This is a genomic window from Citromicrobium bathyomarinum (genome assembly GCF_038594485.1).
Classification (GTDB): Bacteria; Pseudomonadota; Alphaproteobacteria; order Sphingomonadales; family Sphingomonadaceae; genus Alteriqipengyuania; species Alteriqipengyuania bathyomarina_A.
The window spans coordinates 285705-342137 of sequence record NZ_JBCFZG010000001.1 but is presented as its reverse complement, the minus strand read 5'-3'; the positions used below and the strand labels follow the sequence as shown (position 1 = coordinate 342137).

55 protein-coding genes and 2 tRNA genes (1 of these 57 cut by a window edge) are annotated in these 56433 nt (G+C 65.3%); 33 read left to right on the top strand and 24 right to left on the bottom strand.

Translation table 11 applies throughout. From position 1 onward, the window contains the following. Positions 1–15 precede the first annotated feature (15 nt). Both AAG591_RS01645 and AAG591_RS01640 read left to right on the top strand, forming a co-directional pair. Positions 16–672, top strand: a complete 657-nt coding sequence (locus AAG591_RS01645; RefSeq protein ID WP_342529158.1) for an alpha/beta hydrolase — start codon at positions 16–18, stop codon at positions 670–672. Between the two features lie 189 nt (positions 673–861). After that, a complete protein-coding gene (locus tag AAG591_RS01640) occupies positions 862–1551 on the top strand; it encodes an energy transducer TonB (RefSeq protein ID WP_342529157.1) in 690 nt (229 codons plus the stop codon). Positions 1552–1557: 6 nt separating this feature from the next. On the opposite strand, the gene AAG591_RS01635 is transcribed toward AAG591_RS01640, so the two are convergent. Beyond that, positions 1558–1779: a hypothetical protein gene (locus AAG591_RS01635; RefSeq protein ID WP_342529156.1), complete on the bottom strand. Its 222-nt coding sequence runs from the start codon at positions 1777–1779 to the stop codon at positions 1558–1560. 61 nt (positions 1780–1840) lie between these two features. Between AAG591_RS01635 and AAG591_RS01630 the strand changes: the two genes are divergently transcribed. Then, positions 1841–3670 (top strand): DUF885 domain-containing protein, encoded by a 1830-nt coding sequence (locus AAG591_RS01630; protein WP_342529155.1) that lies wholly within the window; start codon positions 1841–1843, stop codon positions 3668–3670. A gap of 25 nt (positions 3671–3695) precedes the next feature. Next, positions 3696–5336, top strand: a complete 1641-nt coding sequence (locus tag AAG591_RS01625; RefSeq protein ID WP_342529154.1) for an FAD-dependent oxidoreductase — start codon at positions 3696–3698, stop codon at positions 5334–5336. Here the strand turns inward: AAG591_RS01625 and AAG591_RS01620 are convergent. The 4 genes from AAG591_RS01620 to AAG591_RS01605 form a co-directional block, all read right to left on the bottom strand. Then, complete coding sequence (locus tag AAG591_RS01620) at positions 5333–6178, bottom strand: glutaminyl-peptide cyclotransferase (protein WP_342529153.1); 846 nt, start codon at positions 6176–6178, stop codon at positions 5333–5335. The genes AAG591_RS01625 and AAG591_RS01620 overlap by 4 nt on opposite strands. A gap of 58 nt (positions 6179–6236) precedes the next feature. Further along, complete coding sequence (locus AAG591_RS01615) at positions 6237–6602, bottom strand: hypothetical protein (protein ID WP_425341623.1); 366 nt, start codon at positions 6600–6602, stop codon at positions 6237–6239. A gap of 55 nt (positions 6603–6657) precedes the next feature. Beyond that, positions 6658–6882 carry a hypothetical protein gene (locus AAG591_RS01610; protein ID WP_342529152.1) on the bottom strand — a complete coding sequence of 75 codons (225 nt, stop codon included), beginning with the start codon at positions 6880–6882 and terminating at the stop codon, positions 6658–6660. 233 nt (positions 6883–7115) lie between these two features. After that, positions 7116–8792: a phosphoenolpyruvate carboxykinase gene (locus tag AAG591_RS01605; protein WP_342529963.1), complete on the bottom strand. Its 1677-nt coding sequence runs from the start codon at positions 8790–8792 to the stop codon at positions 7116–7118. A 171-nt stretch (positions 8793–8963) separates the two neighbouring features. On the opposite strand from AAG591_RS01605, the gene AAG591_RS01600 reads away from it, so the two are divergent. The 6 genes from AAG591_RS01600 (at position 8964) to AAG591_RS01575 (ending at position 13891) form a co-directional block, all read left to right on the top strand. Then, entirely contained in the window at positions 8964–9737 is a 774-nt protein-coding gene (locus AAG591_RS01600) for a response regulator transcription factor (protein ID WP_342529151.1), read from the top strand. Next, positions 9730–11319 carry a stimulus-sensing domain-containing protein gene (locus tag AAG591_RS01595; protein WP_342529150.1) on the top strand — a complete coding sequence of 530 codons (1590 nt, stop codon included), beginning with the start codon at positions 9730–9732 and terminating at the stop codon, positions 11317–11319. The genes AAG591_RS01600 and AAG591_RS01595 overlap by 8 nt, the downstream gene beginning before the upstream one ends. Before the next feature lie 83 nt (positions 11320–11402). Then, positions 11403–12302 (top strand): RNase adapter RapZ, encoded by a 900-nt coding sequence (gene rapZ, locus AAG591_RS01590; RefSeq protein WP_342529149.1) that lies wholly within the window; start codon positions 11403–11405, stop codon positions 12300–12302. 51 nt (positions 12303–12353) lie between these two features. Continuing rightward, positions 12354–12782: a PTS sugar transporter subunit IIA gene (locus AAG591_RS01585; RefSeq protein WP_342529148.1), complete on the top strand. Its 429-nt coding sequence runs from the start codon at positions 12354–12356 to the stop codon at positions 12780–12782. After that, positions 12779–13060 (top strand): HPr family phosphocarrier protein, encoded by a 282-nt coding sequence (locus AAG591_RS01580; protein WP_342529147.1) that lies wholly within the window; start codon positions 12779–12781, stop codon positions 13058–13060. The genes AAG591_RS01585 and AAG591_RS01580 overlap by 4 nt, the downstream gene beginning before the upstream one ends. A gap of 27 nt (positions 13061–13087) precedes the next feature. Continuing rightward, positions 13088–13891 carry a TrmH family RNA methyltransferase gene (locus tag AAG591_RS01575; RefSeq protein WP_342529146.1) on the top strand — a complete coding sequence of 268 codons (804 nt, stop codon included), beginning with the start codon at positions 13088–13090 and terminating at the stop codon, positions 13889–13891. 335 nt (positions 13892–14226) lie between these two features. Here the strand turns inward: AAG591_RS01575 and AAG591_RS01570 are convergent, their stop codons facing one another. Continuing rightward, on the bottom strand, positions 14227–14943 hold the full coding sequence (locus AAG591_RS01570) for a hypothetical protein (protein WP_342529145.1): 717 nt from the start codon (positions 14941–14943) through the stop codon (positions 14227–14229). Between the two features lie 37 nt (positions 14944–14980). Further along, positions 14981–16366 (bottom strand): DNA recombination protein RmuC, encoded by a 1386-nt coding sequence (locus AAG591_RS01565; RefSeq protein ID WP_342529144.1) that lies wholly within the window; start codon positions 16364–16366, stop codon positions 14981–14983. Positions 16367–16461: 95 nt separating this feature from the next. On the opposite strand from AAG591_RS01565, the gene AAG591_RS01560 reads away from it, so the two are divergent. Then, positions 16462–16860, top strand: a complete 399-nt coding sequence (locus tag AAG591_RS01560; RefSeq protein WP_342529143.1) for a four-helix bundle copper-binding protein — start codon at positions 16462–16464, stop codon at positions 16858–16860. 104 nt (positions 16861–16964) lie between these two features. Here the strand turns inward: AAG591_RS01560 and def are convergent, their stop codons facing one another. Beyond that, entirely contained in the window at positions 16965–17537 is a 573-nt protein-coding gene (gene def / locus AAG591_RS01555) for a peptide deformylase (protein ID WP_342529142.1), read from the bottom strand. Positions 17538–17608: 71 nt separating this feature from the next. Beyond that, positions 17609–18202 carry a recombination mediator RecR gene (gene recR, locus AAG591_RS01550; RefSeq protein WP_342529141.1) on the bottom strand — a complete coding sequence of 198 codons (594 nt, stop codon included), beginning with the start codon at positions 18200–18202 and terminating at the stop codon, positions 17609–17611. A 161-nt stretch (positions 18203–18363) separates the two neighbouring features. Between recR and fmt the strand changes: the two genes are divergently transcribed. From fmt to AAG591_RS01530, 4 genes are all read left to right on the top strand, one after another. Further along, positions 18364–19272 (top strand): methionyl-tRNA formyltransferase, encoded by a 909-nt coding sequence (fmt, locus tag AAG591_RS01545; RefSeq protein ID WP_342529140.1) that lies wholly within the window; start codon positions 18364–18366, stop codon positions 19270–19272. A 90-nt stretch (positions 19273–19362) separates the two neighbouring features. Further along, a complete protein-coding gene (locus AAG591_RS01540) occupies positions 19363–19812 on the top strand; it encodes a hypothetical protein (protein ID WP_342529139.1) in 450 nt (149 codons plus the stop codon). Positions 19813–19850: 38 nt separating this feature from the next. Then, the gene (truA, locus tag AAG591_RS01535) at positions 19851–20606 is read left to right on the top strand and encodes a tRNA pseudouridine(38-40) synthase TruA (protein WP_342529138.1); all 756 of its coding nucleotides are present in this window, start codon (positions 19851–19853) and stop codon (positions 20604–20606) included. 155 nt (positions 20607–20761) lie between these two features. Continuing rightward, positions 20762–21874, top strand: a complete 1113-nt coding sequence (locus AAG591_RS01530) for a zinc-binding dehydrogenase (RefSeq protein ID WP_342529137.1) — start codon at positions 20762–20764, stop codon at positions 21872–21874. Positions 21875–21982: 108 nt separating this feature from the next. Here AAG591_RS01530 and AAG591_RS01525 read toward each other — a convergent pair whose 3' ends face one another. After that, positions 21983–22960 carry an asparaginase gene (locus AAG591_RS01525; RefSeq protein ID WP_342529136.1) on the bottom strand — a complete coding sequence of 326 codons (978 nt, stop codon included), beginning with the start codon at positions 22958–22960 and terminating at the stop codon, positions 21983–21985. 85 nt (positions 22961–23045) lie between these two features. Between AAG591_RS01525 and AAG591_RS01520 the strand changes: the two genes are divergently transcribed. Next, positions 23046–23121: transfer RNA gene (locus AAG591_RS01520), tRNA-Val, on the top strand. Between the two features lie 52 nt (positions 23122–23173). Beyond that, a complete protein-coding gene (locus AAG591_RS01515; RefSeq protein ID WP_342529135.1) occupies positions 23174–24397 on the top strand; it encodes an FAD-dependent oxidoreductase in 1224 nt (407 codons plus the stop codon). A 12-nt stretch (positions 24398–24409) separates the two neighbouring features. On the opposite strand, the gene AAG591_RS01510 is transcribed toward AAG591_RS01515, so the two are convergent. Continuing rightward, on the bottom strand, positions 24410–24979 hold the full coding sequence (locus AAG591_RS01510; protein ID WP_342529134.1) for a TlpA family protein disulfide reductase: 570 nt from the start codon (positions 24977–24979) through the stop codon (positions 24410–24412). Here AAG591_RS01510 and argH point away from each other — a divergent pair. Genes argH through lysA form a run of 3 tightly spaced genes read left to right on the top strand, consistent with a single transcriptional unit; the run spans position 24963 to position 27919 of the window. Further along, on the top strand, positions 24963–26387 hold the full coding sequence (gene argH / locus AAG591_RS01505) for an argininosuccinate lyase (protein ID WP_342529133.1): 1425 nt from the start codon (positions 24963–24965) through the stop codon (positions 26385–26387). The genes AAG591_RS01510 and argH overlap by 17 nt on opposite strands. Continuing rightward, complete coding sequence (locus AAG591_RS01500) at positions 26387–26644, top strand: hypothetical protein (RefSeq protein WP_342529132.1); 258 nt, start codon at positions 26387–26389, stop codon at positions 26642–26644. The genes argH and AAG591_RS01500 overlap by 1 nt, the downstream gene beginning before the upstream one ends. Positions 26645–26659: 15 nt before the next feature. Next, positions 26660–27919, top strand: coding sequence for a diaminopimelate decarboxylase (gene lysA / locus AAG591_RS01495; RefSeq protein ID WP_342529131.1), 1260 nt, complete (start codon positions 26660–26662; stop codon positions 27917–27919). A gap of 13 nt (positions 27920–27932) precedes the next feature. Here the strand turns inward: lysA and AAG591_RS01490 are convergent, their stop codons facing one another. Next, entirely contained in the window at positions 27933–28970 is a 1038-nt protein-coding gene (locus AAG591_RS01490) for a MarR family transcriptional regulator (protein WP_342529130.1), read from the bottom strand. Positions 28971–29072: 102 nt separating this feature from the next. Beyond that, the gene (locus AAG591_RS01485) at positions 29073–30362 is read right to left on the bottom strand and encodes an adenylosuccinate synthase (protein WP_342529129.1); all 1290 of its coding nucleotides are present in this window, start codon (positions 30360–30362) and stop codon (positions 29073–29075) included. A gap of 226 nt (positions 30363–30588) precedes the next feature. On the opposite strand from AAG591_RS01485, the gene AAG591_RS01480 reads away from it, so the two are divergent. Beyond that, positions 30589–31410, top strand: coding sequence for an aldo/keto reductase (locus tag AAG591_RS01480; protein WP_342529128.1), 822 nt, complete (start codon positions 30589–30591; stop codon positions 31408–31410). Here the strand turns inward: AAG591_RS01480 and AAG591_RS01475 are convergent. After that, entirely contained in the window at positions 31407–31814 is a 408-nt protein-coding gene (locus AAG591_RS01475) for a DUF1622 domain-containing protein (RefSeq protein ID WP_342529127.1), read from the bottom strand. The genes AAG591_RS01480 and AAG591_RS01475 overlap by 4 nt on opposite strands. A gap of 144 nt (positions 31815–31958) precedes the next feature. Between AAG591_RS01475 and AAG591_RS01470 the strand changes: the two genes are divergently transcribed. Then, a complete protein-coding gene (locus AAG591_RS01470; protein WP_342529126.1) occupies positions 31959–32852 on the top strand; it encodes a hypothetical protein in 894 nt (297 codons plus the stop codon). Positions 32853–32870: 18 nt separating this feature from the next. Then, positions 32871–33020 (top strand): hypothetical protein, encoded by a 150-nt coding sequence (locus AAG591_RS01465; RefSeq protein ID WP_342529125.1) that lies wholly within the window; start codon positions 32871–32873, stop codon positions 33018–33020. Here the strand turns inward: AAG591_RS01465 and AAG591_RS01460 are convergent. The 3 genes from AAG591_RS01460 to AAG591_RS01450 form a co-directional block, all read right to left on the bottom strand. Next, complete coding sequence (locus AAG591_RS01460; RefSeq protein ID WP_342529124.1) at positions 33017–34117, bottom strand: ATP phosphoribosyltransferase regulatory subunit; 1101 nt, start codon at positions 34115–34117, stop codon at positions 33017–33019. The genes AAG591_RS01465 and AAG591_RS01460 overlap by 4 nt on opposite strands. Positions 34118–34242: 125 nt before the next feature. Continuing rightward, the gene (gene serA, locus AAG591_RS01455; RefSeq protein WP_342529123.1) at positions 34243–35826 is read right to left on the bottom strand and encodes a phosphoglycerate dehydrogenase; all 1584 of its coding nucleotides are present in this window, start codon (positions 35824–35826) and stop codon (positions 34243–34245) included. A 131-nt stretch (positions 35827–35957) separates the two neighbouring features. Next, on the bottom strand, positions 35958–37109 hold the full coding sequence (locus tag AAG591_RS01450) for a phosphoserine transaminase (protein WP_342529122.1): 1152 nt from the start codon (positions 37107–37109) through the stop codon (positions 35958–35960). 186 nt (positions 37110–37295) lie between these two features. On the opposite strand from AAG591_RS01450, the gene AAG591_RS01445 reads away from it, so the two are divergent. Then, entirely contained in the window at positions 37296–38456 is a 1161-nt protein-coding gene (locus tag AAG591_RS01445; protein WP_342529121.1) for a glycosyltransferase family 4 protein, read from the top strand. Here AAG591_RS01445 and AAG591_RS01440 read toward each other — a convergent pair. Together AAG591_RS01440 and AAG591_RS01435 are read right to left on the bottom strand one after the other, a co-directional pair. Continuing rightward, entirely contained in the window at positions 38448–38906 is a 459-nt protein-coding gene (locus tag AAG591_RS01440; RefSeq protein WP_342529120.1) for a hypothetical protein, read from the bottom strand. The genes AAG591_RS01445 and AAG591_RS01440 overlap by 9 nt on opposite strands. A gap of 87 nt (positions 38907–38993) precedes the next feature. After that, complete coding sequence (locus AAG591_RS01435) at positions 38994–39827, bottom strand: PadR family transcriptional regulator (protein WP_342529119.1); 834 nt, start codon at positions 39825–39827, stop codon at positions 38994–38996. 100 nt (positions 39828–39927) lie between these two features. Between AAG591_RS01435 and AAG591_RS01430 the strand changes: the two genes are divergently transcribed. Together AAG591_RS01430 and AAG591_RS01425 are read left to right on the top strand one after the other, a co-directional pair. Beyond that, positions 39928–41250 carry a replication-associated recombination protein A gene (locus AAG591_RS01430; RefSeq protein WP_342529118.1) on the top strand — a complete coding sequence of 441 codons (1323 nt, stop codon included), beginning with the start codon at positions 39928–39930 and terminating at the stop codon, positions 41248–41250. Continuing rightward, the gene (locus tag AAG591_RS01425) at positions 41247–42128 is read left to right on the top strand and encodes a hypothetical protein (RefSeq protein WP_342529117.1); all 882 of its coding nucleotides are present in this window, start codon (positions 41247–41249) and stop codon (positions 42126–42128) included. Before AAG591_RS01430 ends, AAG591_RS01425 begins: the two co-directional genes overlap by 4 nt. 3 nt (positions 42129–42131) lie before the next feature. Here the strand turns inward: AAG591_RS01425 and AAG591_RS01420 are convergent, their stop codons facing one another. Next, entirely contained in the window at positions 42132–42440 is a 309-nt protein-coding gene (locus tag AAG591_RS01420; RefSeq protein WP_342529116.1) for a TM2 domain-containing protein, read from the bottom strand. 156 nt (positions 42441–42596) lie between these two features. Here AAG591_RS01420 and AAG591_RS01415 point away from each other — a divergent pair. Together AAG591_RS01415 and AAG591_RS01410 are read left to right on the top strand one after the other, a co-directional pair. After that, a tRNA-Thr gene (locus tag AAG591_RS01415) sits at positions 42597–42672 on the top strand. Between the two features lie 26 nt (positions 42673–42698). Further along, positions 42699–43460, top strand: a complete 762-nt coding sequence (locus AAG591_RS01410; protein ID WP_342529115.1) for a hypothetical protein — start codon at positions 42699–42701, stop codon at positions 43458–43460. Positions 43461–43467: 7 nt separating this feature from the next. Here the strand turns inward: AAG591_RS01410 and AAG591_RS01405 are convergent, their stop codons facing one another. Then, positions 43468–44400: a PAS domain-containing protein gene (locus AAG591_RS01405; protein WP_342529114.1), complete on the bottom strand. Its 933-nt coding sequence runs from the start codon at positions 44398–44400 to the stop codon at positions 43468–43470. Between the two features lie 455 nt (positions 44401–44855). Here AAG591_RS01405 and AAG591_RS01400 point away from each other — a divergent pair, with 455 nt between their 5' ends. After that, complete coding sequence (locus AAG591_RS01400) at positions 44856–47639, top strand: YadA family autotransporter adhesin (RefSeq protein ID WP_342529113.1); 2784 nt, start codon at positions 44856–44858, stop codon at positions 47637–47639. A gap of 135 nt (positions 47640–47774) precedes the next feature. On the opposite strand, the gene AAG591_RS01395 is transcribed toward AAG591_RS01400, so the two are convergent. From AAG591_RS01395 to queF, 3 genes are all read right to left on the bottom strand, one after another. After that, positions 47775–49583, bottom strand: a complete 1809-nt coding sequence (locus AAG591_RS01395; protein ID WP_342529112.1) for a putative bifunctional diguanylate cyclase/phosphodiesterase — start codon at positions 49581–49583, stop codon at positions 47775–47777. 83 nt (positions 49584–49666) lie between these two features. Beyond that, the gene (locus AAG591_RS01390; RefSeq protein WP_342529111.1) at positions 49667–51826 is read right to left on the bottom strand and encodes a S8 family peptidase; all 2160 of its coding nucleotides are present in this window, start codon (positions 51824–51826) and stop codon (positions 49667–49669) included. A gap of 426 nt (positions 51827–52252) precedes the next feature. Continuing rightward, a complete protein-coding gene (gene queF / locus AAG591_RS01385) occupies positions 52253–52729 on the bottom strand; it encodes a preQ(1) synthase (protein ID WP_342529110.1) in 477 nt (158 codons plus the stop codon). Between the two features lie 136 nt (positions 52730–52865). Here queF and AAG591_RS01380 point away from each other — a divergent pair, with 136 nt between their 5' ends. The 4 genes in view from AAG591_RS01380 to AAG591_RS01365 are tightly spaced (at most 42 nt apart) and all read left to right on the top strand, a layout consistent with a single transcriptional unit that may run on beyond the window. After that, positions 52866–54059 (top strand): hypothetical protein, encoded by a 1194-nt coding sequence (locus AAG591_RS01380; RefSeq protein ID WP_342529109.1) that lies wholly within the window; start codon positions 52866–52868, stop codon positions 54057–54059. A gap of 42 nt (positions 54060–54101) precedes the next feature. After that, on the top strand, positions 54102–54950 hold the full coding sequence (locus tag AAG591_RS01375) for a sulfurtransferase (protein WP_342529108.1): 849 nt from the start codon (positions 54102–54104) through the stop codon (positions 54948–54950). 38 nt (positions 54951–54988) lie between these two features. Beyond that, positions 54989–56155: a cystathionine beta-lyase gene (metC, locus tag AAG591_RS01370; RefSeq protein WP_342529107.1), complete on the top strand. Its 1167-nt coding sequence runs from the start codon at positions 54989–54991 to the stop codon at positions 56153–56155. Next, positions 56155–56433: the beginning of a mechanosensitive ion channel family protein gene (locus AAG591_RS01365; RefSeq protein WP_342529106.1), read on the top strand. Its footprint extends 897 nt past the window's final position; only the first 279 of its 1176 coding nucleotides appear in the window; its start codon is at positions 56155–56157; the stop codon falls past the right edge of the window. Before metC ends, AAG591_RS01365 begins: the two co-directional genes overlap by 1 nt.

The following is a 56433-nucleotide window of genomic DNA, read 5'->3' as shown; positions in this document are numbered from 1 at the left end:
GGACCCAAAGCACCCATGCCCACCGTCATCTTTCCCGGCCCCGAAGGCCGTCTCGAAGGCCGTTTCTCCCCCCCGCCGCGCCCGCGCGCGCCGGTTGCGCTGATCCTCCACCCGCACCCGCAGGGCGGCGGCACGATGAACGAGCGGATCACGCAGAGCCTGTACAAGACCTTCGTCGATCGCGGTTTCGCGACGCTGCGCTTCAATTTCCGCGGCGTGGGCCGCAGCCAAGGCAGCTTCGACAATGGCATCGGCGAATTGTCCGACGCGGCCAGCGCGCTCGACTGGATCCAGTCGATCCATGAAGAAGCGCAGGTCACCTGGGTCGCGGGCGTCAGCTTCGGCGCGCTGATCGGCATGCAGTTGCTGATGCGCCGCCCCGAGATCCGCGGCTTCATCTCGGTCGGTGCGCCGGCGAGCATGTACGATTTCAGCTTCCTCGCCCCCTGCCCCGCCAGCGGCATCTTCGTCCACGGCGCGGCCGACACGGTGGTGCCCCCGCCGGCGGTCACCAAGCTGGTCGAGAAGCTGCGGACGCAGAAGCACATCACCATCCACCACGAGGAAATCCCGCGCGCCAACCACTTCTTCGAGAAGGAGCAGGACGAGATGATGGGTGCGGTGAACAACTACCTCGACTTCCGCCTCGATCCGTCCTGCCCGATCCGCTGATTGCGCGGGCGGGATAGCCCGCCAACTTTCAGACATCCCCCGTTTCCCGCGCAATTCGCGCGGCGAACGGGTGTGTCTAAAGTCAATCTTCTTTTGAAACGTTATACCATCTAGCTTCTGTTCATGGTTATAGTGTAACATCTCTACCAAGGTGGCGATAAGTCGCCTGCAAAAACAGGAGAGATGCACATGGCCTATGCCAACGCACAAACACCGCAAAACCGCGTCGCCGCGATCGCGGGGGTCGCTGCGATCCACGCCGGGATCGGGGCGATCCTGATCTATGGCCTCGCCACGGGGAGCTTCGTTCCGCCAGAGGTGAAGAAGCTCGTCGGCACGCAGTTCAAGCTAGATCCGCCCCCGCCGCCGCCCGACCCGGTGGAACAGCCGCCGACCAAATCCCAACCGTCGGCGCGCGAAGTGATGGTGCCCGAGACTCCGCTGGACCTGGCGATCAATCCGCCACCCGTCGATACCACGGACATCATCATTCCCCCGGCACCCCCGGTGCCGAAGGCCTACCCTAGCCCGCTGCCGACCGTGTCCCTGCCACCTCCGCCGCCCGTGCCCACGCCGACGTTCGATCCCGTCCCGGCACGTCCCTCGAACAGCCAGAACAGCTGGGTGACGCAGAACGACTATCGGTCGAGCTGGATCTCTCGCGGCTATGATGGAACCGTTGGTTACCGCGTTTCCGTAGGCGCGAGCGGGAAGGTGGAAAACTGCTCGGTCACACGGTCGAGCGGGGTTTCCGCTCTCGACGAGGCGACCTGCCAGCTGGTCAGCCGCAGGGCGCGGTTCGATCCGGCCAAGAACGACCAGGGCCGCGCGGTTGCGGGCAACTACAGCGGCGCGGTGCGCTGGCAGATTCCCAACTGATCGGGGCTACCCCTCGCCGGTCATGCCTTCGGGGGTCGCGACGCCATCGACCGGCGCGCGGCCCTCGGAATCGGGGATCGTCCAGATCGCAACGTTCAACAGCGCAACCAGTGCGGCGACCACCATCAGCCCTGCCTGCTTGCGGTGGCCGCGGCGGAACAGGATGACCCCGCCCGCGATAAGCGCGAAGGCGGCGAGGACGAGCAGCGAGAGAACGAGGTCGAGCATTGGTGCTCCCTAGCGCCGCAGCGATTGACGGGGAAGCGGCACGGTTCCATCGTCCGCAACCATGACAAACCTGACCCTTACCCGCCGACAGGCCCTCGCCGGGCTTACCGCCTCCACCGCCCTCACGCTGGGTGGCTGCGCCGCGAATGGTGGCGTGCCACGCCTTCGCCCCATCGGCACCGATCCGGACGAATGGCTCGACAGCGTATCCTACCGCCTGCTCGAGCATGAACCCGATCGGGCGACCGGCCTTGGGGTTGATACCGGCGAATTCGCCTACCTGCGTGGCAAGCTGGAAGACCAGTCGATCTCCGGCCAGCGCGAATACGCCGCCACGTTGCGCTGGGTGGTCGACCAGATGACCGGGCTCGACGAAAGTGGGCTGAGCAATGACCAGGCGACCAGTTTCGAAGTCGTGCGCAGCGCCTTTAGCACGGCGGCCGAGGGCTTCGACCTGCCCTATGGCGATGTCGCTGTCGGCAGCTGGCGTAATGCGCCCTACGTCGTGATCCAGAACGTCGGCACCTATCTCGACATGCCGCGCTTCCTCGATTCCTCGCAGCCGCTCGCCGACGAGGCCGACGCCGGCTATTATCTCGACCGGCTGGCAAGCGTGGATACCGCGCTCGACGGCGAGCTGGAGCGGCTGGAGAAGGCGCGCTCGCTTGGCGTGATCCCGCCCGACTTCCTGCTCGACAAAGCCATCGCCGCGATGGAAGCGAGCATCGAGTCGGCGCCGTCCGATTACGTCAATCCGCTCGAAAAAGCGCCCGAGGCGATTCGCGCCTCCGCGATGACGACCGCCAGACGCATGACCGAGCAGCAGATCGTACCCGCGCTCCAGCGCCAGCTGGCGGAGCTTAAGACCGAGCGTGCGCGCGCGAACTCCAACGCGGGCATGTGGGCGCAGCCGGGCGGGCCGGAATGGTACGCTTGGGCGCTGAAGGCCAGCACCACCACCACGCTCTCGCCCGACGAAATCCACGAACAGGGTCTGCAGGAACTGGAAGACCTCCATTCGCGGATGGACCCGATCCTGCGCGATATCGGCTATGATTCCGGCTCCGTGGGCGAGCGGATGCAAAAGCTCTCCACCGATCCGCGCTACAAGTTTGCCGAAGGCGATCCCGGTCGCGCCGAGATCATGGCGTTCATCAAGGGCCGCATCGACTGGATCACCGCGCAGATGCCGCGCGCGTTCAACCAATTGGTCGAACCCAATGTCGAAGTGCGCCGCCTGCCGCTCGCCGAAGAACCCGGCGCACCCGGTGCCTATGGCGGCGCGGGCAGTAAGGACGGCTCGATCCCTGCACGCATGTGGATCAACCTGCGCACCACCGATCTGCACCGCAAATACGACCTCGCCGACCTCACCTATCACGAGAGTATTCCGGGCCATGCGTGGGAGGGCGAATTCTCCAACCGCCTGCCGCTGATCCGCTCCATCCTCGCCTTCAACGCCTTTTCCGAAGGTTGGGCGCTGTATGCCGAGCAGCTGGCCGACGAACTGGGCGCCTACGACGATTTCCAGGTCGGCCGCCTCGGCTACCTGCAAAGCCTCGCCTTTCGCGCCTGCCGACTGGTGGTCGACACCGGACTGCATCACAAGCGCTGGACGCGCGAACAGGGCCGCCAGTTCTTCGTCGAGCGAAACGGCAGCAAGCCGGAAGAAGTCGCGAGCGAGGTCGACCGCTATTGCAGCTGGCCGGGCCAGGCCTGCGGCTACAAGATCGGCCATTCGCAGATCGTCCGCCAGCGCGAACGCGCCAAGCGCGCAATGGGCGATGCCTATGATTTCAAGGGCTTCAACACGGCGGTGATCCTCGGCGGCAATTCCCCGCTGGACGTCGTGGAAAAGACCGTCACACGCTATATATCCAGCGCTGGATAGCGGCGCATGACAAGGACCGGGCGCGATGGAGACCTTTGGAGACGATCTGGAAACCATGCGCCGGGTTCCGCTGGCGGATGATCATGTCGCCGCGATCTGCGATATCGGGTGCGAATGCAGCTACGAGGCTGGCGAAATGGTCGCTGAGCTTGGCTCGCCGATGGACCGCTTCGTCTATGTGATCGACGGCGAGATCGAGGTGGTCGATCCCTATAGCGGGGAGCGAATGCTGCCTTCCACGCTTGGACCCACGCAGTTCATGGGCGAGATCGCCTTCCTCAACGGCGGCACAAACATGCTCGGGATGCGCGCCGCGAAGCATACGCGCACGATCGAGGCTCCGCGCGATGCCATGCTGGAGCTGATGGCGCGCGTGCCCGAACTCTCCGACCATATCATCACCGTGTTCGCTGCACGCAGGCGGCGGCAGTTCGAGCAGAACAACAGCGGCATCAAGCTGATCGGCGCGGACCGCGATCCGCGCATCCAGCAATGCGAGCGTTTCCTCAGCCGCAACCGCATCCCCTTCCAGAGCTACGACCTCGACAGCAGCGAGACCGAAGCTAGCCGGTTGTGCAGCCTGGTCGATCACGAACCGGCGGTGATCCTCGGCAAGGATCGCCCGCTGGAAGACCCGAGCCCGCGTGCCCTCGCGCAGGCGCTCAACCTCGATCTGGCGATTGGAGAGGACGAGACGGTCGACCTGCTGATCGTGGGCGCAGGCCCGTCCGGCGTGGCGGCAGCAGTCTATGCCGGTGCCGAGGGGATGAGCGCGCTGGTGGTGGAGGATACCGCCATCGGCGGGCAGGCCGGGACCAGCAGCCGGATCGAGAATTACATGGGCTTCCCCACCGGCATCAGCGGAGCGGACCTGATCTATCGCGGGCAGATCCAGGCGCTGAAATTCGGCACCCGCTTCGCCATGCCGCGCCGGGTCGAGGCGCTGGAGGAAATGCCCGACGGCTCCTTTTGCGCCACGCTCGACCATGGGGAGCGGCTCTGCGCCCGCGCGGTGCTGGTCGCGACCGGCGTGCAATATCGCCGTCTTCCCATCGACCGGCTGGAAGAGCTGGAGGGCGCGGGCGTATTCTACGCCGCGACCGAGATGGAGGCCCGCTTCTGCCGCAATACAGAGGTGGTGGTGGTCGGCGGAGGCAACTCCGCCGGGCAGGCTGCAATGTACCTCTCGCGCGCGGCCAAGTGCGTGCACGTCGTCGTGCGCGGTTCTTCGCTCGCCGCCTCTATGTCGGACTACCTATCGCGCAGGCTCGAAGCCGATTCCCGGGTGCAGCTGCATTACGAGACCACGGTCTCGCAGCTGCATGGAGAGGATCATCTCGACGCCATCACGCTCGACACCCCGGACGGGCAGCGACGGGTCGAATCCCGCGCGCTGTTCATCATGATCGGCGCGGCTCCCAACACCGACTGGCTGGCCGAGCATATCGAACTGGACGAGCGTGGCTTCGTGCTGACGGGCGAGAAGGTTGACCGCGACTCGCCCTACGAGACCTCGAAGCCTGGCATTTTCGCCGTCGGCGATGTGCGCGCGGGATCGGTCAAGCGTGTGGCCAGCGGGGTTGGCGAAGGGTCGGTGGTGGTCAGCCGCATCTGGTCGCACGTCGATCAGTTGCGCCGGGCCGAAGCTATCGGCGCGGCGGCCTAGCTGCCAGCCTCTTCGGAAGAGGTATCCTGCGGCGATTCTTCGCGCGGGATGAAGCGGACTTCGAACAGGCTGGGCCACAGTTTGCCGGTGACGAACCAGCGGCCGGTCTCGGGATCGTGCGCGATGCCATTCAGCACCGCCTCGTGCGATCCGACGGGCATCGCTTCAACGAGGGGGCGCAGGTCGATCACGCGGCGTACCACCCCGTCCGCCGGGTCGATCGCGACGATGAATCCGGTGTGCCAGATATTCGCGTAGATTAGGCCGTCCACCGCCTCCAGCTCGTTGATCTGGGTCAGCGGCTTGCCGGCGTAGGTCACCGCGATCTCGCGCCGCACCTCATAGGTTTGCGGGTCGAGAAAGCGCAGCGTCGCGCTGCCATCGGATTCGACCAGCTCGTCTCCGATCGTCGCCAGACCCCAACCCTCGTACCCGAAGGGATCGCTGCGGATCGGTTCGAGCGTGTCGAGAGACCAGCGGTGGATCGTCCCATTGAGCCAGGTCAGCCCGATCAGGTCGTCTGCCCACAAGGCCAGACCTTCCCCGAACTGGTCGGGCGGCAGGTCGGTCGCAGCCAGAACTTCCCCCGTGGCAAGGTCGACCTTGCGCAGCTGCGATTGGCCTGCGCGCCCCGTGGTCTCGTAAAGATAGCCGTCGTGCCACAGCAGACCTTGCGTGAACGCATCGGCATCGTGCGGATAGCGTGCGACCAGCTGGACATCGAAAACCTGTGGCGACGCCTCTGACAGCGGCGCAGCGACTTCGCTGGGCGCAGCCTGTTGCGCCAGCGCTACGGCCGGGGTGGCGAGCAATGCCAGCGCAAGAGTCAGTCGTGTGAACATCTACCCCCACTGATACCCTGGGGCTGTCGCCAGGATGAAGCGCATCCGTACGCGCGGATCATTTCTTGCCGAAGAACTTGCCCGCCAGACCCGTGATATCGTCGATCGCATCGCCGTCGCCATCCATATCGAGCATCTTGAGAATACCCGCCGCCTGCGGGTGCTCCTGAAGCTGACGCGCATATTCGCCAAGCGACCCCTCGCCGCCGATCTGCTGCACGATCTGGTTGAGTATTCCGCTGTCGATCCCGGTCTTCGCCGCTGCCAGATCCACCGTATCGCCGGGCTTGGGGTGCGCCTGGCTGAGCGCCGCGATCGCTTTTTCCGCCATCGCCGGATCGATACCGAGCTTATCCGCCAGGTTGACCACGTCGTCGGGCGCGCCGCCCGTGCTCTTCAGAATCGAATCGAACAGGCTCATCATGCGCTCCTTCGCCAGAGGTTTGGAAGGATGCAGCTAACGCCGAGAGATGTCGAATTTAGGGCCGATCAGGGTCCGATGGGCTGCTGATGATCCAGAAATCCTTATTGGCGCGCGACCGTTTCACCCTGCACAGCGGCCGGGCGTCGGCGCTGATGTCGATTTCACGCCCATCCTTCGTCTCCGCCAGCCAGAACACGAATGCTCCATCGCGCTTCTCGAACTCGCGGGTTTCCTCTTCGCGGATGCCATCGGAAACGAATCGGAGCCTGTAACGGGTCATCGCGGGAGTGCCCTTCGCCAGATGGAATGCCCGGCCCCCGTCGAATCTCCCGAGGGGTACCAACGGCTCAACCACGCTATCGCGACAAGCGTGCCCAAGCTAACTTTCGATTATATCGGACGAAGACTCGGCCCACTGGCGCGATGCGTCTGAGCACCCGAAACAATTAGGGCCCCGCTCCGGCTTTCACCGTGCGGGGCCCCTCCTCTCCAACCGGGAAAGTCGTTGCGCGGCTAAGCGTCCTGTCGTTCGGGCTGCGGCGCGGCGTCGCGCACACCCTGATCGACATGCGCCGCGAAAGGCTCGAAATTGTCGACGAAGAGCTTCACCAGCTTCTGCGCCGTAGCGTCGTACTGCGCGCCATCCGCCCAAGTGGTGCGCGGGTCAAGGATCGACTGATCGATACCCGCCGCTTCCAGCGCAGGCACCGACACGGGAACGTCGAACCCGAAATTGGGATCCTTGCGATATTCGACACTTGCCAGGTCACCATCGAGCGCCGCGTTGAGCAGCGCACGGGTAGCCTTGATCGGCATCCGGTTGCCCGTCCCATACTTGCCGCCGGTCCAGCCGGTGTTGACCAGCCAGCACTGCACGCCGCCCTCGGCGATCCGCTTCTTGAGCAGGTTGCCGTAGACCGACGGGTGGCGCGGCATGAACGGCGCGCCGAAGCAGGTGCTGAAGGTCGCTTCGGGCTCGGTCACGCCGATTTCGGTGCCGGCGACCTTGGCGGTGTAGCCCGACAGGAAGTGATACATCGCCTGATCGGGCGTCAGCCGCGCGATCGGAGGCAGCACGCCGAAGGCGTCGGCGGTCAGCATGATCACGTTGCTCGGCACCGGGCCGAGGTTCTTCTCGCTGGTGTTGGGAATCGAGCTGAGCGGATAGGCGCCGCGCGTGTTCTCGGCGAGCGAGTTGTCGTCGAGGTCGATCTCGCCATTCTCGTCCATCACCACGTTTTCGAGGACGGTGCCCTCCATCTGCGTGGTCGCGAAAATCTCCGGCTCCGCTTCGGGGTTGAGGCGGATCATCTTGGCGTAGCAGCCGCCTTCGAAATTGAAGACCGCATCGTCGGACCAGCCATGCTCGTCATCGCCGATCAGCGTGCGGCTGGCATCGGCCGACAGCGTCGTCTTGCCGGTACCCGACAGGCCGAAGAACACCGCGGTCTTGCCGTCCGGGCCGATATTGGCCGAACAGTGCATCGGCATCACGCCCTTGGGCGGGAGCAGGTAGTTGAGCACGCCGAACACGCTCTTCTTCATCTCGCCAGCATATTTCGTGCCGCCGATCAGGATCAGCTTTTCCGAAAGATTGACCGCGATCACGGTTTCGCTGCGGCAGCCGTGGCGTTCGGGATCGGCCTTGAAGGTGGGCAGATCGATGATCGTGTATTCGGGCACGAAGTCGGCCAGTTCCGCCTCGGTCGGGCGCACGAGCAGCGTGCGGATGAACTGGTTGTGCCACGCCAGCTCGTTGATCACGCGCACGTTCACGCGATATTCGGCCTGCGAACCGCCAAACAGGTCCGCAACGTAGAGCGCGTCCTTGTCACCCAGCGCGGCGAAGAAATCTTCTTTCAGCGCGGCGAAATGTGCCGGCGTCATCGAAGCGTTATTGTCCCACCAAACCGTACTCTCGGTCTCGGCATCGCGGACGATGAACTTGTCCTTCGCGCTGCGCCCGGTGTGCTTGCCGGTTTCCACCACCAGCGGTCCGTGCTTGGCCTTGCGCCCCTCGCCACTTTCGAGCGCGGCCTTCGTCAGCTGGGCCGAGTCGAGGTTCGCGTGGATGGTCGCGTCGGTCGAGATGCCCTGGTCGGCAAGGCTGTGGTGCAAGGGTGCGGGCACGAGGGCCAATCTCCTGAAATTCGATCCGTCGTGCCGGGCGAGCACGTCGCCAACGAGCATGACTTGCATACGAATGCATGATTCGGTGTGGCAGCCGCATAGAAGCGCACGCGCCGTCCGTCAAACCGGCGTGCACAGCATAAACCGTGCACCATCGCATTCCTGTGCGTTGTGAGTTCACCCCGCACACGCTACCTCGCAAGAACGAGATATTCGAACAGCGCACCGACCATGGATCATACCACCCAGACCAGCGACCCCGTCTCCCCCCTGCGCCGCGACGACCGGCGTGTGATTGCGTTGGTCGACGACGATCGCAACATCCTCACCACGGTCTCCATCGCGTTGCAGGCGGAAGGATTCGAAACGCGGGTCTATTCCGATGGGGAGACCGCGCTGCGGGCGCTGTCCGAAAATCCGCCCGACCTTGCCGTATTCGACATCAAGATGCCGCGAATGGACGGGTTGGAACTGCTCGCCAGATTGCGCGAGCGCTCCGCCCTGCCTGTCATCTTCCTCACCAGCAAGGATGACGAGCGCGACGAGGAAGCCGGGTTCGAGATGGGCGCGGACGATTACATCTCGAAGCCGTTTTCGCTGCGCCTTCTTCTGGCGCGCATTCGCGCGATCCTGCGCCGCAGCGGAATCGACGACGGCTCGTCGGAAACCGGCGAGACGGCTGGCGAACAGAGCCAGGCACGCGACAGCTTCAGCCGCGGTCGCCTGACGATGGACCCAGCCCGCCATCAGGTGACGTGGGAGGGTAAGCCCGTCTCGCTCACCGTCACCGAATTCCTGCTGCTTGAGGCGCTGGCGCTGCGTCCCGGGGTGATAAAGAGCCGCAACCAGCTGATGGATGCGGCCTATCCCGACGACGTCTTCGTCGACGATCGCACCGTCGACAGCCATATCAAGCGGATGCGTCGCAAGTTCCGGCAGGTCGACTCAAGCTTCGGCGCGATCGAGACCCTCTATGGTGCGGGCTACAGCTTCAGCGATGGCTGAGCCCGGCCGCGTGCGGCGCATCGCGCTCCCGCTGGAGCGTGTCGGCGTCTTCTCGCGCCTCTCCCTCACCGCCCGCATCCTCGCGGTCAACATTCTCCCCCTGCTGCTGCTGGGCGGCGGGATCGTTTACCTCGATTCCTATCGCGCACAGCTGCTCGACGAACGCTACAAGCTTGCCCGCATCGAAGCGCAGATCACCGCCGAAGCGCTCGCGGGGGCCACCCGCCAGCGGCAGGATGCACTGCTGCTCCAGATCGGCAAGGAACAGGACATGCGGCTGCGCCTGTTCGATGCCCAGGGCAAGCTGGTGGCCGACAGTTTCCAGCTGGGCGAACCGACCTTCACCCTCGACGATCCCAGCGACGATCCGTTCGAACTGCGTTTCGCGCGCTTCCTCGATCAAATCGTGGACACGGTGGTCAGCGCGCAGCCTGTGCCGCGCTATATCGAGCCCGAGTCGAACGAAGCGGACGCCTGGCCCGAACTGCAACGCGCCCGTGAGCTGGGCATTTCGCAGATAGAGCTGCGCCAGGCGGCGGACCGTACCCCGGTGATCACTGCGGCAGCGCCGGTCGGATTGCAGGGGCTGACTCTGCTGACCACGCGCAATGCGGTCGACATTACCGAGTCTGTCCGCCGCGCCCGGTCCACCCTTGGAACCGGGGTGCTGCTGACCCTGGTGGCATCGATCCTGCTCTCGCTGTTCCTCGCGCGGACCATCGTCACCCCCTTGCAGACCCTGGCCAAGGCCGCACAGCGCGTGAGGCTCGGCCGCGAGCGCGAGGTGCAGGTGCCCCGCCTCCCCGAACGGCGCGACGAGATCGGGATGCTCGCCCGCGCAGTCGCGGACATGACCGATGCGTTGCGCCATCGGATCGACGCGGTCGAACACTTTGCCGCCGACGTCGCGCACGAGATCAAGAACCCGCTCGCAAGCCTGCGCAGTGCCACGGAGTCGCTCGGTCACGTCGAAGACCCTGACCTGCGCGCGCAACTGCTCGACATCGCAACCCACGACGTGCGCAGGATCGACAGGCTGGTGACGGAGATTTCCGATGCCAGTCGCATCGATGCGGAAATGTCGCGCGCCACCTTCGAGCCGGTCGAACTGGTCGGGCTGGTCGGCAATATCATCGACCGGCGGCGCAATCGCGGGCTCGACGCGCAGCACGAACTGGTGTTCGAACATGCTCACCGCACCGCCTGGACCATGGGCGTTCCCGAACGGCTCGAACGGGTGATCGACAATCTGCTCGACAATGCCGCTTCGTTTTCTCCCGCCGCTGGCAGCATCCGCCTGACGCTGTCGCAGGAAGAGGGCGCGCAGGTCCTGCTGGTGATGGACGAGGGGCCTGGCATTGCGCCGCATGCGCGCGACAAGGTGTTCGAACGTTTCCATTCCGATCGGCCGGAACAGGAAAGCTTTGGCAACCATAGCGGCCTGGGCCTCGCAATTGCGCGGACGATTGCCGAAGCGCACGGCGGCAGCCTGCGCGCACAGGACAGGCCGGACGGTGGGCAAGGTGCGTGCCTGATGCTCGCCCTTCCCGCCGTGCCGAACGACAGCGACAATGCCGGCTGAGCCCTTGTGCGATCTTGCGCTCTGGCCCGTTGCATGCTCCCGATCGTGAGCCACAGGAACTGCAATTCAAGGGACGCAGACGGATGAGCGAGCGGCAGAAGATCATGCTGGTTACGGGCATGTCCGGTGCGGGCAAGACCACCAGCCTGCGCGTGCTGGAGGACCTGGGCTGGGAGACGGTCGATAACTTCCCGATCCGCCTCCTGCGCCCGCTGGTGCGCGAAGTGCTCGCCGGGCAGGATCGCACCCCGCTGGCAATCGGGTTCGATTCGCGCACCCGCGGCTTCACCCCCGCGACCATCGTCGACATCGCCAAAAGCCTCTCCGACCGCGACGATCTGGAGCTGATCACCCAGTTTATCGACTGCAACAATACCGAGCTCGAACGGCGCTATAACGAGACCCGACGCCGCCACCCGCTCGCCCGTGGACGCACCGCGATGGACGGCATCAGGGCGGAACGCGACGTGCTCGAACCCCTGCGCCGCTGGGCGGACATGCTGATCGACACCAGCGAGCTTTCGGCCAACGAATTGCAACAGTTCGTACGCCAGAATTTCGAAACGCAGGAAGCGGGCGAACTGTCCATCACCGTCAGCAGCTTCGGGTTTGCCCGCGGGATGCCGCCGCTCGCCGATCTGGTGTTCGACATGCGCTTTCTCGACAATCCGCATTGGGACGGCGATCTGCGCGAACTCACCGGACTGGACGAACCGGTCACCCAGTTCCTTCGCCGGACCGACGGGTTCGAAGAAAATTTCGTGCGGATTCGCGATCTGCTGCTGGACCTTCTGCCGCGCTATCAGGCGCAGGGGAAAAGCTACGTGCATATCGCCTTCGGCTGTACCGGCGGGCGCCACAGATCGGTCTATACCGCCGAAAGAATTGCCCATGCGCTGCGCGAGAACGGCTTCAAGCCCACCACCGCCCACCGCAATCTGGCGAGCCGCGCGGCCGACGCGGTGGAGCTGCAAACGGCCTGATCGCACGAAGCCCCCTTGTGCTGGCCGTTCTTGCTTATAGACACGTGCACCATGATTGGTCTCATTCTGGTGACCCACGGACAGCTGGCGCGGGAATTCGTATCCGCGATGGAGCATGTGGTCGGTCCGCAAGCGGCGATCGAGTCGGTCTGCATCGGTCCGCAGGACGATGCGCAGGGCCGCCGCGAGGAAATTAGCGAAAAGATCGCCGAGGTCGATCAGGGGCAGGGTGTCATTATCCTGACCGACCTTTTCGGCGGCACACCGTCCAACCTCGCGATCTCGCTGCTCGAGGAGGGCAAGGTCGAAGTGATCGCGGGGATCAACCTGCCGATGCTGATCCGCCTCGCCCGGGCACGGACCGAGATGAACGTGGCCGACGCGGTGCGCGCCGCCCGCGATGGCGGTCGCAACTACATCACCATCGCCTCCGAATTCCTCGCCCGGCCCAGCGACGAGATAAAAGGGGCGAACAAGTGAGCGAAGGAAACCGCAAGACCATCACCATCGTCAACGAACGCGGCCTGCACGCGCGCGCCAGTGCGAAGCTGGTCGAAGTCGCGAGCCGCTGGCCCGAGGCGACCGACATCCGCGTTGCCAAGGGCGATCGCGAGGTCGACGGGCGGTCGATCCTCGACCTGATGATGCTGGGCGCGGCGCGCGGCGACGAGATCATGCTGATCGTGGACGGCGAGGATGCGCCCGCTGCGCTGGCCGAAATCGCCGAGCTGGTCGAAACCGGGTTCGGCGAGGAGTAGGCGCCCCGCCCGCTCCCCTAATTTCCGATGCCGCGCCGCGAAATCACCAGTTTTTCCAACCCGACGATCAAGGCGTTGCGCTCGCTGCGGGACAAGAAGCACCGCCAGCGCGAACGGCGCTTCCTTGCCGAAGGACTCCGCCTGCTGACCGATGCGCGCGAATCGGGGCGCGTGCCGGAAGTGCTGGTGATGGCCAGCAAGCGCGATCCCCATCCGCTGATCGACGCGCTGGAGCGCGCGGTGGAGGCGGCGGGCGGCGACGTGATCGAGACCACGCCCGACATCCTGTCCAAGATCACCGGCAAGGATAATCCGCAGGCGGTGGCGGGCGCCTTTGCCGAGTGGGATACCTCGCTTGGCACAATCGAGCGCGATACCGCGCCGATCTGGCTGGTCGCGCAGGCGCTGCGCGATCCGGGCAATCTGGGCACGATGCTGCGCACCGGCGATGCGGTGGGTGCCGGCGGGCTGATCCTGATTGACGATTGCGCCGATCCCTTCGGGGTCGAGGCTGTCCGCGCCAGCATGGGAGCGATCTTTACGCAAACGGTGGTGCGCGCGCGGTGGGATGATTTCCTGCCGTGGCTCCGCGCCGGTTCGGGCCAGCTGGTCGCGGCAAGCTTGCGCGAGGCGGTGCCCTATCGCGGCGCGCCCTACGCGAGCCCGTGCTTCGTCATGGTCGGCAACGAATCGCAGGGGCTGCCGGCGGCGTACGAGGCGGCATGCGATCTGCGCGTGACCATGCCGATGCGCGGACGGGCGGACAGCCTGAATGCGGCGGTGGCCGCAGCCGTGCTGGCCTACGAGGTGCTCGCAACCCTCGAAGGATAGCGGGGCGACAGGGTGACACGTGTCACCCTGGTGTCACCCGGTTGGGGCGGCGATATTCTTCAATAGAAACAAGGCTCTGTCGCGCACAGATCGCGACAGGGTGACAGATACGCGTTTTTGGCGCGAAAAATGAGCCGACGGTTGGAAAGACCGATCGCTGTCTATCCGATGCTGAAGGTGTAGGAAAACGGCGCAACTTCCCCACCCTCGTCATCCCGGGCTCGACCCGGGATCCCGCTTCTTCCGACGCAACGCTTGAAAAAGCACCACCCCGGATCAAGTCCGGGGTGACCTCGAAGGAATAGGCACGCTTCGGTCCAGCGCCGCGCGGCAATTCAGTCGCCCGCGATGATCGTGGTGACCTTCCACTTCCCGTCGATCTTGTCCGCCATGATGCGGTAATCGACCAGGCTGCGCAGCGCCTTTGCATCCATGAAGCCCGCCTTCCCGTCACGCGTGACGACCGGCGGGAACGGGTCTTCGGAATATTCCTTGAGCTGGACGTAATCCCACGAGACCGTGCCGATCTGCTTCGCGGTCGCAGAAGCACCGTCGCGCAGCGGCACATCCGTCCCGGTGACGATCATCGCCTCGAACGGATCGAGCGGGATCAGGTCTTTCGAGAAGTACCACGGCCATGTGGCGTAGCTGTTGCCATCGGCGGACTTGTCGAAGCCGCAGCCCAGCGCCAGCGCCTGCCCGATCTCGTCCCACAGCAGGTACTCGGGATCGGTGAGCCGCTTGCGCAGTTCGGCCTGCCCCGAGCCGCCGCCGTAATCGAGCTGAACATTCCTGTCGACGAGCGCCATCAGCGCGTCGGCATCGCGCGCGGCGACGGCTTTCTTCAGCGCGGTCTGGAGTTCGCCAAGCCCTTCGACGGACGCGCATTCGTCGCGCGGAGCGAGCGGGCCGGAAGCGGTCTGCGCATTGGATGCCGCATCCGAAGCTGGCTCAGACGCGGTATCCGAGGGCGCAGTTGCCGAGGCGGGAGAAGCAGGCTCCTCCGCCTGGCTGCACGCTGCGAGCGCAAGCGCCGCACACAAAGCCGACACACACGACCGCATCGCATTCTCCTCTCAGGTCGCGCAGCTACTCCGCTACGTCACGTGCATCCTCGATAGCAGCCGCATCCTCGTTCGTGTAGCGCGGCGCGCCTTCGACCAGCGGAACTTCCTCGATCTCGCGCTTGCCGATCTCGATGCCCTTGTCGGCCAGCCGCCGCCCGGCGGAAAGCACGTTGCGTTCGAACGAGCCGACGAATTTGTTGTAGTTGGAGACGGCGCTTTCCAGCCCGCCGCCGACGCGCTTCATGTGCTCGGCGGCAATGGCGAGCCGGTCGTACAGCTCCGCCCCGGCCTTGCCGATCTCGACCGCTTCGCGCGCGATGGTGTCTTGACGCCAGACCTGAGCGACCGTGCGGGCAATCGCAACCAGATTGGTAGGTGTGGCGAGCAACACCTTGTTCCGGAAGGCAAAGTCCCACAACTCGGGATCTGCCTCCAGAGCAGCAGCAACGAAGTGCTCGCCCGGCACGAACATCACCACATAATCGGGCGCATCGTCGAACTGGCTCTGGTAGCTTTTCGAACCCAGCGTCTGGACATGGCCGCGCATCGACTTGGCGTGCAGGTCGAGGTGCCGCTTGCGCTCCTCCTCGTCCTCCGCCTCGAACGCCGCCTGATAGGCGTTGAGCGACACCTTGGCGTCGATCACCAGCTTCTTCTGGCCGGGCACGTTGACGATCGCATCCGGGCGCAGCCGACCCTCGTCCGTCTCCAGCGAATGTTCGAGGTGGAAATCGGTGTGTTCGGCCAGGCCGCATTGTTCGAGCACGTTCTGCAACGCCCGCTCGCCCCAGCGGCCACGTGCCTTGGGCGCATTGGTGAGGGAATTTCCCAGCCGCTGCGCCTCGCGCCGCACCTCTTCCTGGCCGCGCTGCATGTCCGCGATCTGCTGGTACAGGCGCGAAAAGGCATCGCCGCGCTTTTCCTCCAGCGCGGCAACCTGATCCTCGTATTTCTTCAGCCGTTCGCCCACCGGGGCGAGCAGTTCGCGAATCTTCTCCTCGGACGATTTTTCCGAATGCCCGAACCGCTCGTTTGCACGCTCGAGGAATTTTTCCTGAGCTGCGCCAAGCACTTTCGCCCCGGTGTTCTCGAATTCCTTGAGCAGGCGGTCGCGGCTTTCCTCGAGCAGTTTCTTCTGCTCCTCGAACCCCGCACGCTCCGCCTTCAGTGTCGACAGTTCGTCGCGTGCGCGATCGAGCGATTCCGCCAGCGCATCGGCGCGCCCCGCCCGTTCGCTCATCGTGGCGAGCTCGGGCGCCATGCGCGAGAGTTTCTCCGAAAGCTCCTTCGCCTCCGCGTCGCGCTCCACATGGCGCGCCCTCCACTCGGCGGCGGGGCGGGAGCCTATAAACCAACCGATAGCAAGCCCGATGACGAGCGCGACGATGCCGAGAATCGCGTATTCCATGGCCGGAACATAGCTGGAACGACGCCGCGCGCCAAGCCGCCGCGGGAACTATCCCCCGCCCGTTCCGCTCCCTTACCAGAGAAGGAGAAAAGCCTATGTCGATCAAGGAAATGATCAAGGAACATCCGCAGGTGGGTGCCGACTATAACGACCAGCTGGGCGAGGCGGTCAAGCACGCGATGTATTGCGCGGCGATCTGCAATTCGTGCGCCGATGCGTGCAATGCGGAAGAAGGCGACATGTCCGAATGCATCCGCAAATGCTCGGACTGTTCGGATATCTGTCAGGCGGTCAGCACGGTCGCGGCGCGGCGCACGCATGGCAACACCGCGGTGATTAAATCACTGCTCGAGGCCTGCATCCTCGCCTGCAAGGTCTGCGCGGAGGAATGCGCGAAGCACGACAACCCGCACTGCAAGCGCTGCGAAAAGATGTGCCGCGAGTGCATGGAAGACTGCGTGAAGGCGCTTCAGGGCATGGTCGCGGCGGCGTAAGAGCCCGTAAAATCACGTCATTGCGAGGGGCGAAGCCCCGCGGCAATCCAGAGCTTTGCAGCGCTACGCACTGGATTGCTTCGCTTTGCTCGCAATGACGAATATCAGGCTGCCAACCGCAGCTTTTTCAGCTTCTTGAGCGCCATCTGTTTCTTGAGGCGGCTGAGGTGGTCGATGAACAGGATGCCTTCGAGGTGGTCCATCTCGTGCTGGATGCAGGTCGCCATCATGCCTTCCAGCGCCTCGGTATGCTCGTTCCCGTCGAGGTCCTGCCAGCGGACCGTGCAGGTCGCCGGGCGATCGACGTCGGCGTAGATATCGGGGACCGAGAGGCAGCCTTCCTGATAGGTCGAAAGCTCGTCCGCCGGGTCGAGGATTTCGGGGTTGATGAACACCCGCGGCTCTTTCTTGGTGGCGGGATGCGTGTGCTTGTGACCGTCATGGTCGCACTCGATCGGTTCTGCGTCCGGGTCTTCGGGCTGCAGGTCGATCACAAGGATGCGCTTGGGCACGCCGACCTGGATCGCGGCGAGGCCGATCCCGTGCGCGGCATACATCGTTTCGAACATGTCATCGATCAGCACGCGCAGATCGTCGTCGAACTCGTCGGCGGCGACGGGCTGCGACACGGTTTTCAGCCGGGGGTCCGGCACTTCAAGGATTTCGCGGATAGCCATGGGGCTCAGATAAGCGGCGTTCGCTCCGCTATCAAGCGGTTAGCCCATCGGCCTTCGTGCCTTGAGCGGCGTTATTGAAGCGGACGTCTTGCGCGCAATGCCTGCGCCAGCGTGCCCTCGTCCAGATAGTCCAGTTCTCCGCCCACCGGCAGGCCGTGGGCGAGCTGGGTGATGCGGACGGGGAAATCCTCCAGCCTCTCGGCCAGGTAATGCGCAGTGGTCTGGCCTTCGAGCGTGGCGTTCATCGCCAGCACGACCTCGTCCACCCCTGCTTCGACCCGCGTCAGCAGGCTGGGAATGGCGAGGTCTTCGGGGCGCACACCGTCGAGTGCGGACAATCGCCCGCCGAGCACGTGGTAGGTGCCCGAAAACAGCTTGGCCCGGTCGAGCGCCCACAGGTCCGCCACATCCTCGACCACGCAGATCGACCTCGCATCGCGTTTCGGGTCGGCGCAGATGCCGCAGGGGTCGCGCGTGTCGACATTGCCGCAAATGCGGCACTCGACCAGCGTATCCTGAACGCTGAGCAGCGCGTCGAGCAGCGCGGGCAGCGCGGTTTCGCGCTTCTTGACCAGATGCAGCACCGCGCGCCGCGCCGAGCGCGGGCCGAGCCCGGGAAGCCGGGCGAGCGCGGAACTCAATGCTTCGATTTCTTGCGATGCCATGGGCACAGAGATAGGGGCGGAAGGCAGACCTGAGAACCAAAAACTCCTCCCCCCATCTCCGAGCGGATGGGGGGAAGTCGGGTGGGGATGTACGGCGCCAACCGGCAAAGTCGAACCCCCACCCCCAGCCCCTCCCCACGGGGAGGGGAGAAGGAAGAGAAATGCGCATCGTCTTTATGGGAACGCCCGATTTCGCGGTGCCGACGCTCGAAGCGCTGGTTCACGCCGCGCATGAGGTGGTGTGTGTCTACACCCAGCCGCCGCGGCGGTCGGGCCGTGGCAAGAAGCTCCAGCCGACGCCGGTGCATCAGGCGGCCGAGCGGCTGGGGATCGAGGTGCGCCACCCCGCCTCGCTCAAACCGCAGGAGGAGAAGGATGCCTTCGCCGCGCTGAATGCCGATGTCGGCGTGGTCGCCGCCTATGGTCTGATCCTGCCGCAGGCCGTGCTCGACGCGCCGGCACATGGCTGCCTCAACGTCCATGCGAGCATCCTGCCCCGCTGGCGCGGCGCCGCTCCGATCCAGCGCGCAATCCTCGCAGGCGACACCGGCACCGGGGTCACCATCATGCAGATGCAGGCCGGGCTCGACACCGGGCCGATGCTGGCAACCATCCGCACCCCGATCGACCGCAAGACCGCAGGCGAGCTGACCGACGAACTGGCCGAGAAGGGCGCGCAGCTGATGGTCGGCACCTTGCGTGAACTCGCCAAGCATATCCCGGTCGCGCAGGACGATGCGGAAGCGACCCACGCGCCCAAGATCGACAAGGCGGAGGCACGGCTCGACTGGTCGCAGGACGCGGTTCAGGTCGAGCGGCAGGTGCGTGCTTTCAGTCCGTGGCCGGGCGCGTTCTTCGAGCATGAGGATGACCGCATTAAGGTTCTTGCGGCAGAAATCGCGGAGGGCTCGGGCGCGCCGGGCACCGTGCTGGACGACGCGCTGACCGTGGCATGCGCCAGCGGCGCATTGCGGCTCACCCGCGTACAACGGGCTGGCAAGCCGGCGATGGACAGCGCCGATTTCCAGCGCGGGCGCGCCATCGGCAAAGGCGCGCAGCTGCGTTCGTGACAATGCCCGTTAGGCTTGCGCCGGGCGATTGACTTTCCCCGCCCCGGCGCGAAACTCCCCCAAATCCATTCAGCAATCGGGGGAAGCGGCATGAGACGGGGATTGGCAGTGATCGTGGCGACGGGCGCAGGGCTCGCCGCCTGCGGAGGCGCAGCGCAAAGCGAGACGACTGCCGCAGATGTGCCCGATGGCCTGATCACCTGCGCGATGCCCGATTACGATGGCGTCTCCGGGGTTACCGTCACGCAATCCTTCATCCTGATCGACGGACGGGTGAAGCGGTATTCCGATTTCAACAACCAGGCCTTCGACCTGTGCGCGCCCGGACAGGATGGATGTTCGCTCGGCATCGAGGATGGCGCAATCGCGATGACCTACACCAGCCCCAAGGGCGTCGGCTCGCGCTATCGCGTGGACCTCGCTTCGATGGATATGGAGGCATGGGAGACCAAGCCGGGCGAGGCGGAACGTCGCGTCTCTTTCGCAAAGGGCTCAAAATGCGTGCGCGGGCCCCTGCCCGAAGGTCTCAAGGTCAACTGACGGCTTGCCTCAGCGGCTGCCTGCCCTAGCAGGGCGGGATGGCCCCGACCCGCTACTCCCTGACGCTCGAATTCGACGGCACCCCCTTCTTCGGCCTGCAACGCCAGAAGGACGGCCCGAGCGTGCAGCAGGCGGTCGAGGAAGCGATTCTGGGCGTCACGGGCCAGGAGGTGACGCTGCACAGCGCAGGCCGCACCGATACCGGCGTCCATGCGCTGGCCATGCGCAGCCATTTCGATGACGAGAGCAAGCTGACCCCGTTCCGCATGGGCGAGGCGATCAACGCGCATCTGCGCCCAGCCCCGATTGCCGTGACGAAATGCGAGGCGGTGCCGGAAGACTGGCACGCGCGCTTCAGCTGCATCGGCCGCCGGTATCTCTACCGCATCATCAACCGCCGCGCGCCGCTGACGCTGGAGAAAGACCGCGCGTGGCTGGTATCGCACGAATGCGATGCTGAAGCGATGCACCGCGCGGCGCAGGCCCTCGTCGGGCATCACGACTTCACCACCTTCCGCTCGGTCCACTGCCAGGCGGCGAGCCCGGTGAAGACGCTCGACCGGCTGGATGTGGAACGCGTGGGCGACGAGATCCGCGTGCACGTCGCCGCGCGCAGCTTCCTGCATCATCAGGTGCGCAGCATGGTGGGCTGCCTCGCGCTGGTCGGCATGGGTCGCTGGAACGAGAGCCGCATTGCGCAGGTTCTGGAAGCGAAGGACCGGCAGGAACTGGGCCTCAACGCACCGTCGCACGGGCTCTATTTCGTCGAAGCGATCTATCCTGAGGCGCCGTAAACCCACCCCGCTGCGACTATCTCGCTACGCTCGAAGTCTCGCTGCCCCTCCCTTGAGGGAGGGGTTTGGGGTGGGTGTTCGGCAGTTGTAACTCGCGCAAGGGCCACCTAGGTCGCGACGGCATAAGTTTCTAATCGCAACGAAAGGGACGAGGAATGACCACCACCGGCAAACAGATTTTCACCACGCTCGAAAACGATGGCACGCTGACCGTCGAAATCGGGACGAGCGAATTTCCCGAGCCCAAGGGCAATCAGGTGCTGGTCAAGATGGAAGCCGCGCCGATCAACCCGAGCGACCTTGCCCTGCTGCTCGGCCCGGCAGACCTCGAGAACGCCGACTATTCCGACGGCAAGATCGTCGCCAAGATGCCCGAACCGTTCAACTCGGGTGCCAAGGGCCGCCACGGCCAGCGCCTGCCGGTCGGCAATGAAGGTGCGGGCGAAGTGATCGCGACCGGCGACAGCGATATGGCCAAGGCGCTGATGGGCAAGCGGGTCGCCTGCGTCCCCGGTACGGCCTACGCCGAATATGCCATCGCCGATGCGAGCATGTGCCTGCCGCTGGGCGACATTTCGTCGAAGGACGGCGCGTCGGCCTTCGTCAATCCGATGACCGCGCTCGGCTTCGTCGAGACCGCGAAGATGGAAGGCGCCAAGGCGATCCTGCACACCGCCGCCGCCTCCAACCTCGGCCAGATGCTGGTGCGGATCTGCCAGGAAGACGGCGTGCCGCTGGTCAACATCGTGCGTCGGCAGGAACAGGTCGACGTCCTGAAAGAGATGGGCGCGGAGCATATCGTCAATTCCTCGGACGACGATTTCATGAGCCAGCTTCGGACTGCGATCGACCAGACCGACGCGTTCTTCGGTTTCGACCCGATCGGCGGCGGCAAGATGGTCGATCACTGCTTCAAGGCGATGGAGCAGGTCGCGGTCTCCAAGATGACCGATTACAACCGCTACGGCTCGAACCAGCAGAAGAAGATGTACATTTACGGCCGGCTGGACCTCGGCGCGACCGTGCTGAGCCCCTCCTACGGCTTCGGCTGGACGCTGTCGGGCTGGCTGCTGACCCCGTTCCTCCAGAACGCGGGCATGGAAACCGTGATGCGGATGCGCAAGCGCGTGCTCGACAACCTGACCACCACCTTCAAGAGCGAATACACGAAGGAAGTGACCCTCGAAGGGATGCTGGAGAAGGACGCGGTGCTGCAATACCGCCAGATGCGCACGGGCGAAAAGTACCTGGTTACCCCGCACGGGTAATCCACCTCACACCCCTCCCCCTTGAGGGGAGACCCGGGTGGGGGTGTGCCACGCCGATGGCGCAGAGCCCCCACCTCCAACCCCCTCCCCCAAGGGAGGGGGCTATTCTTACCGCCCGTCGAAGTAGCGTTGCGCCTCTGCCGGGTCGGTAATCCCGTTGGCGATCAGCAGCGCGGTGAGCAGCCGTGCCTTGGGCACGCCGAGTGCGCGGGCTGCGACGAAACCGTCGGGGTCGTCGCTCGGCAGGCGGTCGACCAGCCCTTCGTCGGTGCGGCTGGCGCGCACCACCAGCGCGCCGCGGCGGGCATGCTCCAGCAGCACCTGCCGTACGGGATCGGGCATATTGCCCTCGCCCACACCGGACACCGCAATTCCGGGCGGGTTGTGCGCCAGCTGGCGCGCTGCCTCCGCCGCGCTCATCCCGGCGTAAATCGCCAGGATCGGCACTTCGGGCAGGGGCAGGAATTTCAGCAGGGCATGATCGTCCACCCGCCACGGCGCGCCGAACCAGTCGAGCCGCGAGGGCGTGACGATGGCGACCGATTCCCTCGGAAAGCCGCGAAACGCCTCGGTCGCGCGGGTCTGCGCCTTGCGCACGTCGCGTGCCGAGTGGACCCGGTCGCCCATCACCACCAGCACCCCGCGCCCGGCGGCGTTCTGGTCGCCCGCCACCCGCACCGCATTGGCGAAATTGCGCATCCCGTCATAGCCGACCGCGTCGGTCGGCCGCATCGCGCCGACCAGCACCACCGGCTTGGTGCTGGGCAGCGTCAGGTCGAGCAGGAAGGCGGTTTCCTCCGCCGTGTCGGTTCCGTGGGTGACGATTACCGCGTCGACCGAATCGTCGCGCATCGCGCTGTCGATCTCGGTATGCAGGCGCGACCAGATCGACGCATCGATATCTTCCGATCCGATATTGGCGATCTGCCGTCCGGTGAACTGCGCCGCAACGCCCAGCCCGGCGGCCTCGTTCAGATAGTGCTCTATCCCCACCTGCCCGGGCCGGTAATCGTGCCGCATGGCGTCGCCAGCCTCCCCGGCGATGGTGCCTCCGGTGGCGAGAACGAGGATACGGGGGAGCGTCATGGCCCGCCGCCCTAACGACTGAGTGCATCCTTTCAATTGATTTTGAAACTTTGCACGCTAGATAGCGGCCCTTCCGATCTGGATCGGGCGATTAGCTCAGTTGGTAGAGCGCTTCGTTTACACCGAAGATGTCGGCAGTTCGAGCCTGTCATCGCCCACCATTTCCCCTTTCATCGCTTGTCGCGCCCACGCTGACACGGCATTGCTGTGGCGATGACCCGGTTCGACATCGCGATTGCCGGATGCGGTCCGGCGGGGCTCGCCGCCGCGCTGCTGCTTCACCGGCAGGGCCACCGCGTCACCCTGTTCGAACGTTTCGAGGAACCGCGCCCGATCGGTTCGGGCCTGATGATCCAGCCGAGCGGGCTCGCCGTTCTCGAAGCGCTGGGTCTGGCGGCGGAGATTTTCGCGCACGGCGCTCCGATCCGCGCGCTGCACGGGCTCAACCATCAGGGCGATGTCGCCCTCGATGCACGCTATACCGACCTCGGCGTGCCGGAAGCCTGCGGAATCGGCATCCATCGGGGCAGCCTGTTCGCGATCCTGTATCGCGCGGTGATGGCCGAAGGGATCGCCATCGAAACGGGTTTCCCCGTCGCGGCGAGTAGTCTTCACGCCGGTGGCCGGACGCTGACCAGCGACGACGGACGCACCACGCCGCGCTTCGATCTGGTGGTCGATGCCCTCGGCACATCCAGTCCGCTCGCCCCGCCCTGCGGCGAATGGCTGGCTTTCGGCGCTTTGTGGGCTACGCTCGACTGGCCGGAGGGGGCGCCGTTCGACACCGGCCTGCTCGAACAGCGCTACACCCACGCCGCACAAATGGCGGGGGTGCTGCCGACAGGAACGCGGGTCGACGGTGCGCGCAGGGAGCTATCTTTCTTCTGGTCGCTCAAGGCGTCGGAACACGACCGCTGGCGCGGCGCAGGACTCGCGGCGTGGAAGGCGCAAGTCTGCGCGCTGTGGCCCGATTGCGACGGCCTGCTCGATCAGATTGCGGAGCCCGAAAAGCTCACCTTTGCACGCTATGCCCATCGCCGCGTGGCGGAGCCGGTGGGCGAGCGGCTGATCCACATCGGCGATGCGTGGCACTCGGCCAGCCCGCAGTTGGGCCAGGGCGCGAACATGGCGCTGCTCGATGCCTTTGCGCTGGCGCGGGGGCTGGAGACCGACGGCGAATTGGCCGAGCGGCTCGCTTACGCGGCGCGGCTGCGCCGTCGCCATGTGAAGCTCTATCAGGCCCTCACCTGGGCGGCGACGCCACTCTACCAGTCGGACAAGGTGTGGCACGCGCTGCTGCGCGATTTCCTGCTGGCTCCACTGGGCCGGGTGACGCCGGGTCCGTCGATTCAGGCACGCCTCGTCGCCGGGCTGGTCGGCAATCCGCTCGGCCCGCTGGGCCTCAGCCTGCCCGACTACGAAGCGCTCGCTCGCTAGCGACCGGTCCGGTCAGAGCATGTCGACGACTTCCTGAACCGCATTGCGCGCCTTGTCGCTCGACCAGTCCAGTTCGCCGGTCACGCGCCAGACTTCCTGCCCGGTGCGATCGTACATCACTGTGACCGGCAGCGTCGAAGCCCCGATTCCCTCGCCGAGAGAGAGCTGCGGATCAATCCATGGCGGCAGGCTGTTGATGTCGTTCTTCTTGAAAAATGCGGTAATCTTCGCAGGATCGCCCATGTCCTGGCTGACGGTAACGACGTTCAATTCTTCGCCGTAGTCCGCCGCCATCTGATCGAGCTGCGGCATTTCCTTCACACACGGCGCGCACCATGTCGCCCACAGGTTCAGCAGCACCGGGCGCCCCTGCAACGCGCCCAGGTTGAGCACGGTACCTTCCGGGTCGGCCAGGTTGGCCGCGGGCATCAGGTCGCCCGCGTGGCTCCGGTCGATCTCTCCCGGCTTCGCAGCCTCGCTTGCCTCTGCCTTGGTCTCTTGCGGGGACTCGTCCCCACTCCTATCGCACCCGCTCAACATCACAGCGAGGGCGAGCGCGGGCAAAATGGCTGATCGGAACACGGACAACTCCACGGCGCAGGGCAGCAACGCCATGTGGGGCGGCCGCTTCGCAGACGGGCCTAGCGCGATCATGCGCGAAATCAACGCCTCGATCCCGTTCGACAAGGCACTCTGGCGGCAGGACATCGCCGGATCGCGCGCGCATGCCGCGATGCTGGCCGCGCAGGGTATCCTGACGGCCGAGGATGCGAAGGCCATCGATGAGGGCTTGCAGGCCATCGCCGCCGAGTACGAGCGCGAAGGTGTGCCCGAAGACTGGGACCTCGAAGACATCCACATGACCGTGGAATCGCGGCTGACCCAGCTGATCGGTCCGGTCGCGGGGAGGCTGCACACCGCGCGCAGCCGCAACGACCAGGTGGCAACCGATTTCAAGCTGTGGGTGCGCGAGGCAATCGGGCAGATCGACACCGGGCTCGCCGCCGTGCAGGCCGCGCTCGTCACGCGGGCCGAGCAGCACGCGGACGACATCATGCCCGGCTTCACCCATTTGCAGACCGCGCAGCCGGTCACGCTCGGCCATCACCTGATGGCCTATTACGAGATGCTGCGGCGCGACCGGATGCGCTTTGCAGCGGCGGCGGAACGGCTCGACGAATGCCCGCTGGGTGCCGCCGCGCTGGCGGGCACCGGCTTCGATCTCGACCGCGAAGCGACTGCGCAGGCGCTCGGCTTCGCGCGGCCCACCGCCAACAGCCTCGACACCGTATCCGACCGCGATTTCGCGATGGATTACCTGCACGCGGCGAGCCTCGTCAGCATCCACCTGTCGCGACTGGCGGAAGAGATCATCATCTGGGCGAGCCAGCCCTTCGGCTTCGTGCGCCTGCCCGACAGCCTTTCGACCGGCAGCTCGATCATGCCGCAGAAGAAGAACCCCGACGCCGCCGAGCTGGTGCGCGGCCACGCAGGGCGGATCATCGGTGCGGCGACCGCGCTTTCGATCACCATGAAGGGCCTTCCGCTGGCCTACGCGAAGGACATGCAGGACGACAAACCGCCGGTGTTCGAGGCGCACGGACTGCTCACCCTGTCGCTCGCCGCGTGCGAAGGGATGATCGCGGGCGCCGATTTCGACACAGCCAGGATGCTGTCGCTCGCGGGCAGCGGGCACTCCACCGCGACCGATCTGGCCGACTGGCTGGTGCGCGAGGCAGGCGTCCCCTTCCGCGAGGCGCACCACATCACCGGCGCTGCGGTGGCGCGCGCCGATGCGAAGGGCTGCGCCCTCGCCGAACTAACCGCAGACGACCTTGCGGCGATCGACGCACGCGTGACGCCCGAAGCGCTCTCGCACCTCTCGCTCGAAGGGTCGGTCGCGTCGCGGCAGAGCTATGGCGGAACCGCGCCCGATCAGGTACGAAGGCAGGTGAAGGCCGCGCGCAAGGCGCTGGGCCTGGACACCTGATGCGAGACACCATGCGCACCCGCCTGCTTCCCCTCCTCTGCGTTCTGCCACTCGCGCTCGCCGCTTGCGGCCAGCGTGCCGGGCTCACGCCGCCTCCGGGCCAGAGCCTGCCCACTGCGCCCTATGGCAGCGCGACACGCCCGACCGCCGATGAACTGCTGACGCCCGGCGGGATCGTCGTCCTTGAACGCGATACCGAACTGCGCACGCAGTCCGAGGAGCGCGAAGACGACCCGTTCGACCTGCCGCCAGAATAAGCGACGCATACATTTATGGACCATTTCGCCAGCACCGGCGGCATTCTGCATGCCGAAGACGTCGCCCTGCCTGCCATTGCAGAGGCGGTGGGCACGCCGGTCTACGTCTATTCGCAGGCCACCTTGCAGCGCCACGCGCGCGTCTTTCGTGAAGGGCTGTCAGCGCTCGACAACCCACTGATCGTCTTTGCGGTGAAGGCCAATCCGAACCTCGCCGTGCTGCGGGTGTTGCAGCGCGAGGGGTTCGGGGCGGACGTTGTCTCGGGCGGCGAGCTGCGCCGTGCGCTGGCGGCGGGCATCTCGCCCGACAAGATCGTGTTCTCCGGCGTAGGCAAGACCCGCGCCGAGCTGGAGCTGGGGCTCGATACGGCGATCACCCAGTTCAACATCGAATCGCGCGAGGAAGGCATCGAGCTGGCGGAGATTGCTGCCGCACGCGGAGAGCGCGCTCGCGCCGCGCTGCGGATCAACCCGGACGTCGACGCGGGCACGCACGAGAAGATCAGCACCGGCAAGGCGGACAACAAATTCGGCGTGCCGCTTCACCATGCACCGCAGATCTTCGCCGATCTGGCCGCGCGCGACGGATTGCAGCTGGACGGGCTGGCGATCCATATCGGCAGCCAGCTGGCCGACCTCGCTCCGCTGGAAGCCGCGTTCGAGCGGATCGGCACGCTGCTGGCCGAGTTGCGCGCGAGCGGCCACACGATCGCGCGCGTCGATCTGGGGGGCGGCCTGGGTGTGCCGTACAAGGCGGGCGAGACCTTCCCCACCCCCGCCGAATATGGCGCGATGGTCGCGCGCGTAACTGCCGGATGGGATGTGCAGCTGGCGTTCGAGCCGGGGCGTGTGATTGCGGGCAATGCCGGGGTCCTGCTGACCCGCGTGATCCGCGTGAAGGAAGGGCTGAACGCGCCTTTCGTTATCGTCGACGCGGCGATGAACGATCTGGCGCGGCCTGCGCTCTATGGCGCGTGGCACGATTTCGACGCGGTGGCAGAGACGAGCGAGCGGGTCACCGCCAACATCGTCGGCCCGATCTGCGAGACCGGCGACACCTTTGCGCGCGACCGCGACTGCCCGGCGCTTGTGGCGGGGGATCTGGCGGTGTTCCGCACCGCCGGGGCGTACGGCGCGACCATGGCCTCTTCCTACAACTCGCGCGGTTTCGTGCCCGAAGTGCTGGTCAGCGGCAGCGAGTTCGCAGTCGTCGCCGACCGGATCGACGCGGGCGCGATCATGGATGCCGAGCGGGTGCCCGACTGGCTCGACTGATCGCCGATACGACCTAGATTCCTGCGCAATCGCAGTCGCCCACCGCCTCGAAATAGCGCGCCATCGCGTCGAGCGCGGTCTCGCTCAGCGCGACGAAGGCACGGCGCCGGTCGACCCGGTCCTCTTCGCGCACCAGCAGGCCCTGCCGCGTCATCTGACCGATCCAGCGCAGCGCGGTCGTCGGCGGCACGCCGCTGGCGATGCATAGCGAGGTGACCGACACACGACGCCCCTCGGCCCGCGCAGCCGTCAGGTCGAGCAGGATGTCCCACGCGGGATCGGCAAACAGCTCCGCATCCAGAAACCGCGCGCGCAGCTGCCGCTTGCGGATCGTCGCCCGCACCCGTTGCGGCGTGGGGAGGCGCGCAGGCTTCCCGCGCATCGTGCCGCCCTCTTCGTGGATGAAGCTGCGGCCCGGGCTCGCGACGCCGGTGGCAAAAGCGAACGCGCCCGCTGCGCCGTCCTCCTCCCCCACAAGTCCGTCGAGCTTCTGTGCCAGCACGGTCACCCGCTCGACCAGGCGCATCACCGCCACCCGGTCTTCACCCGACAAATCGCGCACGCGTCGCTCGAACAGCCCCGACAGCGTCTCGCCGAAAGCGACCAGCCGTTCCGCCCGGCCCGGCTCGACCAGCAGCACCGGATCGGCGGCCTTGGACGAGACCATGACCGGCTCGAGCGCGCCGATCGTGGTCGACACGATCAGCCGCGCACCCGACCGGACCGCCCGCTCCGCCAGTCGCTCGATCAGCGCGAGCGTCGGCGCGTCGGCGGCGGGTGCATCGACCAGCACGATATCGCCCAGCGGGCGCGCAGTGCCGCCTTCCGACGCGGCGACGGGTTCGGACTGGACCACGCGAAATCCGGCCAGCTGCGCGTCGGCCTGCATTTCCGAACGCAGGTAGCCACGGTCCGCGAACAGCGAGATCGCGACCGGCAGGCCCGCCGCATCGCTCGGCGCGTATGCCTGCCCGCCAGAGGGCGCATCGGCCACCGGCGCGTAGCTGAGATCGGTCTTGTTTCCGGCGGCGCGCGACTCGGTGTGAAGCATCACTATTCCCTCTTTGTTCTACACGCATTCATGAGAACAAAGGGGGAATAAGTCAATCGCATCCAAAATGGAGCGGATTGCCCGCCCCGCTCGGCATCGCGCCTAGTCTTCGAACGGATCGCGCACCAGGATCGTGTCCTCACGCTCCGGGCTGGTCGAAACCAGCGCCACCGGGCACTCGATCAGTTCCTGGATACGGCTGATATACTTGATCGCGTTGGCAGGCAGATCGGCCCAGCTGCGTGCACCGGCGGTGCTTTCCGCCCAGCCCTCCATCTCTTCGTAGATCGGCTCGCACCGTGCCTGGCTGGCCGCGTGGCTCGGCAGGTAGTCGTAGATCTTCCCGTCGAGGCGATAGCCGGTGCAGATCTTCACCTTGTCCATCCCGTCGAGCACGTCGATCTTGGTCAGTGCAATGCCGGTCACGCCCGCGATCGAGCAGGTCTGGCGCACCAGCACCGCGTCGAACCAGCCGACGCGCCGCTTGCGCCCGGTGACCACGCCAAACTCGTGCCCGCGCTCGCCCAGCCCCTGACCGATCTCATCGGTCAGCTCGGTCGGGAAAGGCCCGCTGCCCACGCGCGTGGTGTAGGCCTTGGTAATCCCGAGCACGAAGCCGGTCGCATTGGGGCCAAGGCCCGAACCGCTCGCCGCCGTGCCGCTGACCGTGTTGGAGCTGGTGACGAACGGATAGGTGCCGTGATCGACATCGAGCAGCACGCCCTGCGCGCCTTCGAACAGCACGCGCGCACCCGCCTTGCGCACCTTCTTCAGCCGCTTCCACACCGGCTGCGCGAATTGCAGCACGAAGGGCGCGATCTCGCGCAGGTCTGCAATCAGCGTTTCGCGGTCGATCGGCGGCTCGTCAAAGCCCGCGCGCAGCGCGTCATGGTGCGCGCACAGGCGATCGAGCTGCGGCTCGATCTCGTCGAGATGCGCCAGGTCGCACACGCGGATCGCGCGGCGGCCGACCTTGTCTTCGTAGGCCGGGCCGATCCCGCGCCCGGTGGTGCCGATCTTGCCCTGCCCCGCTGCGGTTTCGCGCAGGCCATCGAGATCGCGATGGAGCGGCAGGATCAGCGGGCAATTATCGGCCACGGCGAAGTTGTCGGGCGTGACCTTCACCCCCTGCCCTTCGAGCTTCTCGATCTCTGATTTGAGCGCCCACGGGTCGAGCACCACGCCATTGCCGATCAGCGAGAGCGTGCCGGTCACGATGCCCGAGGGCACCAGAGAAATCTTGTAGGTCGTGCCATCGACGACCAGCGTATGGCCCGCATTGTGGCCACCCTGAAAACGAACCACGGCATCGGCGCGGCTGGCGAGCCAGTCGACGATCTTGCCCTTGCCCTCGTCCCCCCACTGGGCGCCGATCACGGTTACATTGGCCACACTTACACTCCTTCAAATCCTTGCGCGCACCGTCATATATCGGCGATGGCAAAGGCCCGCCTGACACACCTGACACAGTGTCCAAGGGGCGAAAAACACGCGGCCCGAAAATGGCCGCGCACAGGCGCGCGCCTATGGCATGGGCGATGCGGGTAGGAAACGCCTTATCGGCATCGGGCGGGACATTTTGGCCCGCGCATGTGTTGGGGAAGCAAAAGGAGATTTCATGAGCACAGAGCACCAGACCCTCACCCTCAACGATGGCCGCCGGATTCCGCAGCTGGGCTTCGGAACCTGGCAGATCGAGGAAGAAGACGCGCCCAAGGCGGTCCGCACCGCGCTCGAAACCGGATACTGGCTGGTCGATACCGCCGCGATCTACAAGAACGAGAAAGGCGTCGGCGAAGGCATCGGCGACTGGGCCGACATCTTCCTCCAGACCAAGATCTGGAACGAGAGCCAGGGCTACGACCGCACCTTGAAAGCCGCGGACAAATGCCTCGAACGGCTGGGCCGCGACCATGTCGACATGCTGCTGATCCACTGGCCACAGCCTGAACGGGGCCTGTTCGTCGATACATGGAAAGCGCTGATCGAGCTGCGCGATTCCGGCAAGGCCAAGTCGATCGGCGTGTCCAACTTCCGCGAGGAAGACCTGAAGCGGATCGTCGACGAGACCGGCGTGACCCCTGCCCTCAACCAGATCGAACTGCACCCCAGTTTCCAGCAGCGCGCAATGCGCAAGGTGCACGATGATATGGGCATCGTCACTCAGAGCTGGTCGCCGCTGGGCCAGGGCAACGGGATGAGCAACGACACGGTGAAGGCGATTGCCGAGGAAACCGGCCAGTCGGCCAGCGCGGTCATCATCCGCTGGCATATCCAGCATGGGCTTTCCGTCCTGCCGCGATCGACCAACCCCGATCACATCCGCGACAACTTCAAGGCGCTGTCGTTCGAACTGAGCGACGACCAGATGGCGAAGATCGACGCGCTCGACAGCGAAGACGGCCGGATGGGCCCCGAACCGGGCAGCTTCAACGACTAACGCTGCTCCGTCTCGCCGCGCGCCTCCGACTGGAGGGTCGCGCGGCGCCACGGCCACACGCCCTCGATCTCGGTTTCCAGCGCGAAGCTGAGGAAGGTTCTGATCAACACCACCGCGCCTAGCAGCAGGATACTCTCCGGCGTGATCGGCGCGGTGATGGTGGCGATAATGTCCGCCGCGACCAACAGTTCGAGACCCAGCAGGATTCCGCGCCCAAGATTGGACCGCAGGCGAACGTAGGCACCGCGCCAGTCGCGCACGCCATTTTCATCGCACATCTTGCCATCCCGTACGAACGACACCGCCGACAGGATGATCCCGAACAGGATGACGGCAACGCCGGCGAGTTCGATAATGCGCGAAATCGCGCTGACGAATTGATGGATGGTATCTAGCGGTAGCATGAGTCGCCAACTCGGGCGCGCAGACCCGCGTTCCCGAATGTCCGGCCCGAATATGCCCGACCGAATGGCTGCCACGTCTGTCGACACCCCTTGACCGTATTAATCACCTAACGCACATGGACGATCTTCTAACGGAGCTCGCCCATGTCGTTATTGTTGGCCGTTTCCCTTCTTGCGCAGGCGACCGGATCGGCTCCCCCGCCTGACGATCTGGTCGATATCGTCGATGCCATGGCGCAGGAGCGCGGCGACCTTACCCCCGTGCTGGTGCTGGGCACGTCGCACCTCTCGTCACTGCCCAACGATTTCCCGACCGAACGGTTCGATCCGCTACTCGACGAGCTGGAGGAATGGGCGCCAGAGGCGATCGCGATCGAGGGGATCGAGGGGGTGCAGTGCGACAACCTGCGCATGTTCGATCCGGGCAATGCCAATAGCTATTGCCCCGATCCCGAACCGGCGCGCGCCGCGCTGGGCGTGAGCGCGCGCGATGCGCAATTCGGGGTGATGGACCTGCTCGCCAAGCCAGCCGACCAGCGGAGCATCGCCGAACGCCGGCGGCTCGTCGGCCTGTTTCTCGCTATCGGGGAGCCGGAATCGGCGCTGGTCCAATGGCTCCGCCTGCCCGAAGCCGAACGTGCCGCGGGCGACGACTTGCCCGCGGAACTCGTCGCATTCCTCGAAAAATACGACACCCGGCTGAACGAGAACGTCGTCATCGCAGTGCGGCTGGCGGTGCGGCTCGGCCTCGACCGGGTCGATCGGGTCGACGACCAGATGAGCGGCAGCGATCCCAAGGACCCGGAAGCCTACGGCCCGGAGATCAGTGAAATCTGGGACAATGCGCCGACCAAGCAGCGCATCGCCGAATATGAGGCGTGGGACGCCGCGATGGAGGATGGCTCAATGCCGATCCTCGAATGGTATCGGCGGTACAATTCCCCCACCTCGCTCGCGCTGGCGATGGCAGGCGATTTCGGTGCGGCTGCGGGCGCACGCACGCCAAGCGATGCGGGCCAGACCTATCTCGCCTATTGAGAGACGCGCAACCTGCGCATGGTCGCCAATATCCGCCAGGTCATCGGCACGGACACGCGCACGCTCGCCATCGTGGGCGTGTCGCACAAGCCCTATTACGATCGCTACCTCGGCATGATGAGCAATATCGAGCTGGCCGATACCGAGGCGGTGCTGAGCGGCGACTAGAGCGCCGCCACCCCGCCATCTTCCAGCCGGTGCGTGCAGCCGAGCGCGCGCGGGTCCTCGTCGGCGGATAGCGCCGCCAGCGTGCGCCAGCCGTCCTCGCGCAGCTGCGCCGCAGCTTGCGTGTCGTGGCCGAGCGGGAGGTAGAGCATGTCGCGTGGTTCGCCCGCGTCGAGCAGGGACAGCGCCTGTCCGAGATAGATCGAGAAGCCGGTTGCAGGCTCGTCGGTCCCGCGGATCAGATACGTCCCGCCCCGCCCCAGCGCGCCGCGCGCTTCGCCTGCGTAGAGCGTGAAGCCGAACCAGCTCTGGTATTCGAAGCCGTGGCGTTCCGTGGGGTCGAGCGTGATGCGCGCACGGTCGCCGACCGCCGCTGCGATGGCTTCCAGCCCCTCGATCCGGCTTTGAAGCACGCCGCCCGCGTCGACCGCGCGCAGCCTGTCGAGCGCATCGGGGAACGGACCGGCGGCGTGGATCAGCGGCAGGAAGGCTTCCCCGCCGACCGCCTTCAGCCCGCCTGCATCCTTGGTATCGAGTTCGCGGCGGACATCCTCTGCCTGTTCGTCCGACAGCGGGAACGGCCCGGCGGCGAGCGTGGAGACGAGATCGGGCAGCGTGAAATCGACCGAGATCGAACCGATGCCGACCTTCTCCAGCGCGGTAATCGCGGTCAGCACGATCTCGCTCGCGGCAGCGATGCTGTCCGACCCGATCAGTTCGGCGCCGACCTGCAACCGCTGGCGCACCGGATCGAGCTGGTCGGCGGAAATCCGCGCGACCTCGCCTGCGTAGCATAGGCGCAGCGGCCGCGCGCGGGCGGCCAGCGCGGTCGCGGCGATCCGCCCGATCTGCGGGGTGATGTCGCTGCGCAGCGCGAGCGTGCGCAGGCTCGCCGGATCGACGAAGCGGAACATCGCCCGCGTCTGCAGCCCGTCCATCCGGTGGCCGAGCGACTTTTCGAACTCGATCAGCGGCGGGCTGACCCGGTCGTATCCATGCGCGTCCATCGCCTCCAGCGCGGCACGCATCGCGCGCGCCAAGGCGGCGGATTGATCGGGCAGGTTGTCGGCCAGCCCTTCGGGCAGCAGGTCGTCGGTCATGGCTTTATTCTAAACTCCGCTCGCCCTGAGCTTGTCGAAGGGCCGTAGTTCTTCTGGTCTGGGGCGCCGGTAGAAGAAAGGGCAATGCTTCGACAAGCTCAGCATGAACGGATTTTTTCAGGTAGCTAGAAACTCAGCGCCGTCACCGTCCGCACGCCTTCCAGCGCCTCGGCTTCTTCGATCAGCGCGTCGTCGACCGGCTGGTCGAGGCTCAGCAGCAGCACCGCTTCCCCGCCCGCTTCGCGGCGACCGAGGTTGAAGGTGCCGATGTTGATGCCCCGGTCGCCCAGCAGCGAGCCGATGCGTCCGATGAAGCCCGGCGCGTCGTCGTTGACGACGTAGAGCATGTTCCCGTCGAGCTCCGCCTCGATCCCGATACCGAAAATCTCGACCAGACGCGGGGCCTCGCGCCCGAACAGCGTGCCCGAGACCGAGCGGCGACCGGCGTCGGTTTCCACCATCACCTTGATCAGCGTCTGGTAAGTGCCTTCCTTGCTCGAACGGATTTCGCGCACTTCCATGCCGCGATCCTTCGCCAAAAAAGGTGCGTTGACCATGTTCACGCTCTGCGAATAGCGGCGCATCAGCCCTGCGAGCACCGCAGCGGTGATTGGCTTAGGGTTCAGCTCTGCCGCGTCGCCTTCCAGCTCGATGGAGATTTTTGGCAGGCTACCATGCGCCAGCTGCCCGACCAGCGAACCGAGGCTTTCGGCGAGCTGCATGTAGGGCTTGAGGCGCGGAGCTTCCTCGGCGCTGAGGCTGGGCATGTTGAGCGCGTTGGTGACCGCGCCGGTGAGCAGGAAATCGCTCAGCTGCTCGGCCACCTGCAGGGCGACATTCTCCTGCGCTTCGCGGGTCGATGCGCCCAGATGCGGGGTGCAGATGAAGCCGGGCTTGCCGAACAGCGGGCTTTCCTTGGCCGGTTCGGTCTGGAACACGTCGAGCGCGGCGCCCGCGACATGGCCACTGTCGAGCGCGTCGGCCAGCGCCGCCTCGTCGATCAGCCCGCCGCGCGCGCAGTTGACGATCCGCACGCCCTTCTTGGTCTTGGCGAGGTTTTCGCCTGAGAGGATGTTGCGCGTCTCGTCGGTCAGCGGGGTGTGCAGCGTGATGCAGTCGGCACGGCGCAGCAGATCGTCCAGCTCGACCTTCTCGACGCCGATATCGACGCTACGCTCTTCGGTCAGGAAAGGATCGTAGGCGATCACCTTCATCCGCAGGCCCTGAGCGCGCGATGCGACGATGCTGCCGATATTGCCCGCACCGATCAGGCCCAGCGTCTTGCCGGTCAGCTCGATACCCATGAAATCGCTCTTGGGCCATTCGCCATTCTGCGTGCGCGCGTTCGCCTGCGGAATCTGGCGGGCGAGAGCGAGCAGCATGGCGATCGCGTGCTCGGCGGTGGTGATCGAGTTGCCGAAAGGCGTGTTCATCACCACGACGCCGCGCTCGCTGGCGGCGGGGATGTCGACATTGTCGACCCCGATCCCTGCGCGGCCGATGACCTTCAGATTGGTCGCGGCCTCCAGGATCTCGGGCGTGACCTTGGTCGAAGAACGGATCGCAAGGCCTTCATATTCGCCGATAATCGCCTTCAGCTCATCGGGCGAAAGGCCGGTCTTCTCGTGCACTTCGCAGCCGCGCTCGGCGAAAATCTTGGCGGCATCGGGGCTCATCTTGTCGGAAATCAGGACTTTGGGTTTGGTCATGGGAATACTCCAACCACGAAAGACCGTTCGCCCTGAGCTTGTCGAAGGGCTGCACTTCACGTGTGCGTCAGGTCTTTAGCAAAAAGCAGTGCTTCGACAGGCTCAGCACGAACGGGGATGAATAAGGGGCGCTACTTCTGCAGCTCGGCGAAGGCCCACTCGATCCACGGCAGCAGGCGCGCGATATCCTCGGCTTCGACCGTGCCGCCGCACCAGATGCGCAAGCTCGGCGGCGCGTCGCGGTAGCCGTTGAAGTCGTAGCCGACGCCTTCGGCCTCCAGCATCTTGTAGATCTTGCCGGGAACCGCTGACTGCTCGTCTGCCGAGAGACTATCGAACCACTCGCCCTGGAAGACGAAGCACACGCCGGTGTTGGTCCGCTTGGCCGGATCGTCGACCATGTTGCGCACGTAAGGCGTCGCCTCGATCCAGTCGGTCAGCACCTTGGCGTTGGCGTTGGCGCGTTCGATCAGCGCAGGCAACCCGCCGATCGACTTGCCCCATTCGAGCGCGGCGATGTAATCCTCGGTCGCCAGCATCGAAGGCGTGTTGATCGTCGCGCCTTCGAAGATCGCGGTGTTGATCTTGCCGCCCTTTTTCAGGCGGAACAGCTTGGGCAGCGGCCATTCGGGATCGTAGCTTTCGATCCGCTCGACCGCCTTGGGGCTGAGGATCAGCATCCCGTGCTGCGCTTCGGAGCCCATCACCTTCTGCCAGCTGTAGGTCGTCGCATCGAGCTTCGCCCAATCCATCTCCTGCGCGAAGACGGCGCTGGTCGCGTCGTTGATGGTGATGCCCTTCCGGCCAGGTTCAAGCCAGTCGGTATTGGGAATGCGCGCGCCAGACGTGGTCCCGTTCCAGGTGAAGACGACGTCGTTTTCCTGCGGGATCGAGTTCAGGTCGGGAATCTCGCCGTAAGGCGCGTCGAGGACCTGCAAGTCAGGCAGCTTGAGCTGCTTTACCGCATCCTGAATCCAGACATTGCCGAAGCTTTCCCACGCCGCGACGGTTGCGGGGCCTGCGCCCAGCATCGTCCACATCGCGCATTCGAGCGCGCCCGTATCCGAACCGGGCATAATGCCGACGAGATAGTCGTCGGGCACGCCCAGCAGTTCGCGGCTGAGGTCGATCGCGTATTTCAGACGCGCCTTGCCGACCGAGGAACGGTGCGAGCGGCCCAGCGATTCGGTTTTGAGTTTGTCGAGCGACCAGCCGGGGAACTTGGCGGTCGGACCGGACGAAAAGAAAGGACGCTCCGGACGGAGCGTGGGTTTGTCAGTCATGTATTCTCTCCTTGCAGAGAGCTCGCGCGGCGTTGGGACCGCGTGGCCCGTCGGCGGCAATAAAGTTGCGCCGCGAGGAGTCAATGCGAAACGTGGTTATATCGACAGGGCGGGAGGCTGATTGGTTAGGCTGCGGTCTCGCCTCCCTCTCGCCATTCGGCGCCGCTGCCCCTAAGGCCGGGCGTCATGGACGTTACCGATCTTCGCGTCGCGCTGGTCAGCGGCAATTACGACATGGTCCGCGACGGGCCCACGCAGGCCCTCAACCGGCTCGTCGGCCATGTGCTCGATTCTGGTGGCGCGGTGCGCATCTTTGCGCCGACCGTGAAGAACCCGCAGGTCGAAGCGGTGGGCGAGGTCATCTCGCTGCCTTCGGTCGCGATTCCCGGACGCTCCGAATACCGCATACCGCTGGGCCTGTTTGGCGAGGCGAAGGCGAAGTTCGAGGAATTCCGCCCCAACCTGGTCCACGTCGCCAGCCCCGACCGCGCCAGCAGGCAGGCGGTCGACTGGGCGCGCAAGAACGGCGTGCCGGTGCTCGCCTCGGTCCACACCCGGTTCGAGACCTATCCGCGCTATTACAAGCTCGGCTTCCTGGAGCCTGCCGTGGAGGCATGGCTACGCGCGATGTACCGCAAGGCAGATGCGCTGGTCGCACCGTCCGAAGGCATGGTCGACGTCCTGAAAGCGCAGCGGATGCACGAGGATATCGGCATCTGGACCCGCGGCATCGACCGCAGCATTTTCCATCCCGAAGCGCGCGACATGGAATGGCGGCGCAGCCAGGGTATCGGTGACGACGAGGTGGTGATCTCCTTCCTCGGCCGGCTGGTGATGGAGAAGGGCCTCGATATCTTCGCCGACACGATCATCGAACTGCGCAAGCGGCAGGTGCCGCATCGCGTGATGGTGATCGGCGACGGCCCGGCGCGCAGCTGGTTCGAAAAGGCGCTGCCCGGCGGTATCTTCGTCGGTTTGCAGGCTGGCACCGATCTTGGCCGCGCGGTCGCAAGCAGCGATGTGTTCTTCAATCCCTCGATCACCGAGACCTTCGGCAACGTCACGCTGGAGCATATGGCCTGCGCGATCCCCGTGGTCGCGGCGAACGCGACCGGCAGCTCCAGCCTGGTCGCCGATGGAGAGACGGGCGTGCTGGTGACGCCGGGCGATGTTTCCGGTTTTGCCGACGCGCTCGCCCCCTATTGCACCGACGCCGATCTGCGCGCGCGCCACGGCGCAGCTGGGCTCGAACGCAGCCGGCCCTACACGTGGGAAGCGATCAACGCCTCGATGGTCGATACCTACCTGCGGCTCGCGAACGCGAAACCGCCCAAGCGATCAGCGTAACACGCCTTTTGAGCGCATGCTGATGGAGTAGATCAGCAGGAACGTGGCGATCGACCAGATCACGATGTTGATGATCGTGGTGACAGAGGTGTGCAGCCAGTCGGGTTGCCCGACGATCAGCTGGTAAACGGTCGTCGTCGCCAGCCCGAGCAGCGCAAGCGCGAAGGCGTGCACGGCGAAGCGGCTGCGCAGCAAAAGCAGCAGCGATCCCAGCACCGATCCCCACACGCCTATTGCCCATGCGCCATGCAGCCATGCTGGGTAACTCTGGAAATAGGCCAGCGCCTGTTCGGGAGTGGCGTCCATCCCCTCCATCATGCTTTCGAAATAGGCGAGATTGCCCAGCTGCGTTTGCAGGTAATCGTTCGCGCCGAAGGCATTCCACGCCAGCGAGATCAGCCCCACCACCCACAGGTGCCACGGCGTGCGGCGCCCCAGACTGTCATCCATTTTCGCTCTCCCCCAAAAAACGAGCGACCCCGGCCCCAAGCCTAACACTCGGAGCCGGGGCGACAAGTCCCGCGGATACGCGTAGGTTCAGAGGCGCTCGATCTTGCGCGCCAGTTCGTCGATCAGGTCTACGACCTTGTCCTTGCTCTCGCCGCTGAACTGGCCGTTGGCGGCCCGGTTGGTGATGACCGTGGCGAGATTGCCGAGCGCGCGGAGCAGATCGGGCGATCCGGCAGGCTTCGTGCGCTCCGCCTGCTTGCCGAGACGGCGCATCAGGCTGGCGACCTCGGCGCTGCTGCTTTCCAGCTCGGCCTTGCCCGCATCGGTCACGCGAAACGCCTTGCGGCTTTCGTCGCTCTCGACCGGCGCGATCATGCCTTCGTCTTCGAGCAGAGCGAGCGTCGGGTAGATCACCCCCGGGCTGGGCGCATATTCGCCGCCGGTCAGATCCTCGATCTCCTTGATCAGCTCATATCCGTGGCGCGGGGTCTCGGCGATCAGCGACAGCAGCACGAGCCGCAGTTCGCCGGGGCCGAACATCCGCTTGCGACGGCGGTGCTGGTGGCCGTGCCGATGATGCTGGCCCGCATCGTATACGCCGCCCATCTTCCAGCGGCCGCGGCCCTTGCCCATACCCATGCCTGCGCCGCCGAAGGGACCGTTATTGCCGAAAGGACCATCAGGGCCGAACGGGCCATTGCGGCCGAAGGGGCCTTCCGGACCGAACACGCCGCCGGGGCCGAAGATTGCTTCGGTCCCGAAGGCATCGGAACGCCGGTTGTCGCGCGGGCTATCGCCTTCGTCGAACTCGGCTTCGGGTTGCTCGTCGAACGCCCCATCTTCGGCGTGCTCGGGAATGCCGCCCTCGATAGGCTCCTCGCCCTCACGGCCCTGGCCATCATGCTCCGGGTGATTATCCATGCGTCTTGCTCCTTTAACGACCTATCTAAGATATATCTTAGATAGGTCGCTGCAAGAGCCCGCTGCAATTTCCCGATCAAGCGCCTATGTCAGCCGACCAATGGCCGATCTGTTCGAAAACGAGGCGCCCCCGCCCTCCTCCTCTGCCCCCGCCGAGCCGCGCGAAGATGCGCCGCTGGCCGACCGGCTCCGCCCCCGCAATCTCGGCGAGGTCGTCGGGCAGGAACACCTGACTGGACCGGAAGGCTCGATCGGGCGTATGGTCGCTGCGGGCAAGCTTTCCAGCATGATCCTGTGGGGGCCGCCGGGCACCGGCAAGACCACGATCGCGCGCCTGCTGGCCGACGCGGTGGGCATGCGATTTGCCGCGGTCAGCGCGGTGTTCAGCGGGGTCGCGGACCTCAAGAAAGCGTTCGCCGAGGCGGAGACTGCCGCAAAGGCCGGTCAGAAGACGCTGCTGTTCGTGGACGAGATCCATCGCTTCAACCGCGCGCAGCAGGACGGTTTCCTGCCCTTCGTCGAACGCGGCACGGTGACGCTGGTGGGCGCGACGACCGAGAACCCGAGCTTCGCCCTCAACGCCGCATTGCTCAGCCGCGCGCAGGTGCTGATCCTCGAACGGCTTGGGCACGAGGCACTGGGCGAGCTGCTGACCCGCGCCGAGGAACTGGAGCGCCCCCTCCCCCTCACCGAAGATGCGCGCGCTGCTCTGATCGCCTCGGCCGACGGGGATGGCCGCTTCCTGCTCAACCAGGCGGAAACGCTGTACAATGCCGGGCTGACCGAGCCGCTCGACCCGGCAGCGCTGGGCAGCTTCCTGCAACGGCGGGTGGCGGTGTACGACAAGGACCGCGACGGGCACTACAACCTGATCTCCGCGCTGCATAAGGCAGTGCGCGGCAGCGATCCGGACGCCGCGCTCTATTACCTCGCGCGAATGCTGACCGCGGGCGAGGAGCCGCGCTACCTCGCGCGGCGGCTGGTGCGCATGGCAGTAGAGGATATCGGCCTCGCCGATCCGGCGGCGCTGACGCAGTGCATCGCCGCGCGCGATGCCTACGAGTTTCTTGGGTCGCCGGAGGGGGAGCTGGCGCTGGTGCAGGCGTGCCTCTACCTCGCGACCGCGCCCAAATCGAATGCCGCCTATGCCGCGCAAAAGGCCGCGTGGCGCAGCGCGAAGGAAACGGGCAGCCTCACCCCGCCCAAGAACATCCTCAACGCGCCGACCAAGCTGATGAAGAATATCGGGTATGGCGAGGGTTACTCCTACGACCACGCGAGCGAGGATGCCTTCTCGGGCGACAATTACTGGCCCGACGAGATGGAGCCGCAGAGGTTTTACGAGCCCACCGGGCGCGGGTACGAGAAACGCCTGGCCGAGCGGATGGAGTTCTGGAACGCGCGGCGCAAAGGGCGGTCTTGAACCGCTTCTCCCACTTCCTCGCGATTGACTGGTCGGGCGCGCGCGGCGAGCGGCAAAAGGGCATTGCGCTGGCGCTGTCCGATCTGGACGGCGGCCCCCCTCGCCTCCTCCAGCGCGACAAGCCGTGGAGCCGCGAGGACGTCCTAACCTTACTGCGCGACGACCTGCCGACAAACACGCTGGTCGGCATGGACCTTGGCATATCGCTCCCCTTCGCAGATTGCGGTGCATTCTTCCCCGGCTGGGAGGACACGCCCCCTCATGCGCGGGCGCTATGGGCGCTGATCGAAGACATCTGCGCCGACGATCCGCACCTGGAGGCCACCAGCTTCGTCGATCATCCACAGCTGAGCCGCTATTTCCGCCGCCATGGCGCGCGCGAGGGGGACCGGTTTCGCGATGACGGTGCCGAACACGGGCGCGGGCGCTTTCGCGTCACCGAGCACGCGCAGGCGGCGATGGGGTGCAAGCCGTACAGCAATTTCAACCTCGTCGGTGCGGCGCAGGTCGGCAAGTCGAGCCTCACCGGGATGCGCCTGCTGCATCGTCTGGGTGGCGCGCTGCCCGTATGGCCGATCGACCCACTGCCGCGCGAAGGATCGGTTCTGGTCGAAATCTACACCTCGCTCGCCGCGCTCGAAGCGCAGCGATCGAGCGGGCGCAGCAAGATCAGGTCATACGAAGAACTCGACACGGCACTCGCTGCGATCGGATCGCCGGGCACCGGTCTGGCAGGCGCGGTCGACGACCATTCGTCCGACGCGCTTCTCGCAGCCGCATGGTTGCGCGAGGTGGGCGAGGACGCGGCGCGCTGGTCTCCGCGCGGAATGACCAAACAGATCGCGCGCACCGAAGGGTGGACCTTCGGCGCGCGCTGAGCGCTAGGCCGGGACCGCAGGTAGCGTGGCCGAGCCGCTCAACCGTTCGAGCGTTTGCAGATTGCGCTGTTCGGTCTGGCCGGGGATCAGGAAAGCATCGACCAGCCACCATACGCCCAGCACGAACCAGCCGAGGAAGAACGGAATCCAGCCGAGCATCAGCAGCGAAAGCTGGATCGCCCCGCTCGTCACACGCCCCAGGTAGAACCGATGCGCGCCGAAGGTGCCGAGAAACAGCCACAGGATATAGGCCGCCGCGACCGATTTCTTCTGGGCGTCATATTGCAGTTGTGTGCGGAGATTCTGGTCCAATTTCGCTTCCTTGCTTACCTGGCCTGACGTACCACAAAACCGCCAATTCGACAAAGGAAACCAGGGTCCGCGCCCCATTCGCCTTGTTCAATGCCGGGCAACATCCGGGGCTGGACGCGCGGCCCGTTTTCGCGCAAGGCGCGTTGCGTCTGGCAGGCCGGTTTAGCTCAGCTGGTAGAGCAGCGGTTTTGTAAACCGAAGGTCGCGGGTTCGATTCCTGCAACCGGCACCACGACAGGCGAGGCGCGAGGGGGAAGCGTGGCCGATACCAGGATCAGCTTCGATTTCGACGGCACGCCGCCCGGCGCATCGCAGCCCACCCCGCGGATCGAATTCGTCTGCGCGCCCGAGCTTGCCGGCCGCATTCCCACACCCGAGCGGGCAATCCGCTTCGCCCCCGAATGGTTCAAGCGTCTGGAGCGCGACATGGGCGTGCCCGACGCGCACGGTCTGCCCGGGCTGACGGTGAAAGCGTGCCTGCCTGTGACCGACGCATTTTCGCTCGGCTTCGTCATCCCGCTGCCCTTCGACGTGATGCTGCAGGTGCCCGAGACCCGCGTCAACATCGCGATGGGCTGGCCGCAGGATGTGCCCTTCGCTCCGCTGGAGCAGCATCATCCCGCCCAGATCGGCGCGCCCGAGCCTCCGTTCGAGGCGGCAATGCCGCTCAAGTTCATCAATCCGTGGCGGATCAAGGTCCCGGCGGGCTATTCGGTGCTGCTGACCCAGCCCTTCAACCGTCCCGACCTGCCCTTCAGCTGCTTTTCAGGGGTCGTCGACTGCGATCGCTTCGACACGACCATAAACCTGCCCTTCCTGTGGACCGGGCCGGTGGGCCAGCATCTGTTGCCCGCCGGAACGCCGATCGCGCAGATCCTCCCTATTCCCCGGGATGCCTTGCTTAAGGATTACGCCAGCCGCCCCGCCAACGAGGCCGAACTGGCGGAGGAAGCGGCGGCGCGCAAACGCAAGTATCACGAGGAATCGACCTACGCGCGCGATTGGCGCGTCAGGAAGTAGCGCGGGATCACTCTCCCTTTGCGAGATATTCTCCCTTGGCACCCCATGGCGACGAGATGTCGGCCGGGGTGAGAAGGATGACAGCGCCTTCGGCACCGTAGGCGCCGCGCAACTGAACGATGGCCGCCACAACGTCGTCGGTTTCGCCACCATTCGAAATGAAGCTCGAAACGAGCCTGCGCGGCCCCTCGCCGCTCATCGCTTCCTGGAGCGCGGATTTGAATTCAACGCGCTTGTCGCGGCTCACGAGTTCTACCAGGTTGGCACCGCGCAATCGGTCTTCGCGAACGCCGAGAAGTTTGCAAAACGGCTCGTCCACACGCTCGATCTGAGCGCTCATCGTGACGCGGATATATCCGATCGCGTTGTGGACCGCCATCGCCTCGATCAAAGCCGCCTTGACGTCGGCGAGCCGGTGGCGCTCGACCTCTTCGGTAATGTCCCTGAACAGCAGGACGTTGCGCTCGTGCAGCGGGAAAGACTGCAGACGCAACCAGCCGCCTTCGCGCAGCGGCGAGGGAATATCTGCCGACGTCGATTCGTTCGCCTCCACGGTTCGCATCAGATGCACATCGAACAGTGTGCCACGCAGCTGCGGGAGGGTTTCGTAGAGATTGCGGCCGATGCATTGCGAACTCGACAGACGGCAAGCCGCCGACGCAACCCTGTTCATTGACTCCACAACAAGATCCCGGTCGCACACGATCACCGCCTCGTCGATCCATTCCGCAAGTTCGAACGGATTGACGTCGGGCGCTTGCCCGCCATGCCCATGGCTCAATTCTGTCAGCTGGGCGATGCTGATCAATGCATGGGTAATGCGGCCATGATTGGCGATAAACACCGGTTTTACTATAGCTTCGTCCCGCCACTTGGAAAATGATCGGACAAAATTCGCCGCCGGAACCCCGGTACCTTTGGGCGTATCGGCTTCGTTCACAAGCCGCAGCGGCTCCGAGCCATGCGAGGCATTGAGGTCGCTCTTGTGCGGTTTGATGCTTTCGAATGCCACGTAAGCCTCCCCTGTCCCTGCTTCCCTTTTATCCCAAGATCCTAAAAATACAATATAATTTGGAATCCTAAGGAATTCCTATCGGTCGGTGGCAGATTTCGGAATTTACGCGAATTGCGTCAAAGGCGTGGTCTTCGAAGCAGTTTCCTCGGCGCGGGGACACATCGGAAGCTTCCGCTGAGAATGCCAGTTTTCCACGCGGAGTATAGGTTAATTGCTGCGATGCACCAGGCGCGGAAAAAGTAACGCAAATTATGTAATTTCCAATTTCATAGACTTCTTAGTCACTTAACCCCTCTCTCATAGCCTCATCTCGTCAGCGCGAAGAAAAACATTCGCGATCATGAATAGAGAGAGCCATGAACCTAGGTAAAAGTACTAGATTGCAGGTCACACTGCTGGCTACTGCCGCAGTGGTCATCGTCGGGGCCGCACCCCAACTGACTACCCCCGCTCGCGCGCAGGCTTTGCAGCCGGTTGTGGATGTATGCACGGGCATCAGCCTCGAACCGTCGGCAGTGACTGACATCGTTGGTGACGTTGCCGTACCCACTGCCGAGGCGGTGGAGGGCCTTTACGACGCACTGCTGAGCGTCTCGATCCTCGGCAACCCGCTCCTCACGCTGGATGACGTGAACATCGGTGCATCCGATACGCTGCAGGCCTATGCCGACGGCGATCCGATCGCACTACGGGTAGCCGATACCAGCGGCACGCTGCTCGCTCCCGACTCGCCCTGCAACATTACCGCCGACGGCTACACCCTGAACACCCCATCGGGGCTTGCCATTGGCGGCAACCAGATCACCGGACTGGGCAATGGCCAGGTCGCCACCGCCGGTGAGCTCGACGCAATCGCGTTCGGCAACAATGCCAGCACCGCCGTCGGTGCAAACGGCGCAATCGCCATCGGGACCAATTCCAGCGCGACCGCCGCCAACAGCGTCGCACTGGGTAACGAGTCGATCGCCGATCGCGGCGCCTCGACCGGATACACCGCACCATTCCTGACGGGCACGTACAGCTCGGTAGGCACGGTCTCGGTCGGCGCGCCGGGCAGCTTGCGGCAGATCACCAATGTCGCGCCGGGCACCGAGTCCACCGACGCTGCGACCGTCGGCCAGGTTCAGGGCGCGATCGACGCCCTTCAGGTCGATCTGGGCAATGGCGTGCAATATGACGGCGCGGCGCAGACCAGCGTCACGCTGGCAGGTGCAGGCGGCACGACCGTCTCCAACCTCGCAGACGGAGCTGTCGGCGCCGGCTCGACCGAAGCCGTCAACGGCTCCCAGCTGTTCGCGACCAACCAGAACGTCGCTGCGAATGCAGACGATATTGCGACACTGAACGATGCTGCGGTCCAGTACGATGATGCATCGGGCACACTCGTTACCCTCGACGGAGCGGGTGGCACGACGATCACCAATGTCGCCGACGGTACGCTGTCCGGCACGTCGAGCGATGCGGTCAACGGTTCGCAGCTGTTCGCAACCAATCAGCAGGTGGCGATCAATACCGGCGATATCGGCGATCTGGACGACCGGATCAGGATCAATGCGCTGGATATCTCCAACCTGGACGACACCGTGACCACAATCGATACCCGGGTGACCCAGAACACGGCGGATATTGCCGCGCTCCAGACGTCGCTGGGCAATGTACCTATCGGTTACGTCAGCGATGCCGACCCCACCGTCGCCAGCGCGGTGCCGACCAATAGTGCCGCCCTGATCGGCGCCGATACGGGTGCCGCCGTCACGCTGGGCAACGTGGCAGCCGGAAACCTTGCCGCTGGTTCGACCGAAGCGGTCAACGGCAGCCAGCTGTTCGCGACCAACCAGCAGGTCGCCACCAACACGGCTGCAATTCAGGCCAATACCGATGCCATCGCCTCGCTCGGCGATAGCAGTTCGGGCAACGCGCTGGCGGTGCTGTATGACGACGCCTCGCGGACCTCGCTGACGCTGGACGGCGCGGGCGGCACCACCGTTTCGAACGTGGCCGCCGGTGACGTGAGCGCCACGTCCGACGATGCCGTCAATGGTGCGCAGCTGTTCGCGACCAACCAGGCGGTCGCCGCCAATACGGATGCAATCGGCGATCTCGACGGGCGTGTCACGATCAATGAGGGCAACATCGCCAACCTCGACACGCGCGTCGCGACCAACGAAGGCGATATTGCCAATCTCGATGGCCGGATCACCGTGAACGAAGGTGACATCGCCAACCTCGACACGCGGGTGACCGTCAACGAAGGCGATATCGCCAGCCTCGACACGCGGGTTACGGTGAACGAGGGCAACATCGACAGCCTGAATACCAGCGTCACCAATATCGATGCGCGGGTTACCGATAACTCGGCCCAGATCACTCTCGTGCAGAGCCAGCTCGCCAATGTCCCGATCGGCTATGTATCGGATACCGATCCGAGTGTTGCCAGCACCGTGCCGACCAGCACGGCTGCGCTGATCGGCACCGGCAGCGCGCCGGTGACGCTCACCAACGTGGCGGCAGGCACGGTCGCTGCCGGTTCGACCGATGCGGTCAATGGCAGCCAGCTCGCGGCGACCAACGCCGAAGTGGCCCGCAACCGCACCGATATCGACCAGAACACCGCCAATATCGCAGCCATCAACAACAACCTGGCGGGCAGCACCACGGTCGCGGTGCAATATTCGGACCCGGACAATCCGAACGTCAGCAATGGCGGCACGGTAACCAACGATGTCGCGCTGGTCGGCGCGGACGCGGGCGCCCCTGTCGCTCTGCATAATCTCGCTGCCGGGACGAGCAGCACCGATGCGGTCAACCTGGGCCAGGTGCAATCCGGGCTGGCGAGCGCGATGGCGGACTCGCGGGCCTATACCGACCTGCGCTTCAACGATCTGCAGGCAGGTATCGCCCAGCTCGACTTCGACCTTCGCGAACTGCGGCAGGATGCTGCGGCAGGCACCGCCAGCGCAATGGCTGTCTCGGGCATTCCGCAGACGATTACCGAAGGTCGATCGATGCTCGGTGGCGGTATCGCGCACTACCGCGGCGAAACCGCCTTCGCGGTGGGCATGTCGACGACCTTCAACGAAGGCCGAGGCGTGCTGAAGGCCGGCGCGACGGTCGATACCCGAGGACATGGTGGCTTCAGTGCGGGTGCCGGGTTCAGCTTCTGATCCCAGGCTGACCCTCAGGCGTCCCCTCCCCCCCGAGACGCCCGCCTGAAGGGAGGGCCGCAGCACCCAGGTGCCGCGGCCCTCTTTCTTGTGCACCTTACCTCTGTTTGGCACCGATCGCGCGGTCATCGAAACTCATGCCGTGATCCGCGACGACGCCTGGCTGGCAGAGTGGTTGCGGAGCAGGTCGACGATCGTGTCCTTCGGCATCGGGCGTCCGAACAGGTAGCCTTGCAGGTGGGTGCAGCCCGTCTCGACCAACAACCGCATCTGCTGCTCCGTCTCGACGCCCTCCGCCACGATGCCCATGTCCAGCTTCTGCCCCAACCCGATCACCGCTTCGATGATCGCACGCGATTCCCGCACCGCGACGTCGCGGACGAAGCTCCTGTCCAGTTTGACCTTGTCGAAGCAGAACTGCTGGAAATAGCTGAGCGAGCAATAGCCTGTTCCAAAATCGTCCATCAGTATCTGGATGCCCTGCGCGCGCAGGTCGCGCAGTTGCCGCAGCGTCCCCTCGACGTCGGTAATGACCAGCGATTCCGTGACTTCCAGTTGCAGCCGCCGGGGGTTGAGCCCGGTCTCGGCAAGCACCTTGGCAACCTGTTGGGGTAACGTGTGCCCCCTGAACTGGTTCGCCGACAGATTTAACGCCACGCTCACGTCGTCGGGCCAGCACAGTGCATCGACGCAGGCCTTGCGCAGCAAATCTTTGCCCAGCTTCCCGATCAGGCCGCACTCCTCGGCCAGCGAGATGAAGATATCGGGGCCGATGGGGCCGCGCGACGGATGGGTCCAGCGAGCCAGCGCCTCGCAGCTCTTGATCCGGCCGGTGCTCGCACAAACGACCGGCTGGTAAGCCAGATCGATCTCGTCCCTGGCGATGGCCAGCCGCAAGTCGCCTTCAAGCTTGCGCCGGTCATGTTCGGCAAGGTCCATCTCGCGGTTGAAGAAGCACGCAATGCCGCCGCCGCCCCGCTTGGCGCGATACAGCGCAAGGTCGACCCGCTCGCGCAATTGCGCAGGACAGTCGCCATCCTCCGGGCACAGCACGATACCTACCGACGCACCGCAATGGGCGGGTTCGCCGTGAACTGCGAAAGGTTCAGCTGTTCTCCGCACGATGTCCGTCGAAACCTTGAGCGCGCGCTTTTGAAGCTGCCCCCCGGTCAGAATGACGGCAAACTCATTTCCACCGGTTCTGGCAAGAAAGTCGAGATCGCCAGTCGCTGCGCGCAGGCGCCGGCCAACCTGGGTCAGCACGGCGTCCCCGACCTCGTGACCGAACTGGTCGTTGATCGACTTGAAACGATCCAGATCGATGCTGAGCATCGCGAAAGCGGCTTTCGAATGAATCAGTTCGTTGATGCGGCTGGTCAGGCTGGCAGCGTTGCCCAGCCCGGTCAGCGCATCGTGACGCCCCAGGCGGATCACCTCTGCTTCTGCCCGGCGTGTGCGGGTCACATCTTCCGAAACGCCCAGGATATAGCGATCCGACGGGTTGGCGCCCGAAATCACCGCCCTGGTAGTCTTGAGGATCGATCGCTCGCCATCTTCGCGCACGAATTCGCTTTCGAAGGTCAGGGGACCCTCGGCATTGAGCACGCTCGTGTCGCGATCCATGTATGCTTTGCCGAAAGCGGGAAACAGCTCCTCGTCCGTCTTGCCGATCACCTCGCTTGCCGGGCGACCGATGGTCCGTTCGGCGAATTCGTTGATCAGCAGATACTGGCGCGTGTGGGCATCCTTGACGAAAAACATGGCGGGCATCTGCGATACGACCGTCGTCAGGAACGCGCGTGCGTCCTCCCGCTCCTTCGTCAGTTGCTCGCGGTCGCTGATGTCCCGCACGATGGCCACAAAGCCGCGCCTGACGGCGCCATCGTCCCATGGCGTGAGGGAGAGTTCGATGGAAAATTGCGAACCGTCCGCCCGCTGAGCCATGCACGAGGATGGAAGAGAGCTTTTCGTAGACGGCTTCTGCATTCGATGGGTCGAAGTGGATCATGAACGCACCTGAGAACCTGCTAGCGAAACCAGAGGCGCCAGCTGCCGAGAAGGGTCGCATCACCCGCATCCGCTTCGCTGGTGACGGCCACGCTCGCGCTGGAGCGTGGACCTGCACTTTCGAAGCCGACGGCGATGCGAGGAGCGATTCGACCGGTGAGGTCGATGTCCCTGCTCGTGAACTGGAGCGATCTGTTGGTTCTATTATAGGCGGTTCCCACGGTGATCGAACCTGCGCCTCCAATAACGACGAGCGGTTGCGCCAGACCGACCCGGATCCGTCCACCAAGCGCCTCGCGAGACACGTCGACCCCGAACCGGGCGGTCGAAAGGGCACCCGCATCGGTCAGCACCGCGTCGGGAGCGAGCCGGATCCGGGTCGTGCCAAGACTGCCATGGCCTTCGATATCCCATGTGCCGATCGATGCTTTGCTGGAAAGTTCGGCGAACAGCGTTCGCGCGCCATCGCCCAGTCGCAAGCTGCCCGTGCCGGTCGCCGTACCGAAGATGGTCCCCCGCTCTTCCAGCACACCCAGCCGGAACACGGTGCGATCGCGCGCCAGCCAGCCCGTCATCGCCACGGCGTCGGCATCCCGCAGACCGCCCGAGTGGGCCGAGATACCGATGCGAAGATCGCCCCATGGCCTGTCGTAGGCGAGCCGCAACCCGCCTGCGGGCATATAGGCACCCATCGCATCGACACGCGGGGCGAGGCCCAGAAGCGCTGCATCGTCCCGCCATGGCCCGTCGTAAGCCGCCGTTACGATGTCGCCTCCATCGCCGAGGCGCATCGCAACTTCGGCGTCGGTGATCCTGCCGCGTGGGCGAGAGGCGATTTCCATCGCTCCCTCGGTCAGAAAGCCGAAGCGAACCTGTGCCGATGACAGCCCAAAAGCCGCCGTCCTGCGATTGGCGGCGCGGTCCAGCCGATCCGCGACAGTGTCACGGTTCGAGGGAGCCGATAGCCGGACAAGCCCGGAAAGATCGGCCTGGTAGTCTCGCCCGAACGCGTCGAGCAGGGTGACCTCCGACAGCACATTGGCCACCTGCTCACCCGCAGCCCCGCCGAACGCCTCGGGCACGATCAACCCGCTGGTGGCAATCGGGGTCGCGAACGATCCGTTGGAAAGTGTCGGCTCGACCGGCGACAGTGCGCTGCGCATGTCTATCAGCCCGTGCCCGAACACGGGGTCTACCCCCAGTTCGCCGATGTCGCGCGCGGTGGAGAGGATGATGTTGCCGGCATCCACGCCGGTTAGCTGCGGCCACTTGTGCAGGATCAGCGCGGCCAGCGACGTGACCTGCGGGGTCGCCGCGCTCGTTCCCGAAAAGCGCACGACGTTGCCAGCGGCATCGGTGGTCACACTGGTGCCAACACCCGCGACGCACCGGTCCATCGCAATGCCGCACCGATTGGAATAGCCTGCCAGCTCGTACCCCGGCCCCGACGGATCGAGCGCGACCACGAACAGCCAGCCTTCGGCGTTCGCGGCGGTCAGGTCGATCGCGTCGTTCGGATTGGGCCCACCGCTATTTCCGGCGGCGTTGATGACCAGGCCGCCCAGCTTGCGATAGTCGTCGACAGCCTCCTGCATGAGTCGGTTGGAGACGGTCGGGATGGCCTTGCTGATCGATCGGTTGACGATCAGCACGCCGTTTTCGCCTGCGTAACGCAGCGCCTCGTGGCTGTTGCCACCGACGTTCTGGGTCCCGGCATCGCGATCCTGAACGTCGGTGCGCAGCACGACGATGCTGGCACCCGGAGCAAAGCCCTGCGTGCCCACACCGTCGTTATGCCCGGCGATAATCGTCGCCACTTTCGTGCCGTGATCCGAATTCTCGCCCCCCAGCGTTGGGTGGGGCGTCAGCACGCCCCCTTCCCGAACGCCGCCGAAATCCCGGCTGAGGTCCGATATCTGCCCCTCCAGCTCGCGCGTTTCCTCGACGCCCTCGTCCAGCACGCCGACCAGCACGCCGGATCCGTCCCAGCCATTGTCGAGCGCGTAAAGCGCATCGACATAGTCTGCGGCGACGCCGTTCGCGCGATACTCGTCGTCGTCTTCCGCTGAACGCCGGGTCGCGTCCGATTGCTGCGCTGCGGATGGTTGATCGCTCTGCTGCGGATCGAGCGAGGTGGTTGGTACCGATGTAGTCGGTGACGGCGACGGTGATGGCGGCACGGCGACCGGCTGCGGGATACTCGCTGCAGGCGGGGGACGGTCCGATCCGCCACCGCAAGCTCCCAGCGAAAGAGAGAGCGCAGTACCAAAAAGGATGGCGGTCGATCGACGGGCTAGGCTGCCGGGGGGCCTTGGACCGCCATCCCCAGAGCTTACGAAGCGCGAGGCGACGAGCCCCCCGATGAAGGAAGTTGCGTGCGTTTCCATCGTCTCACCTTGCTGGCGCGGCCGTGGTGGTTCGGGCCGTTCGAACTGTCAGACACAGCCAAAGATGCCGGCGAGACGCCGCATCGCACCTTTGTCGCCTATGTCATGGACTTCATTATAGAGGTAACCAGAGGGGTCGGGGCTAGAGGTAAGGGAATTTTCAGATTCTCGAGCGTGCCGGTCCTTACCCCCCGGGGACAAACAGTGTTCCGGTGCCGCTTATCCCCGCCCACGATAGTTCTGGACACCCTGTTCAGGCACCCAGAGCCCCTCGGGCGGGGTGCCGCTCTGCCAGAACACGTCGATCGGGATGCCGCCGCGCGGATACCAGTAGCCGCCAATCCGCAGCCAGCGCGGCTTCATCTCTTCGAACAGGCGCTGGCCGATGCCCACGGTCACATCCTCGTGGAATCCACAGTGATTGCGGAATGACCCGAGGAAAAGCTTGAGGCTTTTCGATTCGACGATCGTCTCGCCCGGCGCGTAATCGAGCACCAGATGGGCGAAATCGGGTTGCCCGGTGACAGGGCACAGCGAGGTGAACTCGGGCGCGGAAAAGCGCACGAGATACAGCGAGCCGCTGCGCGGATTGGGTACGTAGTCGAGTTCGGCCTCTTCCGGGCTTGCCGGAAGCGGACTCGACTGGCCGAGGAACCGCGGACCGGGGCCCGATGCCGTGTCAGGTGTGTCGCTCATGCCGCGTCTGTGCCTTCATCGCGCGCCTTGCACAAGCAAGCCTTTGCGCTGCAATGATTCACGCACTATTCATTCGGTTTCTGCCCGATCGGCACGCAGGATCAGGCCCCCATTCACAAGCAAACCAGTCGAACCGATGCGATCGCTCCTCTTCCCCTGTCTGTTGCTGTTCGGCGCCGTCGCTGCGCATGCGCAGTCGGCCACCACTTTCCAGCTTCCGCCGGAGCCCGATGCGACCGCCAGCCCGCAGGCTCAGGGGCCGACCGATCTGGAAGGCACGACGCGCACCGCACCGCGCGTGATCGTCGAACCGACGCCGACGCCAAGCCGGACGCCCACCGCGCAGCCGAGCCCGCGCGCCTCCGCCACGCCGACGGAGCGCGCCACGACCCAGCCCGCACGCACCCCGCCTGCGGACGCGGCACTGCCTGCCACCAACCGCCAGGTGTCCACGCGCGACCTGCTGACCGAAACGCCGACCCAGAGCAGCACCGCCGCCGACCCAGCCGAGGTCGAACAGGATGCAGCGCCAGAACCTGCTGCACCCGATGTCGCCACGCCGACGCAGGATTTCGCCCTGCCCTCGGCCGAGCCGCAAACGCAAGCCGCCGATCCGACTGCAAACGAAGCGAGCCAACGCTCCGCACCATTGCTGCCTGTCGACTGGGTATGGATAGCCGCCGGAGCATTAGGTCTGATCGCGTTCCTGGCAGTCTTAGCGGTATTGCTGAAGGTTCGGCGCAGGCGTTCGGATAATGCCGAGGCGAGCGACGCGAGCGTAGCGAGCGAGGCGAGCCTTTCCAGCCGCCCGGCGCGTCCAGTGGATCGGGAGAGCCCGACAGAGGTGCCGGTCGCCGGATCGATCGAGGTGGAGGCCCATGTCGTCACGCTGAGCCGCAGCGTGATGAACGCGACGATCTCTTACCGACTGACCATGGTCAACCGCGGCCCCGCCCCGATCAGCGACATCAGGATCGGAGGCGACATCACCACCGCGCATGGGCGCGTGCCAGCCGCACAGCAAATCGCCGATATCGGCCAGATGCTGCCCGAACTGCACACTCTTGCGCGGCTCGATCCGGGCCAGAGGGCAACCGTGCAGGGTGAACTGCGCCTGCCCCTGCGCGACGTCCGCCCGCTGCGGCAGGGCAATGTCCCGGTCTTCGTGCCGCTGCTGCGCCTGACCGTCCGCGCGGCGGATATCGAACCGCGCGCCCATACCTACGTTATCGGTTCCAAGCCGATCCAGAAGGATGCGCGGCCCAACCCCTTCCGGCTGGACGAACCGCCGCGCAGCTATGCGCAGCTGACCACGCGCGCGGTCGCCTGATCGCTCGACAAGAGGCGGCTGGCCCGTCTATCCGGGCGGGCGATGGACATGCTCGTTTCGACCGACTGGCTTGCCGGTGAAATCGATGCACCCGATCTCGCGGTGCTCGATGCCTCGCTGCATCTTCCCTCCGCAAATCGCGATGCCCACGCCGAGTTTACGGCCGAGCATCTTCCCGGTTCGCGCTTTCTGGATTTGGCGGGGCTGCACGACCCCGCTTCCGCGCTGCCGGGTAAGGTGCCCGACGGACCGCGCGTCGCGCGCTGTTTGGGGGACCGCGGGATCGGCCCGCAGACCCGCATCGTCCTCTACGACGCCTCCGACCTTCGCAGCGCATGCCGTGCGTGGGTGCTGCTCGACCTGGCGGGGCTTGCCAATATTGCGGTCCTCGATGGCGGGCAGGCCAAGTGGCGCGCCGAGGGGCGTGCGCTGGAGAGCGGCATACCCGATATCGCGCAGGTCGACCGGCCGCCCACCAGCGTGCGCGTGACCGCGATCCGCGACAAGGCCGCGATGCTCGGCAATCTCGACACCCATGCGGAGCAGGTCGTCGACGCACGTGATACGGGTCGCTTCACCGGGTCGGTTGAAGACACCGTTCATGGCCTGCCCGGCGGGCATATTCCCGGGGCCCGACACCTGTTCTTCCGCGACCTGTTCAGCGACGATGGCACGTTTCGCGATGCGGACGGCCTTCGCGCCCTTTTCGCCAAGGCCAACCTCGACCTCGACCGGCCGATCGTCGCGACCTGCGGCAGCGGCGTGACCGCTTCGGTGGTGCTGTTCGCCGCCCGTCTGTTAGGAGCCACGCGAACCGCGCTCTACGACGGCAGCTGGAGCGAATGGGGCGCCGATCCCCAAACGCCCAAGGAAACCGGAGAACCCCGCTGAGCAAGACCGACAAGCCTATCTCCCCCGCGACCCGAGCGGTGCTCGCGGGGCGCCGCGAGGAATGGACCGGAAAAGTGGTCAACCCGCCGGTATGGCGCGGCAGCACGCACCTCTACGCCACCGAGGGGGAGCGGCAGGAGTGCCTCAAGCATAACGAGGATGGCCGGTTCCACTATGGCCGCCGCGGCGGGCCGACCCAGTGGGCACTGGCCGAGGCACTGACCGAGCTGGAGCCGGGCGCAGATGGCACGATGCTCTACCCCAGCGGCACCGCCGCGCTGGCGGGCGCTCTTATGAGCGTTCTCGAACCGGGCGACGTGCTGCTGGTGCAGGACAATGTCTACGAACCGACCCGCTCGATCGGGTCTTCCCTGCTCAAGCGCTGGGGTGTGGAAGCCCGCTTCTTCGACCCAACCGATTTCGATGCCTACGCGGCCATGTTCGACGATCGGGTGAAAGCAGTCATGCTCGAAGTGCCGGGCAGCCTGACGATGGAAGTCTGCGACATCCCCCGTCTGGCCGGGATCGCGAAGGACCACGGTGCCACGGTGCTGGTCGACAACACATGGGCGACCGGGCTCGGCTTTCCTGCGCTGGAGAAAGGCTGCGACATCACGATCACCAGCCTCACCAAGCACGCGAGCGGTCATTCCGATGTGCTGATGGGCTGTGCGAGTGCTCGCAAGGCGCATTACGCGAAGCTGCGGCACACCGCGCAATTGCTCGGCCAGCATGTCTCGCCCGACGATGCAGCACTCGTCGCGCGCGGATTGCGGACCATGCCGATGCGCCTGCGCGAGACTGCGAAGAGCGCGCTGACCATCGCGCAATGGCTGCAACAGCGGCCCGAGGTCGCGCACGTCCTGTGCCCCATGCTGGAAAGTGCCCCCGGGCACGAATTCTGGCAGCGCGACTTTTCGGGCGGCTGCGGCCTGTTCAGCTTCGTCTTCGCGGGCCATACCGAAGAACAGCGCACAACCTTCGTCGATGCGCTCGAACTGTTCGGTATCGGCTATAGTTGGGGCGGTTTCGAAAGCCTCGTGCTTCCCTTCGATCCGCCGCGCATCCGCACTGCCAGTGCGTGGCCCATGGCAGGCTGGCGCGAGGAGGACCGGCTTGGTGTCAGGCTGGCGATCGGGCTCGAAAATGCGGAAGACCTGATCGCGGACCTTGACCGCGCCTTCGCCGCGATCAAGCATAGGTAATGGCAAGCTCCTCGATAGGACCCACCTCTGCAACCGATGCAGTGCTCAACCCGGAAGCGCCCCCCAGCCCGACGAGCACGGCCAGCCCCGATCCGCTGCAGGCGGGCGAGCAGGTGATCCTGCAACCCGTGCCAAGCGATGGCGCAAGTTCCGCCGTGGCGACCCCTGTCCCTTCGGCATCGCCCAGCGACAGCGTGAAGGCGGCGGACGAGCTGAAAGATGCCGTCGGCCAGCAGAACCGCACAGTCGGCCAGGTTATCGAGAGCCTCGACAACATG

Coding starts and splice junctions, on each gene's coding strand:
- AAG591_RS01645 (WP_342529158.1), top strand. CDS start 16: ATGCCCACCGTCATCTTTCCCGGCCCCGAAGGCCGTCTCGAAGGCCGT.
- AAG591_RS01640 (WP_342529157.1), top strand. CDS start 862: ATGGCCTATGCCAACGCACAAACACCGCAAAACCGCGTCGCCGCGATC.
- AAG591_RS01635 (WP_342529156.1), bottom strand. CDS start 1,779: ATGCTCGACCTCGTTCTCTCGCTGCTCGTCCTCGCCGCCTTCGCGCTT.
- AAG591_RS01630 (WP_342529155.1), top strand. CDS start 1,841: ATGACAAACCTGACCCTTACCCGCCGACAGGCCCTCGCCGGGCTTACC.
- AAG591_RS01625 (WP_342529154.1), top strand. CDS start 3,696: ATGGAGACCTTTGGAGACGATCTGGAAACCATGCGCCGGGTTCCGCTG.
- AAG591_RS01620 (WP_342529153.1), bottom strand. CDS start 6,178: ATGTTCACACGACTGACTCTTGCGCTGGCATTGCTCGCCACCCCGGCC.
- AAG591_RS01615 (WP_425341623.1), bottom strand. CDS start 6,602: ATGATGAGCCTGTTCGATTCGATTCTGAAGAGCACGGGCGGCGCGCCC.
- AAG591_RS01610 (WP_342529152.1), bottom strand. CDS start 6,882: ATGACCCGTTACAGGCTCCGATTCGTTTCCGATGGCATCCGCGAAGAG.
- AAG591_RS01605 (WP_342529963.1), bottom strand. CDS start 8,792: ATGCTCGTTGGCGACGTGCTCGCCCGGCACGACGGATCGAATTTCAGG.
- AAG591_RS01600 (WP_342529151.1), top strand. CDS start 8,964: ATGGATCATACCACCCAGACCAGCGACCCCGTCTCCCCCCTGCGCCGC.
- AAG591_RS01595 (WP_342529150.1), top strand. CDS start 9,730: ATGGCTGAGCCCGGCCGCGTGCGGCGCATCGCGCTCCCGCTGGAGCGT.
- rapZ (WP_342529149.1), top strand. CDS start 11,403: ATGAGCGAGCGGCAGAAGATCATGCTGGTTACGGGCATGTCCGGTGCG.
- AAG591_RS01585 (WP_342529148.1), top strand. CDS start 12,354: ATGATTGGTCTCATTCTGGTGACCCACGGACAGCTGGCGCGGGAATTC.
- AAG591_RS01575 (WP_342529146.1), top strand. CDS start 13,088: ATGCCGCGCCGCGAAATCACCAGTTTTTCCAACCCGACGATCAAGGCG.
- AAG591_RS01565 (WP_342529144.1), bottom strand. CDS start 16,366: ATGGAATACGCGATTCTCGGCATCGTCGCGCTCGTCATCGGGCTTGCT.
- AAG591_RS01560 (WP_342529143.1), top strand. CDS start 16,462: ATGTCGATCAAGGAAATGATCAAGGAACATCCGCAGGTGGGTGCCGAC.
- def (WP_342529142.1), bottom strand. CDS start 17,537: ATGGCTATCCGCGAAATCCTTGAAGTGCCGGACCCCCGGCTGAAAACC.
- recR (WP_342529141.1), bottom strand. CDS start 18,202: ATGGCATCGCAAGAAATCGAAGCATTGAGTTCCGCGCTCGCCCGGCTT.
- fmt (WP_342529140.1), top strand. CDS start 18,364: ATGCGCATCGTCTTTATGGGAACGCCCGATTTCGCGGTGCCGACGCTC.
- AAG591_RS01540 (WP_342529139.1), top strand. CDS start 19,363: ATGAGACGGGGATTGGCAGTGATCGTGGCGACGGGCGCAGGGCTCGCC.
- truA (WP_342529138.1), top strand. CDS start 19,851: ATGGCCCCGACCCGCTACTCCCTGACGCTCGAATTCGACGGCACCCCC.
- AAG591_RS01530 (WP_342529137.1), top strand. CDS start 20,762: ATGACCACCACCGGCAAACAGATTTTCACCACGCTCGAAAACGATGGC.
- AAG591_RS01525 (WP_342529136.1), bottom strand. CDS start 22,960: ATGACGCTCCCCCGTATCCTCGTTCTCGCCACCGGAGGCACCATCGCC.
- AAG591_RS01515 (WP_342529135.1), top strand. CDS start 23,174: ATGACCCGGTTCGACATCGCGATTGCCGGATGCGGTCCGGCGGGGCTC.
- argH (WP_342529133.1), top strand. CDS start 24,963: ATGGCTGATCGGAACACGGACAACTCCACGGCGCAGGGCAGCAACGCC.
- AAG591_RS01500 (WP_342529132.1), top strand. CDS start 26,387: ATGCGAGACACCATGCGCACCCGCCTGCTTCCCCTCCTCTGCGTTCTG.
- lysA (WP_342529131.1), top strand. CDS start 26,660: ATGGACCATTTCGCCAGCACCGGCGGCATTCTGCATGCCGAAGACGTC.
- AAG591_RS01490 (WP_342529130.1), bottom strand. CDS start 28,970: ATGCTTCACACCGAGTCGCGCGCCGCCGGAAACAAGACCGATCTCAGC.
- AAG591_RS01480 (WP_342529128.1), top strand. CDS start 30,589: ATGAGCACAGAGCACCAGACCCTCACCCTCAACGATGGCCGCCGGATT.
- AAG591_RS01475 (WP_342529127.1), bottom strand. CDS start 31,814: ATGCTACCGCTAGATACCATCCATCAATTCGTCAGCGCGATTTCGCGC.
- AAG591_RS01470 (WP_342529126.1), top strand. CDS start 31,959: ATGTCGTTATTGTTGGCCGTTTCCCTTCTTGCGCAGGCGACCGGATCG.
- AAG591_RS01465 (WP_342529125.1), top strand. CDS start 32,871: ATGGTCGCCAATATCCGCCAGGTCATCGGCACGGACACGCGCACGCTC.
- AAG591_RS01460 (WP_342529124.1), bottom strand. CDS start 34,117: ATGACCGACGACCTGCTGCCCGAAGGGCTGGCCGACAACCTGCCCGAT.
- serA (WP_342529123.1), bottom strand. CDS start 35,826: ATGACCAAACCCAAAGTCCTGATTTCCGACAAGATGAGCCCCGATGCC.
- AAG591_RS01450 (WP_342529122.1), bottom strand. CDS start 37,109: ATGACTGACAAACCCACGCTCCGTCCGGAGCGTCCTTTCTTTTCGTCC.
- AAG591_RS01445 (WP_342529121.1), top strand. CDS start 37,296: ATGGACGTTACCGATCTTCGCGTCGCGCTGGTCAGCGGCAATTACGAC.
- AAG591_RS01440 (WP_342529120.1), bottom strand. CDS start 38,906: ATGGATGACAGTCTGGGGCGCCGCACGCCGTGGCACCTGTGGGTGGTG.
- AAG591_RS01435 (WP_342529119.1), bottom strand. CDS start 39,827: ATGGATAATCACCCGGAGCATGATGGCCAGGGCCGTGAGGGCGAGGAG.
- AAG591_RS01430 (WP_342529118.1), top strand. CDS start 39,928: ATGGCCGATCTGTTCGAAAACGAGGCGCCCCCGCCCTCCTCCTCTGCC.
- AAG591_RS01395 (WP_342529112.1), bottom strand. CDS start 49,583: ATGGCTCAGCGGGCGGACGGTTCGCAATTTTCCATCGAACTCTCCCTC.
- queF (WP_342529110.1), bottom strand. CDS start 52,729: ATGAGCGACACACCTGACACGGCATCGGGCCCCGGTCCGCGGTTCCTC.
- AAG591_RS01380 (WP_342529109.1), top strand. CDS start 52,866: ATGCGATCGCTCCTCTTCCCCTGTCTGTTGCTGTTCGGCGCCGTCGCT.
- AAG591_RS01375 (WP_342529108.1), top strand. CDS start 54,102: ATGGACATGCTCGTTTCGACCGACTGGCTTGCCGGTGAAATCGATGCA.